Origin of the sequence: Mesorhizobium sp. M0968, from assembly GCF_040319065.1 — a bacterium.
Taxonomy (GTDB): domain Bacteria; phylum Pseudomonadota; class Alphaproteobacteria; order Rhizobiales; family Rhizobiaceae; genus Mesorhizobium.
This window is the reverse complement of sequence record NZ_JAMYNL010000006.1, coordinates 285,985-343,655: the sequence shown is the minus strand read 5'-3', so window position 1 is coordinate 343,655 and position 57,671 is coordinate 285,985. Positions and strand designations below refer to the sequence as shown.

Here is a 57,671-nt window from a genome sequence, read left to right as displayed (position 1 = left end):
CGACGACATCGGCAAAGGCGATCTGGTCCTCGGCCTCGCGGGAATCCTTGAGGCGCAGCGGCAAGTGCTTGGCGTCGACCAGCGCCACCACCGCATCGAGCCTGGTCTTCGAACGCACGTCGTCGTCCATGAAGAAGGTCTGCGCCACCGGCACGGGATCGGCGAGGCCTGTGGTCTCGACGACGATGGCGTCGAAGCGGCCAGGCCTGCGCATCAGGCCTTCGACGACGCGGATCAGGTCGCCGCGCACGGTGCAGCAGACGCAGCCATTGTTCATCTCGTAGATTTCCTCGTCGGATTCCACGATCAGCTCGTTGTCGATGCCGATCTCGCCGAATTCATTGACGATGACGGCGTAGCGCTTGCCATGGTTTTCCGAAAGGATGCGGTTGAGCAGTGTCGTCTTGCCGGCGCCGAGATAGCCGGTGAGGACGGTTACGGGGATCTGCGTCTGTGCGTCGCTCATATTCTGCCTCGAATAGGGATTGTCGGCTCCATATAGGATGTGTGCTCGGCTTTTGCACGAGGCAAACCGGTGGGCCAAAGAGGGCTGGTATTGCCGAACTTTCCTCACATTACCGAACTTTCATTGGCGCCGCCTGACAGCGGGCCCTAGATAGGCGGGGTCATTTACGGAGTTGTTCGCGTTGAAGAGGCGCCAGATGTCCGACAAGTCCTTGCCACTGAGCCGTCGGCAGGCGCTCGGTCTCGTTGCGGTTACCGCTGGCGGCGTATTCCTGCCCGCCGGTGCAAGGGCCGGGCAGGTTTTGCCCTATGCCGGGCTTGCTTTGTTCGAAGCCGGTGCCGGCGTCTGCGCCATCACGCCCGAGGTCACCGAAGGGCCGTTCTATTTCGACCCGAAGCTCGAACGCGCCGATATCACCGAGGGCAAGAAGGGCATCGCCCTCAATGTACGGCTGCAAATCGTCGACGCCGCCTGCCGGCCTCTTTCCGGCGCACGCGTCGATATCTGGCATTGCGATGCCCAGGGCACCTATTCCGGCTATCCCGGACAGGGCGACGGGCAGGATATCGACACGTCCGGCCAGAGCTTTCTCCGCGGCTGGCAGAGAACCGATGAAAGCGGCATCGCTTCTTTCGCCACCATCTATCCCGGCTGGTATCGCGGCCGCACCACCCACATCCATTTCAAGATCTTCCCCGACGACCGCTCGGTGATGACCGGCCAGATGTTCTTCCCCGACAGCCTCAGCGAGCAGATATTCGCCACCGTCGCGCCCTATAAAGATCGCCCCGGCAAACGCGATACATCGAACGCGCGGGACGGCATTGCGCGGCAGGCCGGGCCGCTGTCGCAGGCAGCGCTGCGGGAAATGGCGGACGCCTATCAGGCGTTGATGGTGGTCGCGGTGAAAGCCGGTTGAGAACGCCTCGTCACGTCCCCATCCAGCCATTGCGGAAAGTCGTTTGTCATCTAACTGAAATAAACATCTGGCATTAGCCACGGCGAACACCGCGAAGCTTGCCGGCAAAGCTATTTTCCGAGCCGGAATGTTTTCGATCGTCATTGCCAACCGGCGGCCTGCTTCTATGCTGCCCGCTCCGGTTCGGCCGAGGAGGGATGAGCATGGCCAAGGCGGACAAGACTGCAACAATGAGCCGGCTGCATTCGGCGGCGCGGCTGGCGCGCACGGCGCTCGCCGCCCGGCTTCTGGCGCATGGTTTCTATGCCGGCCAGGACCAGATCATGCTGGCGCTCGACCGCGAGGACGGGCAGACGCCCGGCAACCTTGCCGGCCGCCTCGGCGTGCGTCCGCCGACCATCACCAAGACCATCAACCGGCTGCAGGCGCAGGGCTTTCTGGAGAAGCGGGCCTCGTCCGCCGATGCCCGCCAGGCGCATATTTTCCTCACCGACACCGGTCGCGAAATCATCCACGCCATCGAGAAGTCGGTGAAGAAGACCGAAAAGCAGGCATTGAAGGGTCTCGACAAGAAGGACCAGAAAGCGCTGTTCAAGCTGCTTGCCCGCGTCGAGGCGAACCTGTCGAACGGCGAAATGGTGCTCCCGGATGACGAACTGGATATCGAAGACAAGATGCTTGAATAGCTCACGCGTTCGCCGCTGACGGCCGCCGCGTCAGTGCCGACCAGCGTCCCGGTGTGACGCCGAACGCCTTCTTGAAATGCCGATTGAAATGGCTTTGATCACTGAAGCCGGCTGCGATGGCGATTTGCGCCAGCGGCTCGTCGGCTTCGATCATCCGACGGGCTCGTTGAAGCCGGCGCATCAACAGGAACCGGTGCGGGCTGGTGGAGAAGGTGGCGCGGAAATGCCGCGACAGGGCATAACGGTCCAATCCGGTTATCGCCTCCAATTCATGCGAACGTACAATCCGCGCAACATTTTCCTCCAGATAGTCGCGCGCCAGGCTGGCGGCGCGCCACGCAGTTTTCGCTACCGGTTTCGCCCGCTGACCGGCGTGCCGCGCTAGGCTTTGCATAAGCTGCGTCATGAAATCGACGACAAACAGCTCGTCCAGTTCCTGATCCAGCGGCCCGAGCGCCGAAAGCAGCGTCGCGCGGAGATCGCGGTCTGTCACCACGGCATTCCCGACGAATGGCAGTGATCCGCCGCCGAGACAATCGAGCATCAGGGACGGCTCCAAATAGAGCATTCTGTATCGCAAGCCGTCTTCGGTGCCGGCACCGCCATCGTGCAGTTCGTCGGGATGAAGGACAATAATCTGGCCAGGCAGGCTCTGATGCATTTGGCCGCGATAGCGGAAGCGCTGCACGCCATAAAGCGTCACCCCGATCGCATAGGTGTCGTGGCGATGGAGATCGAAGGCATTGCCGTGGAACCGGGCCTCGATGCGTTCCATCCCGGCAGCACCGGGTGCCGGTACGATGCAGTTCTCGGCTGCATCCACGCACAAACGTCCAAGACCCTGAAAGGCTTCCCGGTCCAGATCGTGCGCCATCGCTTCACTCGCAGCCTCGGATTGGCCCCCTTTTCGGATGGAAACTGTCGCATGTTCGATACGAAATTTGCAATCGTGCTCAAGGATGATCTTCCCGTCTGGCAAAAGCTCAATGTCACCGCCTTTCTGACCAGCGGCATCGTCGCGCAATTTCCCGACATTATCGGCGACCCCTACCGTGATCGCGCCGGCAATATCTACAACCCGCTGTCGATCCAGCCGGTTATCGTGCTTTCGGCGGACGGCCAGACGCTCGGCGCGATCCAGCGGCGGGCGCTGGAGCGTGGTGTGACGGTTTCGCTCTATGTCGAGGAAATGTTTTCGACCGGGTATGATCTGGCCAACCGCGCCGTCTTTGCCGAATTTGCGCCGGAGCATGCCAAGGTGGTCGGCATCGCGCTTCGCGCCGAAAAGAAGCTCGTCGACAAGATCACCAAGGGCGCCCGCATGCACGCCTGAGTCGTCGGCCACTAGGTCGGCCACTGGGAAACAAACTGAGCCTGCCGGCGGCTGTCGTTGTGCCAGCCTGTTTTGGCTTGCCCGCAGGCGACAATTGCCGCATTGGTGAGGGACTGCCTTGCTTCCCGTCCGGCCTGAAATTGAATGCTCCCCCAAGACAAGACGAAAGCGCGACATCGCCGGCGGCGATCGTGTGCATGCTTTCCGTCTATGTGTTTTTCACCTTCCTCGACACCAGCAGCAAGTACCTTGTGCTGGCCGGCGTCTCGGCGCTGATCGTCGCCTGGACCCGCTTCGCGGTCCATGTGCTGATCGTCGGCGTCTTTCTGCGCGGATGGCGCGAGCCGCTGCGCTTTCGTCCCGCCAACCTGCCGGCGCACATCACGCGCGGTCTGCTCCTGTTCGGATCGACGATGTTCAACATTCTGGCGCTGCGGACGCTGCAACTGGCGGAAACCACCTCGATCTACTTCTTCGGCCCGATGGTGATCACCGCGCTTGCCGGTCCGTTGCTCGGCGAATGGGCTGGCTGGCGGCGCTGGCTGGCCATCATGAGCGGCTTTGTCGGCGTCCTCATCATCACCCGGCCGGGCGTCGGCGTTTTTGGCGTCGGCCATCTCTTTGCGCTCGGCTCGATGCTATCGAACAGTTTCTACGTCATCATGACGCGCCGCATGTCGGCTACGGAAACCTCGGAAAGCCTGATCCTGTTTTCGGCGCTGGCGCCGGCCGTGCTGCTGCTGCCGACACTGCCGTTTTCGCCTTCGCTGCCGCAGGATGGCTGGCACTGGTTCATATTGCTGATGCTTGGCGTCTTCGGCGCCATCGGTCATTGGCTTCTTGTGCAGGCCTATCGCCTTGCCACCACCACGGCCCTGGCTCCCTATCCCTATTCGCAGATGATCTGGATGATCATCTGCGGCCTGATCGTCTTCAACCAGTTTCCCGATCGCTGGACGCTGGTCGGTGCCACAGTCATCGTCGCCAGCGGCCTCTACATCGTTCACCGCGAGCACCGGCTCCGCTTGCGCAACCGCGCAACGCTGGGCGCGGAGGCGGAAGCGCTGGCAAAAAAACTTTGATTTGCTCGGAATCGATGGCATAAGAGCCGGCCTTTAAACAGTTTAAATTGCTTCGGGAGCGCAGGGCGCTGGCACAGAAGATCAAGCTTTCGACCATCGCGGATGCGCTCGGCGTGTCCACGGCCACGGTCTCGCTGGCCTTGCGCGACAGCCCGCTGGTCGCCGGCGGCACCCGCGATCGCATCAAGGAACATGCACGCGCCATCGGCTATATCTACAACCGCCGCGCCGCCAGCCTGCGCACCTCGCGCTCGGGCATAGTCGGCGTCGTCGTCCACGACATCATGAACCCGTTCTTTGCCGAGATATTGCGTTCGATAGAGAGCGAGCTCGACCGCAGCCGGCAAACCTTCATCCTGTCGAACCACTACGACCAGCTCGAGAAACAACGCACTTTCATAGACACGCTTCTGCAGCTTGGCGCTGACGGGGTCATCATGTCGCCGGCCATCGGCACGCCGCCCGAAGACATAATCTTGGCCGAGGAGAACGGTCTCCCGGCAGTGCTGATTGCACGCACCGTCGAAGGTGCCGACGTGCCGGTGTTTCGCGGCGACGACGCCTATGGCACCGGGCTTGCCACCAACCATCTGATCTCGCTTGGCCACAAGCGCATCGCCATGATCGGCGGTACCGACCAGACGTCGACCGGCCGCGACCGCTATCAGGGATATGTCAACGCCATGGAGGCGGCAGGGCTTGAGGTCAGGCCGTCCTGGCGCATCCCCGGCCCGCGCACCAAGCAGGCCGGCTTCGAGGCGGCCGGGCAGTTCCTGGCGCTGAAGGACAGGCCGACCGCGGCCTGCTGCTGGAACGACCTCGTCGCCATCGGTCTGATGAATGGCATTGCCCGCGCCGGGCTGGTGCCGGGCATCGACATCTCGGTTACCGGCTATGACGATCTCGAGGAAGCGGCGATCGCCACGCCGGCGCTGACTACCGTGTGGAACGGCCAGCGCGAGGTTGGCCGCCGCGCCGCCAGCGCGCTGCTCGACAAACTCAACGGACAGACGGTGCGGCCGTCGCAGGAACTGATCAAGCCGGAACTGCATGTGCGCCAGTCGACCGGCAAACCGGTGGAACGTGCATGACAAAAACCGAACAGCAAGCTGTTACCATTCTGGTGCCGGGCCAGTTCAACGACCATGCGGTCGGCCGCATCGACGGGGCGTTCAGCCGCGTCCGGATCGAACGCGCCGATCCGTCGCTGGTCACCGACGAGATGCGTCATACGGTGCGCGGCATAGCCGCCTTTGGCGGCATAAGCGCCGCGTTGATGGACGCGCTGCCAAAGCTCGAGATTATCGCCAATTTCGGCGTCGGCTATGATTCGGTCGATATCCGCCACGCCGCACGGCGCGGCATCATGGTCACCAACACACCGGATGTGCTGACCGAAGAGGTCGCCGATACGGCGCTCGGCCTGTTGATCAATGCCGTCCGCGAACTGCCGCGCGCCGAGGCCTGGCTACGCGACGGAAGCTGGCTGCGCAACGGCAACTATCCGCTGAGCCGGCTGACTTTGCGCGGTCGCCATGTCGGCATCTTCGGCATGGGCCGCATCGGCCTCGCCATTGCCCGGCGGCTCGATGCTTTCGGACTGCCCATCGCCTATCACAACCGGCGCCGCGTCGAAGGCCTGTCCTATGACTATCACCCGACGCTGAAAGGTCTCGCCGAGGCGGTCGACACACTGATCTCGGTGGCGCCCGGCGGGGCCTCGACGGAAAAGGCCGTCAATGCCGAAATCCTCTCGGCTCTGGGGCCGAACGGCGTCTTCGTCAATATCGGCCGGGGCAGCACGGTCGACGAACCAGCCCTTGCCGCCGCACTTGCCAGCGGCAGCATCGCCGCTGCCGGGCTAGACGTCTTTGCCGACGAGCCGAATGTGCCAGCGGCGTTGCTTGCCGCGCCCAACACCTCGCTTTTGCCGCATGTCGGCTCGGCGTCCGAGCATACGCGCCGCGCCATGGCCAACCTTTGCGTCGACAATCTGGTCTCGTGGTTTTCGCAGCGCAAGGCGCTGACGCCGGTGCCGGAGACGGCAAATGTCAAGGCAAGGCCGTAAGCGGGCTGCCATATCTATTAACTTCAGCTTAACCCTTCGGAATCATTCTGATCCCTTCGCAGTGTATGTCCGCCTGACAGGACATGACAGCAAGATGAAGCGCGCCTCCCTGATCTCTTCGAACCGGCGCGCTTGAAATGCGCGGAGAACCAGGATGAAGACGCTTCCTGCATTGATGGCAGTCGCTGTGCTGTTCGGCAGCGCCCAGCTGTTTTACGCCGGTAGCGGTGAAAGCCGTGCAGCCAGTGAGTCACCACCTTCATCCGGCAACTACAGGCTGGTAGTCCATGGCGACGAGGGGTCTTGTGCGGTCAGCCGCGGCGCCGAGATTTCGCAAGGCCTGTCGCTGTTGACGGTCGCAGCAAATTGCCGCCGGGTGTTGCCCGGCATCGAGCAGGCGAAGTTCTGGCGAGAGCAGGATGACGGCACGGTCACCTTCAGCGCCAACGGCACCGATCCGATCGTCATGTTCTCAGTCGCCGACGGCGATGGTTACGAATCCTACGCGCCGGCGCTGCCGCTGCTGACGCTGGCGTCGGTCGGGAACTAGCGAGCGCGGCAGGACTATTCCGCGGCTGCGCGCGCACCCGATTTCGCCGCCTGATGCAGGCGCACCGCATCGCCGAATGCGCGAAATATCTTTACCGAGATGCTGTCCGATTTGACCCAGTACTCGGGGTGCCACTGGACGCCGACGGCGAAAGCCCGTGCATCGCGCACCGAAACCGCCTCGACAGTGCCGTCGGCGGCGACCGCTTCGACCTGCAGCTTTGGGCCAAGCCGGTCGATGGCCTGGCGATGCACCGAATTGACCATGATGTCGCCGGCGCCGAAGACACCGGCCAGGCAGCTGCCGGGTTTTATCGCCACGCTCTGGCGGATGGCGAAGCGTTCGTCCTGATTGTCGCTTGCCGGCGCACGATGATCGAGCGAACCGGCGCGTTCCTGGATTTCGGTGGCCAACGTGCCACCCAGCGCCACATTCATCTCCTGGATGCCGCGGCAGATGGCGAGCAATGGCACCCCGCGCTCCACCGCCCGGCGGATCAGCGGCAACGTCGTCGCGTCGCGGGCGGAGTCGTAAGGACCATTGGCTTCGCTGGCGTCACCGCCATAGAGCGAGGGATGAACGTTCGATTTGGAGCCGGTGACCATGACGCCGTCGACGGCGGAAAGCAGTTCGTCGAAGTCGAGCCGGTCGCCGAAGGACGGTACCAGCAGCGGGAACACGCCTGCACCCGAAAGCGCCGCTTCGAGATATTGCTGTGGCGCGGCATGCCAGGTGTAATTGTCGAACTGGCGGACATCGGTCGATACGGCGACGAGCGGCTGGTGCATTTGGTCTGGATCCCATCGGGTGCAACGAATTATCTGCCTGCAAAATAGGCGATCCGAAGGCGCATTTCCATGGCAAGTTTCGGCGTGTCGCGTAGGCCAGTTAATCGACCTTAGACTATAGTTGCAAGATCTGCCCCAACGCCGTGAATTTCCCCGAAATGCGCCACTCAAACCGGGCTGCCGTGCTGGACTCGACTCCTTGCCTGTGTATTGTCGGCTCGAAGCCGATCCGGGCGCCGAAGTGTCCCGAATGTCGGTCAGTGGATCCAAAAGGGAGGAACTTCATGGATCGTCGTTCGTTCATCCGCAAGGCCGGCACCACCGGTTTCGGCGCTGCGGCCGCTGCCGCGACACTTGCTGCGCCGGCCATCGCCCAGTCCAATCCGAAAGTGACCTGGCGACTGGCGTCGTCCTTCCCGAAGTCGCTCGATACGATCTATGGCGGCGCCGAAGTGTTTTCCAAGATGCTGTCGGACGCGACCGACGGCAACTTCCAGGTCCAGGTCTTCGCCTCCGGCGAACTCGTTCCCGGCCTGCAGGCCGCCGATGCCACCACAGCCGGCACGGTCGAGGCCTGCCATACCGTGGCATACTATTACTGGGGCAAGGACCCGACGTGGGCGCTGGGAGCGGCGGTTCCGTTTTCGCTCAACGCGCGCGGCATCAACGCCTGGCACTATCATGGCGGCGGCATCGATCTGTTCAACGAGTTCCTGGCGACGCAAGGTCTGTTCGGGCTGCCGGGCGGCAATACCGGCGTGCAGATGGGTGGCTGGTTCCGCAAGGAGATCAAAACGGTCGCCGACCTTTCCGGCCTCAAGATGCGTATCGGTGGTTTTGCCGGCAAAGTGGTGCAAAGGCTCGGGGTGGTTCCGCAGCAGATCGCCGGTGGCGACATTTATCCGGCGTTGGAAAAAGGCACGATCGACGCCGCCGAATGGGTCGGCCCTTACGACGACGAGAAGCTCGGCTTCTATAAGGTTGCGCCCTATTACTACTATCCCGGCTGGTGGGAAGGTGGACCGACCGTCCATCTGATGTTCAACAAGGCGAAATACGACGAACTTTCGCCGGCTTACAAGTCGCTGGTGCATACTGCCGCTCAAGCGGCCGACGCCAACATGCTGCAGAAATACGACTATCTCAATCCGGCGGCGGTTAAGCGGCTGGTTGCCGGCGGTGCCAAGTTGAGCCCGTTCAGCCAGGAGATCATGGCCGCCTGTTTCGAAAAGGCCAACGAAGTCTATGCCGAGATGGAAGCCTCGAATGCGCCGTTCAAGAAGATCTGGGATTCGATCAAGGCGTTCCGCAAGGAGCATTATCTCTGGGCGCAGGTGGCCGAGTACAACTATGACACCTTCATGATGGTCCAGCAGCGCAATGCCAAGCTCTGATCCTGTTGCTTCGCGGCGCCAGTGTTCCTTTCGGAACACTGGCGCCGTAGCGCATTCATTTGCGATCAGTCGGGCACCACCACGACCTTGACCTCGCCTGGCGCCGGCGGGTTGGCAATGATCGCCACCGCCTCGTCGAGGCTGACCTGTCGTGATATCAGCCGATCTACTTCGATCGTCCCCGAGGCGATAAGATTGGCGGCCCGGCGATGGGTAAAGGGGTTGAGGAAGGAACCCAGGACCTTCAACTCACGGAACAGCAGATCGAACGGTTCGAACGCCACTTTCATGCCTTGCGGCATCACGCCGACGACGACGACGGTGCCGCCCGCTTTGGCCAGCCGCATCGCCTGCTCAACAGTGTCTTTCACGCCGGCGCATTCGAACACCACGTCGACGCCGCCCGGCATCAAACCCGACCGGCCGACGATCGCATCGATGACATCGAAGGCGCTGGGATCGAGCGTCGCCGTTGCGCCAAATTGCTCGGCAAGAGCCCGCCGCGAGGCCTGACGGGTCGACAAGATAATGGTCGTCGCACCGGCGAGCTTTGCCAGTTGAACGGTGAGCAGGCCGATCACGCCGCCGCCGAGCACCGCGACCGACGAGCCTGGTTTGATCGCGGCAAGGTCCACGCCATGCAGGCAGCAGCCGAGCGGCTCGCAGAAAGCACCATGCGTAGGCTTCAGATCGCCTGGCAAGACGAAGGCCTGTTTCTGGGGCAGGACAAGATATTCGGCAAAGCCGCCATCGCGATGGATGCCGATGGCGCGTAGATTGCCGCAGAGATTGACCCGGCCGGCCTGACAATGCTCGCATCGGCCACAGGCAATGTTGGGATCGCCGGTGACGCGGTCGCCGACGGAAAAGCCGGATACGGCAGGTCCGACCGCCTCGACGATGCCGGAGAATTCATGCCCGAGCGTCACCGGCGGCGTGCACGGGAATTCACCATGGAAAAGATGCCTGTCGGTGCCGCAGACGCCGCACGCCTCGATGCGCACCAGCAGATCGTTCGGCCCGGCGGTCGGTTTCTCGACCTCGCACACGGCGAGGCTGCCCACTCGCTCCAACCGAACCGCCTTCATGGCTGCCGGGCCTTCCTCAGTTGAAACTCGGTGGTTGCGACAGATCGATTGCCGGCGCCGCCGGTTTCGCGGGCGGCTTTTCGTCGAAGCTCGGCGGCTGCGACAAATCCGGTGGGGAAGGTGAGGCCGGGGCAGTGCCGCCGTTGGCCGGCGGCGTGCCAAGCGGCGACAAGCCGATGCCAGGCGTTTCCGGCACCTGGTAGTTGATGGTGCCAGGATCGACGACAGTGCCTTTGTAGTGCATCACCATCTGCGGGAAGGCGATGGTCAGGCCGATCATGATCACCTGGATGCAGACGAAGGGCACTGCGCCCCAATAGATCTGCCCTGTGGTGACGGGCGCGATCTGCTTGCCGGTGAGTCGGTCGAGATAGGGCACGCGCGCGGCGACCGAGCGCAGATAAAACAGCGCGAAGCCGAAGGGCGGATGCATGAAGGAGGTCTGCATGTTGACGCCCAAAAGCACGCCAAACCAGATCAGGTCGATGCCGAGTTTGTCAGCCGCTGGCGCCAAAAGCGGCACGATGATGAAGGCAAGCTCGAAAAAGTCGAGGAAGAAGGCGAGCACGAAGACGAGGATGTTGACGCCAATCAGGAAACCGACTTCACCGCCCGGCAGCGATGTCAACAGGTGCTCGACCCAGATGTGGCCATTGACGCCGTAGAAGGTCAGCGAGAACACCCGCGCGCCGATCAGGATAAACAGAACGAAGGACGACAGCCTGGTCGTCGAGGCCAGCGCCTGCTTGACCACGTCGAGCGACAGCCGCCCCTTCATCGCCGCCATTGCCAGCGCGCCGACGGCGCCCATGGCGCCGCCTTCCGTCGGCGTGGCGATGCCAAGGAAGATGGTGCCCAGCACCAGGAAGATCAGCGCCAGCGGCGGGATCAGCACGATGATCACCTGCTGTGCCAGTCTGGACATTAGGTTGATCTTCAGGCGCTGGTCGACGATCGCCACGACATAGATGAAGATGACGCCAGTAGTGGCGCCGAGGATATCGGCGTTGCCGCCATGGTTCGGTGCGAGGTAGCGATACGCCGCATAGGAAACAACCACCGCCGCCAGCAGCGCCGCCAGCAGCGACAGCACACCGTGGCCGAGCGTGCGGGCCTCCAGCGGCAGTGCCGGCATCGACTTCGGCCGAAAGATCGACATGAGCAGGATGTAGAGCATGTAGATGCCGGTCAAAATGAGCCCGGGGATCAGCGCCCCCTTGTACATATCGCCGACCGAGCGGCCGAGCTGGTCGGCCAGGACGATCAGCACCAGTGACGGCGGGATGATCTGGGCGAGCGTCCCGGACGCGGCAATGACGCCGGATGCCAGCCGCCGGTCGTAGCCGTAGCGCAGCATGATCGGCAGCGAAATCAGACCCATGGCAATGACGGAGGCCGCCACCACGCCGGTCGTCGCGGCGAGCAGCGCGCCGACGAAAATCACGGCATAGGCGAGGCCACCACGGACCGGTCCGAACAACTGGCCGATCGTGTCGAGCAGGTCTTCGGCCATGCCGGATCGTTCGAGCACGATGCCCATGAACGTGAAGAACGGGATCGCCAGTAGCGTATCGTTCGACATCACCCGGCTGCCGTAGAAATTATCCGGCAACGCGTGCAGCAACGGCCAGGCGAGATTGATCGAGCCGCCCGAATAGGGCGACAGAAGCACGCCGATGAAGAAGAACATCAGGCCGTTGGCGGCGAGCGAGAAGGCGACGGGATAGCCGATCAGCAGGAAGACGACCAGCGAGGCGAACATGATCGGCGCCATGTTCTGGGCGATGAACTCGATCACGAGCGCACCTCTTCGACGAGCGCCTTGGCTTCGAGCTCGGCCTGCTCATGCACCGATATGAACGGAGTGGGATCGTCCATCTGACCGCGCATGATGGCGATTTTCTTGATGATTTCGGAAATGCCCTGCAGCGCGAGCAGAAAAAAGCCGACCAGCAAAATCGCCTTCGCCGGCCAGATGATCAGCCCGCCGGAATTGTTCGACATCTCCCCGCTGCGATACGACAGCGACACATAGGGAACGAAATAGACCACCATCAACGTCACGAACGGCATCAGGAAGAAGACGTGACCGAAAAGGTCGATCCAGTGCTGCACGCGGCGCGAGAACATGCCGTAGACGATATCGATGCGGATATGGTCGTTCTGCTTCAGCGTGTAGGCGGCGGCCAGCATGAAGGCGGCGCCGAACAGATACCATTGCAATTCCAGCCAGGCGTTCGAGGACATGTCGAACACCTTGCGGATGACGGCGTTGGCGGCGCTTACCAGGATCGCCAGCAGGATCAGCCACGAAACCCATTTGCCGATGAATTCGTTCAAACGGTCAATGGTTCTGGAAAGAGCGAGAAGCCCTGCCATGCATTCCTCCCTTGTGTCAGAGCGCGGCGGTTCCCTGTCCGTCGTGTCGCTGTGGACCAACGGTATGCAGTGCGTGGTCCGGCTGGTCAACACGGGATAGCCCGCATAAACACAGTTGTGAGATGACGGGCGGCAAAATGCTGCCGCGTCCTTTGCATGTCCAAGGACATGCGGCGCTTTCATCCAAGCAAAGTCGGGTGCGGCTCAGGCGATCTTCTGTTGGTCGCGGCCGGCGCCGATCAGCACAAGCATGGCGACGAGGAACAGGTACATCCAGCCGTCCCGCCATTCGAGCGGGAAATAGCCGGCCCATAGCGATTCGGCCATGCCGAAAGCGGCGGCACCCAGTGCCGCCCGCAAAGGCGAGAGATAGCCGCCCACTGCGGTCACGAACAGGATCTTCAACCCGTAGACCAACCCTGTGCCGAAGCTGATGTTACCGTAGTAGAAGGCGGCGAGCACGCCGGCCAGTGCCGCGCAAAGGCCGCCGAAAAGCACCGCGTGCCGAAACACCGCACGAACATCGACGCCGCACATCGCAGCCGCCTTGGGATCGTCGGATACGGCGCGCCAGCTCCGGCCGAAGCTCGAATATGCGAAGCCCCAGGCAGCCAGCGCTATGGCCGCCAGTACGGCGGCGCAATCGAGCAATTGGATCAGCGTCAACGTCGCCTTGAAGCTGGCATTCTGCGCGAAGACGATGGTCTGGGCCAGCATTGGCGGCAACCATAGGTCATGGGTATCGGCGGCGATGCGGCTGGCTTCCGACAAGACCAGCAATATGCCGAGCGTCGTCACCACGATGGCGTTGGGCGAGCGGTCGGCCAGCGGTTCGAAGATACTTCGCGACAGGACATGGCTGAGCAGCGCCGCATAAAGGAATGCCGCAGCTACGCCGAGCGCGACCGATGCAAACAGCGTTAACCACAGGGCCTGATAGCCGAACGCCGCAGTGAGGATCATCGTATGCCCGCAAAAGGCGAACAGCGCGCCATAGGCAAGATTGGTACGGTGCAGGATGCCGTTGGTCAGCACGTAGCCGAATGCAAGCAATGCGTAGAGCGCGCCCGAATGCAGCCCGTTCAGAACCTGCTGGAAGAAATAGAGCATGCAAGACCCTCTATGCATGCCCCGCAATCGGGGCAGAGGTTTGGGACGAACGATATTCTCAGTACGGCGATCGCCTCAGTGACGAGCGTTGCACCCGGAATCTAACTTGTCAAACGCGAGTTATCAGTTAGATTTCGCCATATGACAGTATCCTGGACTCCGCACCGCTTTACCGGTGGCATGCTGGCGCTCGATACGGCGAACACCGTCGTTTTGCGGAACGATCCGGAGAAAACTTTCGACCGTTTCGACGATCCGGCCGAGATCGCCCGCTTTGCCGAAGCCGCGAGTGCCTTTCGCGCCGCCGAGCTCGGTGGCAGGCGGCTCGTAGCGCCGGCGCCTGAAAAGATCGCACCGGTGGTGCTGTCGATCCGGGAGACGACCGATCGGCTGTTTCGCGGCGCGGTATCGAAAGGTGCGATCGCGACCGGCGATATGCCGAAATTCTTGGAAGCCTGCGCCGATGGCCTCGCTCATAGCCGCACCGAAATCGGCACGCCTGGAAAACCGTTCGGTGATCCGGCGACGCCGATTGCCTTCGAGGCCGCGCTTGCGGTCTCGGCGCTGTCGCTGCTGTGTAGCGACACCATCGCCAGGCTGAGGATATGTCCGAACTGCAGCTGGCTGTTTGTCGACAAAAGCCGGAATTCCAGCCGCCTCTGGTGCGACATGGCGGTGTGCGGCAACCGCCAGAAGGCAAACCGACACTATCGCCGCCGGACCGCGGCCAGGGAGGTCACCAATGTCTAGAAGATTCTCACGCGCGATGATTGTCGTCGCGGCGTTGTTCGCGGCGGCCGCGCTCGGCGCCTGCCGTGATTCCGGCAAGGACCAGTTGTTCGCCATTTCCGGGAAGCTGTTCGAGTTCAACTACCGGCTGGGTATCGCCACCTATGTCATCACTCTCAATCCGCTGCGGCCGGTGGGTGAGGGGCAGGTCGCTGTGGTCTCCTTCCAGAACCCGGCCGGCGGTGATCCGATCATCGTCACCCAGAAAATATGGCCGAAGCTGCCGCATGTGACGCTCACCAGCCCGCCGCTTACCTGCGTTGTCAAGGACAAGCCCTATGCGGTGTCGATCCGCATCGAGGATTCCAGCGGCAAGTTGCTGCAGAGTTTCGCGACCACTCTGACGTCCTCACTCGACCAGTCGGTCCTGCCCGACCGGCCTCTGGTGGTCGGGCCAGTCTACGAGCTCAACAAGGACCTGGCCGGCCATGTCGACGGCAAGCTGCCCGGTGAACCGAAGCCCAGTTGCCCAAAGGCTGCATGATGCATCACCAGCGGCACTGACCGCCGCCGGAATTTTTCATGCTCGGCCATCCTCCCCGACAGGCGTTTCGTGGCGCCACACGGCCGCGCACGGATCGTTTGTTGCGGACCGCCTGGCACCTTCGATTTTGTTTGACCTCCCCGGCAAGGGAAGAAAGACTGTGGGCACTCGACTCCGACGTTGGCCGCGCACCTCCAGGCGCGGCCTCCGCACAGGAAATGCCTGATGACGCTGCACAATGTCGCGCTCGACGACAAGTTCGACCTGGCAAAGGAGCGCATCTTCCTGTCGGGTGCCCAGGCAGTCATCCGCATGCTTCTGATGCAGCGCGAGCGCGACCGCCGGGCTGGCCTGAACACCGCCGGTTTCGTCTCCGGCTATCGCGGCTCGCCGCTCGGCGGCCTCGACATGCAGCTGTGGAAGGCCAGGAACCAGCTCGCGCAGTCGGACATCGTCTTCCAGCCCGGTCTCAACGAGGAGCTCGCCGCCACCGCCTGCTGGGGCTCGCAGCAGGCCGAATTGCTGGGCGAGGGTACCCATGACGGCGTTTTTTCGGTCTGGTACGGCAAGGGTCCGGGCGTCGACCGCTCCGGCGACGTGTTCCGCCACGCCAATCTCGCCGGGTCGTCGAAACATGGCGGCGTGCTGGCTCTGATGGGCGACGACCACATGGCCGAATCCTCGACCAACGCGCATGCCACCGAGTTCCTGTTCGTCGACAACATGGTGCCGATCCTTAATCCGGCCGGCGTCCAGGAGATCATCGACTACGGCCTTTACGGCTTTGCCATGTCGCGTTTTGCCGGCACCTGGGCGGCGATCAAATGCGTCAAGGACAACATCGAATCGACAGCCTCGGTCGATGCCGCGCTTGACCGGCTAGATATCGTCATTCCGGACTTCGACATGCCGCCCGGCGGCCTCAACATCCGTAACGAGATCGACATGCTCGGCCAGGAGGAGCGGTTGCATGAATACAAGCGCGCCGCCGCTTCTGCGTTCATCCACGCCAATGGGCTGAATCGGATCGTCTATTCGGGCGGCACCAGCGCCAAGCTTGGCATCGTCACCATCGGCAAGAGTTATCTCGATGTTCGCCAGGCGCTGGAGGATATCGGCGTCGACGAAGCGGCCGCCAGTCGTATCGGTATCAGGCTGTTCAAGGTCGGCTGCCCGTGGCCGCTCGACCTGCAACACATCGCCGACTTTGCTCGCGGCCTCGATACCATCGTCGTCGTCGAGGAGAAACGCTCGCTGATCGAGGTGCAACTGCGCGAGAACCTTTACGGCACCGCGACGCAGCCGGTCATCGTCGGCAAGAAGGACGAGACCGGCGACTGGCTGTTCCCGGCCAAGGGCGCGCTCGACCCCAACGATATTGCCATCGCGCTCGGCGAGAGGATTTTGCGAACGATCGGCCCGTCGGAAGAAATCGCCGCGCGGGTTGCGAAATTGCGCCAGTTCCAGGCGATGCTGGCCGACACGTCAGACATCGCCTCGCGCACGCCCTTCTTCTGCTCCGGCTGCCCACACAATTCCTCGACCAAGGTGCCGGACGGCTCGCTCGCCGCCGCCGGAATCGGCTGTCATTTCATGGCGCTGTGGATGGACCGCAACACCGTCGGCTTCACCGCCATGGGCGGCGAGGGCGCGCAGTGGGTCGGCCAGGCGCCGTTCTCGAAGCGCGAGCACATCTTCCAGAATCTGGGCGATGGCACTTACAACCACTCGGGTGTGCTGGCGATACGCTTCGCGCTGTCGACCGACGCCAACATCACCTACAAGATCCTCTACAATGACGCCGTCGCGATGACCGGTGGGCAGCCGCACGAGGGCGGCCTGACGGTAGACATGATCGCAAGGCAGGTGCGCGCCGAGGGCGTGGAGCGCATCGCCATCGTCACCGACGAGCCGGACAAGTATACCGGCAAGGTGGAATTTCCCGCCGGCGCCACCATCCATCACCGCGACGACCTCGATCTCGTCCAGCGCGAGTTGCGTTCGGTCAAAGGCGTCTCGGTGCTGCTCTACGACCAGACCTGCGCCGCCGAGAAGCGTCGCCGCCGCAAGCGCGGCACCTTCCCCGATCCGGACAAGCGTATCTTCATCAACGAGCTGGTCTGCGAAGGCTGCGGCGATTGCGGCGTGCAGTCGAATTGCGTCTCGATCCAGCCGGTCGAGACCGAATTCGGCCGCAAGCGCAAGATCGACCAGTCGAGCTGCAACAAGGACTTCTCTTGCGTCAACGGTTTCTGCCCCTCCTTCGTCACCGTTCACGGCGCCAAAATCAGGAAAGCCGAAGGCATAGCCGGCGCGGCCGACCCGCTCGCGGGGGTGCCGGCGCCGGCGCAATTTGCGCTCGGTGAACAAGGCTGGGCGGCGATCATCGACGGTGTCGGCGGCACCGGCGTCGTCACCATAGGCGCGGTGCTGGGCATGGCCGCGCACCTGGAAGGCAAGGGCTGCGGCATGATCGACATGGCCGGCCTCGCCCAGAAGGGCGGCTCGGTGTTCACCCATGTCCGCATCGCCCGCACGCCGGACGACATCCACGCCATTCGGGTATCGGCCGGCAAGGCCGATCTCGTGCTCGGCTGCGATCTCGTCGTTTCAGGTGCCAAGAAGGTGTTGGCCGCGGTGCGCGAAGGCCATACCATCTTCCTCGCCAACACTGCCGAGATCATGCCGGGCGAGTTCGCCCGTTCGGCCGATTTCTCGCTGCCCGTCGAGCGGCTGAAGAAGGCGATAAGAACGGCCGCGGGCGACGACAGGACGCATTTCTTCGACGCTACCCGCACCGCCACTGCCCTGTTCGGCAGCTCGCTTGGTGCCAACATGTTCATGCTCGGATTCGCCTTCCAGCATGGCGGCTTGCCGCTGTCGACGGAGGCGGTCGAGAAGGCGATCGAGCTCAACGGCGAGGCGGTAGCGATGAATGTCGCGGCATTTCGCTGGGGCCGCCGCGCCGCCCACCAGCCGGATTTCGTCCGCAGCCTTCTCGCCCAGCCGGGCAAGGCCACGCAGCATGCCGCCATTGCCGAGACGCTGGACGATATCATTGCTCGCCGCGTCGGCTTCCTGACCGCCTACCAGAACGCCGCCTATGGCAAGCGCTATGCCGACAGACTGGCGGCGCTGCGCAAGGCCGAAACCAATGCTGTGCCCGGGTCGACCGTGGTGACCGAGGCTGCCGCAAAGAACCTGTTCAAGCTGATGGCGATCAAGGACGAATACGAGGTGGCGCGGCTTTATACGGACGGCTCCTTTGCCGCAGAGCTCGCAAAGCAGTTCCAGAGCTACGGCAAGCTTGAATTCCATCTCGCACCGCCGATCATGGGCAGGCGCGGCAGTGACGGGAAGCCGAAGAAATCGAGCTTTGGCCCGTGGATGATGAACGCGTTCCGCCTGCTGGCGGCAATGAAGGGCCTGCGCGGCACCGTTTTCGACCTGTTCGGCTACAGCGCCGAGAGGCGTATGGAGCGGCAGCTTCTCGCCCTCTATGAAGCCGACCTGGAACTTGTCGCCGGCGCGCTGGCGCCGGGCAAGATCGAGGTTGCTGCCGCGCTTGTTTCGGTACCGGCGCTCATCCGCGGCTTTGGCCACGTCAAGCAGGCCAGTGCCGAAAAAGCCGCCGGCGAACGCCAGCGTCTGCTCGACCGCCTCTCGACGGCGCCGCTGCGGCCGCAACTTCAAGCCGCCGAATAATTCAGCGCTGTGATACGCCTTGTTTACCTGAACGGTAGTTTCCCTGCTTCCGCCGCGTCACCAATGGATGTTGGCAGGGTTCGAAACGCCGCTCTAAACCTTTCTTAAGGCCAATGTGACACTGCTGGGTTCCCCAGGGTTGGGATCCAGGCGTGAATCTGAGACGAAAAAACGAGATTCCGGTCGACGTTTACATTCCGTTCGTGGAAACGCTGTTTCGCGACGGGTTCACGCTGTCGATCGGCCTTGTTGCGCAGACACTCCTCGTCATTCTGGTCTATTGGAAGACCATGGACTTGGCGTATCTTCTAGTTGCCGCTGGGCTCATCATTGTCGGTACTCTGCGCCTTCGCAACATCCGAAAATACGGGCGACTTCCTTCCCCGACGACGTGGGAAGAAGCCCATGATCGCGAAAACGATTACATAATTTTCGGTTCGATGCATGGTTTCATGCTTGGCGCGTTCTGTTTCGTCAGTATCTATCTGGCAAATGACAGCCACGACAACTATGCCGAAATAGCCTCTGTCTGCGTCACTCTGGCATCGGTCACGTCGATTGCCGGCCGCAATTATGGGTCGCCGCGGATGGTCATGATTTTTATCATAACCACCACATGGCCCATATCGCTTGGCTTTATCCTGCGCGGCGATATCTACCACATCATCCTCGGTCTGATGTCGGCCCCTTTTCTGTTTGCGATCAAACGGTTCGCCGACATCGTCCGCGAAGTCCTGTTTACCGCCCTGTCGGAGGAAAAGAAGGCGAACCGCATCGCGCAGCGTTTCAACCGCGCGCTCAACACCATGTCGCATGGCCTTGTCATGCTTGGTCCCGACGGCCGGGTGGCGGTGGCCAATGCCGAAGCCGCGCACCTGATGTCGCTCAAATCGGCCGATGCGCTGCTAGGCCGCTCGATCCACGGTCTGCTGATGCGCGGCGCTGCAGGCGGCATGCTGGCGCCGAAAGATTGCCGTTACATCGAAGCCCAGCTGACGCGTGCGTTGCGCGAGGGCCGCGACCGCAAGGTCCTGGTCTCGCTCACCAACGGCCAGCACTATGAATTTTCGGCGCGCGAAGGCAGCCAGGAACTGGGCGTCGTCACTTTCGAGGATGTGACCGCCCGGGTCGAGGCGGAAGACAAGATCCGCTTCATGGCGCGCTACGACAGTCTCACCGGCCTGCCCAACCGCGCCTACTTCCACGAGTTGGTGGTGGAAGCCATGGCCTCAGGGGATCCCGAGCGTCTCTGCGGGCTGGTGGTGCTCGATCTCGATGATTTCAAGAGTGTCAACGACACGCTCGGCCATCCGGTCGGCGACGGATTGATCTACGCCGTTGCCGAGCGGCTGGCGGCAGTCGCTGGGCCAGGCATCACCGTCAGCCGCTTCGGCGGCGACGAGTTCATGATCTTCTTCGAGCGCATCGAGGATGAAAGCCACCTGACCGGCCAGGTTGACGAGATCTTTGTCAATCTACAGGGCGAGGTCGATGTCGCCGGCCACGGATTACGCATCCAGGCCTCCGGCGGCGCGGTGCTGTCGCGGGTCAAGGATACCGACGTTGACGCCATGATCGTCAAAGCCGACCTTGCACTCTACAAGGCCAAGGAGCTTGGCAAGAACGGTTGGCGGCTGTTCGAGGCCTCCATGGATGCTGCCTTCCGCAGCCGTCAGCTGATGAAGGCGGACCTGCGCAGCGCCGTGGAAAACAACGAATTGCGGGTGGTCTATCAGCCGATCGTCGCGATGAGCACGATGCGTATCGCCAGTTGCGAAGCGCTGTGCCGCTGGGATCATCCCGATCTCGGGCCGATTTCCCCCGGTATCTTTATTCCGCTGGCGGAGGAAATGGGGATTATTTCCGACATCAGCACCTTCGTCCTGCATGCGGCCTGCACGGAATGCGCCAAATGGCCGGCCCAGACCAGCGTGTCGGTCAATCTCTCGGCCAAGGATTTCCGCAACCGTGATGTCATCCAGAAGGTTCGCGACGCGCTGGCTGAATCCGGTCTCTCCGCCGGACGTCTGGAGATTGAGGTCACCGAGACGGCGCTGCTCGACGACAAGTCGCTGACACGCCAATATATCGAGGAGTTGAAGCGGCTCGGCGTGCGCATTGCGCTCGACGATTTCGGTACCGGGTATTCGAGCCTCAGCTATCTCCACAAACTGCCGCTCGACAAAATCAAGATCGACCGCTCGTTCCTGATGGATGTCACTCAGAACAGCCGGTCGCTCGAATTGCTCAAGGGCATCGTCAACCTGTCACGGCCGCTGGGACTTTCGGTTACCGTCGAAGGTGTCGAGACCTTCGAACAGCTCAAGATCCTGGCATTGCAGGTCAAGCCGGACCTGGTCCAGGGCTTTCTGTTCGGGTCGGCACTCAGCGCGTCCGGCATCGAGACGATGTCGAGCACCGTCTGGCCCTTTGCCAAGGACATCCAGACGGCAAGGAAGGCGCCGCGGCGCTGACTTCGCGCTGAAAACCTGCGTATTTTAGTATAATTTTATTAATTGTTAACCTTAACGGGCGGTAAACGAGCTCCTACTTATTTTCATCTTTACATCTCATGACCCGTCCGTAGTGTCGGCTGGTGGCGGTAATCGCGGGGAATAGAGTTCATGTGTGCCCAGTTGAGTTCGCTCGGCCATGCGGCGGGCGCTGGTGGGAAAGATGCGTCCGAGACCATGTCCAGCTTCGCGCAACATGTTTATGCGCTGCTTGACCGGACGGAGTACCGACGCTGTGAAAGCGGCGAGGACTTCGAAAACATTTACAGGCTGCGCTACAATTCCTATCGGATGAACGATCTGGTGCCCGAGAATGCGTCCCGTCAGGTCCATGACGAGTTTGACGAACTGCCCAATTGCCATACGTTCGGAATCTATATCGAGGGGCGGCTGGTCAGCACAATGCGCCTGCATAACGTGTCTGCTGATAACGCCACATCACCAGCACTCAGCGTCTACAAGGACTTGTTGATGCCGCGTCTGGCGGCCGGCGAAGTCTTTATCGATCCGAGCCGTTTTGCCGTGGACGCCGAATGGTCACGGCTTTACCCGCAGATCCCGTATGTGACGCTGCGCCTTGCGGGCATGGCTTGCTTCCATTTCGGCGCGCCTTATTGCATATCCATGATCCGCGAGGACCATGCGGCTTTCTACAAGCGCATCTATCGGGCGCGACCGATTGGCGATGCGCGGCCCTATGCCGGCGTGATCAACTGTTTCGCGCTGCTTTATCAAGCCGATGTCCTGGCGATCAAGAATGAAACCTACGCTCGCTTTCCGTTCTTCCGTTCGACGCCAATGGAGCAGCGCATGTTGTTCGATACGCCCGGTGCCGGCGAACTCGCCCCGCTGACCATCCTGCCCACCGCCAAGTATTTTCGCGAAGCCGCCTGAACGAGCCCATGGAGCCTTCCGGTCGCTTCGGCGTTCTGGGCAAGGGTGCTGGTGGTAGGTCGGCATGGCCGGCATCCACCAAGCATCGCTTCGATAGCCATCCGATCAAAGGAACCGACATGACCATTTCCACGCTCGCCCTCACCCCGCTCATCGCCCTGATCGCAGGCGTGCTGATCCTGGTGATGCCGCGGCTGCTCAATTATATCGTCGCCCTTTATCTGATCGTTGTCGGCCTGCTCGGGCTGTTCCCGCATCTCGCCGGCTAACGGCATCGGCAATAGCGGACCTGCCATCCATTGTGATTGGTATCGCCGCGCTCCGCGCAGCGATTTCAAGTTTTACTTGAGATTGTTGGCTGCGGCGATGCGGCAATAGCGCCATTGCCCTTAACGCGGCTTTTCGCTATGTGCCTGAAAGATGTCTTCGAAGGGGTATTCCAATGGCTGAACACACGCCGACCGGTCCTGTCGAACTGGGCGCGAAGATGGACTATGCCGAGCACGACCGCACCTATGCCGGCTTTGTGATGCTGGCCAAATATGGGTCGCTATTTTGCGCCGCCGTGCTTCTTGCCATGGCGTTCGGCTTCTTTGTGGGCGGCTTCTTCTCGGCGACTATCCTCTTCGTGCTGATCCTGGCCATCGGCGCCTTTATCCTCCGATAACTCCTCCAACCTTTGTCGAAGGCGCCGCCGGGGTCGGTCGGTGTCTTGCGGTAACAGGGTTCCGGCCGAAAGGATCGTGCGGTGGGACAGACGGTTTTCATCCCTCGTGAGCTCGACGCAAACGAGCCTCGCGTCGCGGCCTCGCCCGATACGGTGAAGCGGCTGGCAGCACTGGGTTTCGACGTAATCGTGGAAACCGGCGCCGGCACGGCGTCGCGCGTTCCCGACGAGGAGTTTGCCAAGGCGGGCGCCGCGATCGGCAAGGCCGGCGATGCAGCCAGGGCCGATGTGGTGCTGAAGGTGCGCCGCCCCACGGACGCCGAGCTGAAGGGCTACAAGTCCGGCGCCGCTGTCATCGCGATCATGGATCCCTACGGCAACGACGCTGCCGTCGCTGCCCTTGCCAAGGCCGGTGTTACTGCCTTCTCCATGGAGTTCATGCCGCGCATCACCCGCGCCCAGTCGATGGACGTTCTATCCAGCCAGGCCAACCTCGCCGGCTATCAGGCGGTGATCGACGCGGCTGCCGAATATGACCGGGCGTTACCGATGATGATGACGGCGGCCGGCACCGTACCGGCAGCGAAGGCGTTCGTCATGGGCGTCGGCGTCGCCGGTCTGCAGGCCATCGCCACCGCGCGCCGCCTCGGCGCCGTGGTCACCGCCACCGACGTGCGCCCGGCCGCCAAGGAGCAGGTCGCCTCGCTCGGCGCAAAATTCCTGGCCGTCGAGGACGAGGAGTTCAAGGCGGCCGAGACGGCCGGCGGCTACGCCAAGGAAATGTCGAAGGAATACCAGGCCAAGCAGGCGGCGCTGACTGCCGAGCACATCGCCAAGCAGGACATCGTCATCACCACCGCGCTGATCCCCGGCCGTCCGGCGCCGAAGCTGGTCTCGGCGGCAATGGTCGCCTCGATGAAACCCGGCTCTGTGATCGTCGACCTCGCGGTCGAGCGCGGCGGCAATGTCGAGGGCGCCGAAGCCGGCAAGGTGGTGACCACGGCCAACGGGGTAAAGATCGTCGGCCATCTCAACGTTCCCGGTCGCGTCGCCGCCTCGGCCTCGCTTCTCTATGCCAGGAACCTCTATGCCTTCCTTGAGACGCTGGTCGACAAAGCGACGAAGACGCTTGCCATCAACCGCGACGACGAGCTGGTCAAGGCAACCATGCTGACCGATGCTGGCAAGATCGTGCATCCGGCTTTCGCAAAGGCTGAGCAGGAGCCGCCAAAGGGCCAATATGTCGAACCACCGGCCATTCCGGCCAGGACGATGGTTGCCGAGGCTTCGGCGAAGCCGGCTGCGAAGAAAACGGCCGCTTCGAGGAAGCCCAAGACCACCGGAGGGATCGCGTGATGGATCAGACGCTGCAGAAAGCCCTCGACCAGCTCGACCAGGCGACAGCTGCCGTGCGGCTCGCCGTGCAGAACCTGGCGGCCGCGCCCGGCACCGAGGCGGTGGGTGACGCCGCTCACGCGCTGTCCGGCGGTGCCATCGATCCTTTCGTCTTTCGCTTCGCCATCTTTGTCCTGGCGATCTTCGTCGGCTACTACGTCGTGTGGTCCGTCACGCCGGCACTGCACACGCCGCTGATGGCGGTCACCAACGCCATTTCCTCCGTCATCGTCGTCGGCGCGCTGCTGGCCGTCGGCATCTCGGCCTCAGGGCTTGCCACCGGCTTCGGCTTCGTTGCGCTGATGCTGGTATCGGTCAACATCTTCGGCGGCTTCCTCGTCACCCAGCGCATGCTGGCCATGTACAAGAAGAAGGAAAAGTAGGCCGCCATGAACGCCAACTTCGCCTCCTTTCTCTATCTGGTCTCCGGCATCCTGTTCATCCTCGCATTGCGCGGCCTGTCGCATCCGACCACCAGCCGCCAGGGCAATATGTACGGCATGATCGGCATGGGCATCGCCATCGCCACGACGCTGGCGCTGGCGACCCCTTCGGCCGGGCGCTTCGGCCTCATAGTGCTCGGGCTGCTGATAGGCGGCTCGGCCGGTGCGGTCACGGCACGGCGCATTGCCATGACCTCGATGCCGCAGCTGGTCGCCGCCTTCCACTCGCTGGTCGGTCTTGCCGCGGTCATGGTGGCGGCCGCCGCCATCTATGCACCGGAAAGCTTCGGCATCGGCACCGTCGCCGATATTCATGCCCAGGCACTGATCGAGATGAGCCTCGGCGTTGCCATAGGTGCCATCACCTTCACCGGCTCGGTCATCGCCTTCTTGAAGCTTGACGGCCGCATGTCGGGCAAGCCGATCATGATCGGTGGCCGCCACTTCATCAACGCGGCCCTGGGCATTGCGCTGATCGTGCTGATCGTGCTGCTCGTCACCACCGAGTCCAAGGTGGTGTTCTGGCTGATCGTTGCCGCCTCGCTGGTGCTGGGTGTGCTTCTCATCATCCCGATCGGTGGCGCCGATATGCCGGTGGTCGTGTCGATGCTGAATTCCTATTCGGGCTGGGCCGCGGCCGCCCTGGGCTTCACGCTCGGCAATCTGGCGCTGATCATCACCGGCGCGCTGGTCGGCTCGTCGGGCGCCATCCTGTCTTACATCATGTGCAAAGGCATGAACCGGAGCTTCATCTCGGTCATCCTCGGCGGCTTCGGCGGCGAGACATCAGCCATTGCCAACGACGGCATCGAGCGCACGGTCAAGCAGGGCTCGGCCGAGGATGCCGCCTATCTGATGATGAATGCGCAAAAGGTCATCATCGTGCCGGGCTACGGCATGGCCGTCGCCCAGGCGCAGCACGCGCTGCGCGAGATGGCCGACAAGCTCAAGGCCAACGGCGTCGACGTCAAATACGCCATCCACCCGGTTGCCGGCCGCATGCCCGGCCACATGAACGTGCTCTTGGCCGAAGCCAACGTGCCTTATGACGAAGTGTTCGAGCTGGAGGACGTCAACTCTGAGTTCGCGCAGGCCGACGTCGCCTATGTCATCGGCGCCAACGACGTCACCAATCCCTCGGCCCGTGACGACAAGTCGTCACCGATCTACGGCATGCCGATCCTCGATGTCGACAAGGCCCGCACCTGCCTGTTCGTCAAGCGCTCGCTCGGCTCCGGCTATGCCGGCATCGACAACACGCTGTTCTACAAGGACGGCACCATGATGCTGCTCGGCGACGCCAAGAAGATGACCGAGGAGATCGTCAAAGCGATGGATCACTGAAACGGCGTCGCTGCCAACTCACTGCCGATCGTCGAATAGCCCGGCTCCGCGCCGGGCTTTTTCTTGGCTGTTACCGGTTCTGAAGCTACGATGCCGACCCGTCGTCTTGCTAACGGCGTCATCGTGGAGGTGCTGGTGCCCGACCCTGGTTCTGCTGCATCGCCGGCCGCCGATCTGACCGCAGCAGAGAAGGCGCCACGCAAGCGCAGCCAGGCGGTAGTGGTCGTGCACGGCATGGGCGAGCAGCGGCCCATGGACACGTTGAGGGAGTTTGTCCAGGCCGTATGGAGCCACGATCCGGCCCGTGCACCGTTCTATGCCCATGTCCCCGATCCGGCCGACCCGATGGGTGCGAAGATCAACCAGAGCTGGATCACGCCCGACAGCCGGACCAATTCGCACGAACTCCGCCGGATCACCACGCCCTATGATGTCGATGGCCGCCGCACCGATTTCTACGAGCTTTACTGGGCCGACATCACCCAGGGCACGACCCGAAGCCGCCTTGCTGCCTGGGTGACGACCCTGCTCTGGCGCAAGCCGGCCGATATTCCGCGCGATGTGCTCAAACTCTATGTCGTCACGCTTTTGGCCACCCTCGTGGTCCTGGGCGCGGCGCTGGCGCTCGCAACGTCGACCTGGCAAGGCTACATCTCCTGGACGACGGGTGTGCTTGTCACGGTTCTGGCGTCGTTCGTCATCTGGTCGGTGGACCAGTTTGGCTTGCCCTATTTCGGCGACGTCGCCGCCTATGTGCGGGCCGAAGCGGCAACGGTCGAGAAGCGGGCGCTGGTCCGCGAGCGTGGCCTCAAGCTGCTGAAGCGTCTCATGATGGACGATGCCTATGACCGCATCGTGCTGGTCTCGCACAGCCTCGGGTCGATCATCGCCTATGATCTGTTGCAGATATTGTGGGCCGATTTCAGGCCTAGAAAGTTGGAAGCCATTCGCGACAAAGCGAGGCTGAAGGCGATCCACGCCGTCGACAAGGCGACGCTGGTCGCCGATGCCTCCGCTTGGCCCGACAGCCTCGATGACCTCCCCGCATTCCGGCGCAGCCAATGGGAGCTCTACCGGCAGCTTCGCGTCGGCGACGCCGATCATCCGCTGCCGTGGAAGATCAGCGATTTCGTCACGCTCGGCAGTCCGCTGACCCACAGCGAGTTTCTGGTGACCTACAACCTCGCCGAATTCAGGCGCGGCATCGCCGAGCGCCTGTTTTCAGCATGCCCGCCGATCGCCGACAGAGCGGCGGGCGGGACCATGCTCTACCAGGAAGGGCGCAGCCATTCCGGCAAGCCGCAGCGGGCAGTGCATCATGGCGCGGTGTTTGCCGCGACACGCTGGACCAATATTTTCGACAGGGGCAATGGCTGGCTGACCGGCGACCCGATTTCAGGGCGGATGACGGAAAATTTTGGTCCCGGCGTGGAAAACATCCAGGTCGAGCTGCGCGGCTCGGGCGGCCGCGTCTTCACGCACAGGCTCTACTGGTCGCTGACGGCGAGCGGCGTCGAGGTCGACGCGCTGGCCGGCGTACAGCCGCGCTCGCACCTTGCCGTGCTGCGCGATGCGGTCGATCTCGGCCGCAAACTGGAAGCTGAGCTGTAGGCGGCAAGCAATGCGCGGCGGCAGTTCAAAGCAAGGTCCCCTTCGGGCGTAATCTTCCCGAAGCGGACCGAGTTCGCTTAGTCACCGATCAACGATTGGTCAGGAAAATCGCTTCCTCGTCGTCGCGCTGCCTGCCGCCAAGTGCTGCAGCCGCGCTGGCAATGAAGGCCCCGACGACCAGCGACAGCGCGCCAATCAACGAGAAGGTCGCGCCTGCCCTTCTGGCGGTGTCGGCCGCCTGCTGGGCCTTGACCTTGGCGTCCTGCGCTCTGGCGATTACCGTATCGACGCGAGCGGTGGCATCCGCTTCGGACAGGCCTGTGCGGGCGGCCACCAGCCGCGATAGATAGGTCTTGTCGTCGGCCGATATTTCGCCTGCTGCGGCACTCGCGATTAGAATGCGCGATGCCTGCGCCGTTGCCGCAGCGTCGCTCTCCGGATTGGCGGCAGCGAGCCTTGCCGGATCGGCCGGGCGGAACAGCGTATCGACGAAATACGATGTGGCGTTGTCAGTCGAGGCGCTACCCGCGTTTGCAGCAGCACCTGCCGAAGCGCCCATTGCCGCGCCCGATGCCACAGTCGAAGCAGCCTGGACACCGGTACCTATCGCGGCCGAAAGCGCCGTGCCGAGCACGCCGGCGACGAGCAGCGTCGCCAGCGCCCAGGCCAGGAAGCCGTGAGCGGTATCGCGGAAGAAGACTTCATCGGTGTGGATGCCGACCCATTTGGTGCGCAGGCGTCCGGCGAGGTAGCCACCCAGGGCCGAGGACAGCCACTGCACGACGATCAGCCAGACGGCGGTGGAAACGGCGAAAGTGGTGACTGACGCACCCGAGCCGGACCATGGCGACACCATGCTCAGCCCAAGCCCGGAGCCGAGCAGCATCAAGATGAAGGTAAGCGTTGACGCAGCAAAGGCGCCGGCGACGATTGGCCCCCAGCTGACAGCAGTGGAAGCGGATTCCGTCGGGGCGGAAACGTCGACAGCTGTTACGGTGGACGGCATCGAAGCCTCCCTACCGTGCGAACAGCATGATCAGAATAATGATCGGTATTGGGACTCCGAGAAGCCAGAGCAAAATGCCACGTCCCATGGATGCCTCCTGCGGCGATTGTGATCAACTACAATGCCTTGAAAGCCTTTCCGTTCCGGCGGTCCTGGTGATCTTTGTTGCGTTGCAGCAGTCGTATTGGTGCGCCAAGGCGCACCAATACACTTCATGCCTGCTGGCTGGGTATCTGGATGGCGACTCAAATGTCCAGATTGGCAACCGACAGCGCGTTTTCCTGGATGAATTCGCGCCTTGGCTCGACCTCGTCGCCCATCAGCCGTGAAAACAAGCTGTCCGCATCAGTCGCGTCATTGACCTTGACCTGTAACAGCGAGCGCACATTCGGGTCGAGCGTCGTTTCCCAGAGCTGCTCGGCGTTCATTTCGCCAAGGCCCTTGTAGCGCTGCATGGTCAGGCCCTTGCGGCCGGTGGCAAACACGGCATTGAGCAGTGCCAGCGGCCCCGAAATGGTTTCCGAGACATCCTTGCGGCGCAGCACCGGCGGCTCGCCGTAGATTTCCGCCAGGCGCGGCGCATAGCGGTCGAGCTGGCGTGCGTCGGCGGAATTGATCAATGCCAGGTCGAGATGCGCGAACTCCTTGACGCTGCGCACCGTTCGCTCGAAGACATAGCCGCCAATGCCCTCGTTCGAGGTCGACATGCGGCCGATCCAGCCGCGCTCGGTGTCCTCGGCGATAATGTCGAGACGACGGGCAACACGCTCGGCCGTTTCGTTGGCGCGGCGGAGGTCGGTGAAGATCTCCGGGTTGAGCGCGCCGGCAATCGCTGCCTGCTCGACCACGCCTCTGTTATAGCGCGTGTGCAATCCGTTGATGAGCTGGCGGACAGCCAAGGCGTCGTCGATGGCGCTGCGCAGGTCCTGTCCAGCCCGCACCTCGCCTGTGCTGAGCGCCAGCGACGCTTCTTCCAGCCCGGAGCCGATCAGGAATTCCTCGAAGGCGGCTTCGTCCTTGATGTATTGCGAGCTCTTCCCGCGCGTCACCTTGTAGAGCGGCGGCTGCGCGATGTAGAGATGCCCGCGTTCGATCAGTTCCGGCATCTGCCGGAAGAAGAAGGTCAGCAGCAAGGTGCGGATGTGGGCGCCGTCGACATCGGCGTCGGTCATCAGGATGATCTTGTGGTAGCGCAGCTTGTCGGCGTTGAACTCGTCCTTGCCGATCGAGGTGCCGAGCGCGGTGATCAGCGTGCCGATCATGTCGGAGCCGAGCATGCGGTCGAAGCGGGCGCGCTCGACATTGAGGATCTTGCCGCGCAGCGGAAGAATGGCCTGGTTCTGGCGCGAACGGCCGCCCTTGGCCGAGCCGCCGGCGCTGTCGCCCTCGACGATAAAGATCTCGGATTTCGCCGGATCGCGCTCCTGGCAATCAGCCAGCTTGCCGGGCAGCGAGGTGACGCCGAGCGAACTCTTGCGGGTGATGTCGCGTGCCTTGCGCGCGGCTTCGCGCGCGGCAGCGGCCTGGATGACCTTCTCGATGACCGCCTTGCCCTCGGTCGGGTGCTCCTCGAGCCAGGTGCCGAGCGCTTCGTTGACAAGCCCTTCGACCACCGGGCGGACCTCGGACGACACCAGCTTGTCCTTGGTCTGCGAGGAGAATTTCGGGTCGGGAACCTTGACCGACAGCACCGCGGTCAGCCCTTCGCGGCAATCATCGCCGATCAGCGCCACTTTTTCCTTCTTGGTCAGGCCCGAGGAGTCGCCATAACCGGTTATCTGGCGCGTCAGCGCACCGCGGAAGCCTGCCAGATGCGTGCCGCCGTCGCGTTGCGGGATGTTGTTGGTGAAGGCCAGCACGTTCTCGTGGTAGCTGTCGTTCCACCACATGGCGACTTCGACCGTGATGCCGTCGCGCTCGGCGCGGATCGAGATCGGCTTGTCGAGCAACGGCTTCTTCGTCCGGTCGAGATATCGGACGAACTCTTCCAGCCCGCCATCGTAGTGCAGTTCATGGCGCACGATGTCGGCATGGCGGGCATCGGTCAAAACGATGCGCACGCCGGAGTTCAGGAAGGCGAGCTCGCGCAGCCGATGCTCCAGCGTACCGTAGTCGAATTCGACCATGGTGAAAGTCTCGGACGACGGCAAAAACGTGATTTCGCTGCCGCTGCGCCCTTCATAGGTGCCGGGGACCTTGTCTTGTTCATAACTGCCGGTGATCCGCAGCGGCGCGTCGGCATTGCCATGCGTGAAACTCATCTCGTAGATCTGGCCGTTGCGGCGGATCTTCAGTTTCAGCCAGGCCGACAGGGCGTTGACGACCGACACGCCGACGCCGTGCAGGCCGCCTGAGACCTTGTAGGAGTTCTGGTCGAACTTGCCGCCGGCATGCAGCTGCGTCATGATCACTTCGGCCGCTGAAATGCCTTCGCCGGTGTGGATATCGGTCGGAATGCCGCGGCCATTGTCGATGACCGTCACCGATCCGTCCGGATTGAGCGTCACCGTCACCAGGTCGGCATGGCCGGCCAGTGCTTCGTCGATGGCGTTGTCGACCACCTCATAGACCATGTGGTGCAGGCCCGAGCCGTCGTCGGTATCGCCGATATACATGCCCGGCCGCTTGCGAACGGCATCCAAGCCCTTCAAAACCTTGATGGAATCGGCGCCGTATTCGGCTTCAACGCCGTTGGCGATGTCGGTCTGGTCGCTCATGAAAACCTGTCTGATTGATGCCGTGTGCAGAGCGCGAAAAATCGGCTTCGAATCGCGCATTTCTAATGTCGTAGATATAGGCGCAAAAGGCGGTTTTTCCAAGGTTTGCAGGCATTTCGGAACGGAATGACCATCGCGTGAGCAGGCTATCGGCGCCTGGCTTCGATCCTGGCCAGCCGCTCACGTAAAAACTTGATCATGAACTTGTGGCGCGGTGCCAACCGCCCGCTCCGGTCGAGCTCGAGCGTCATGTCGAGCGCCTTGGAAAGCACAGCCTTCGGGTCCTTTGCGACTTGGGCGTAGTCGATATAGGCGACCACCAGGTCGCGCTGCCAGGTGGCGTTGTCCGGATCGGACCGGGCAAGTTTCTCGCGAATGGCCAGACTGTCCTGAAGGGCTTGCCGGGCGCCCCTGACGTCGCGCTGCCTGAGGCGCAGCGTGGCGACTTCGGACAGCGTTATCGACAAGTCCCGCTGCCAGTCGGAATTGGCGGGATCGAGCTTGGCCAGCCTCTGCGCAATCGCGTAGCTGTCCAGATAGGCTTTCAGCGCGCCTTTGTGGTCGCCCTGTATCGCCAGGACGCCGGCGACTTTCTCGATGCACACGGACAGGTCGCGCTGCCATTCGGTGTTGTTCGGGTCGCCGGCGGCGAGCGCGCTGGCCTGCGAAAGTGCCTCACGATAAGCCGAAAGTGCCGCCGGCCAATTCTGCTGGTCGCTCAGCGCATTGCCGATCTTGGCGTTGCCGACCGACAGGTCGCGCTTCAACTCGGTGTCGTCCGGATCGCGTTTCGCCAGTTGCTTGACGATCGCCAGACCTTCCTTGTAGGCCGCCAGCGCCCCGGCGGCGTCGCCGCGTTCGCGCAGCAGGTCGCCTATCGTATCGTGGCTGACCGAGACGTCACGCTGCCGGTCGGCGTCTCCCGGTTTGTCCGCCGCCAGCGCCAGCCGCACCTTCAGGCTCTCTTCATAGGCCGCCTGTGCGTTGTCCAGTTGGCCTGCGATATGGGCAAGGTGACCGATCTCATCGTAGGTGATGGTCAGGTCGCGCTGCAGTTCGGCACGGTCCGGCTCTCCGGCGGCGAGCTGCTTCTTGATCGACAGGCTTTCCTGGTAGACCTCTGCGGCGCCGGCCAGATCGCCTTGCGTCGCCAATACGTTGCCGATCTTGTCGTCGGCCATGGCGAGGTCGCCGAACCACTCCAGATTAGCCGGTTCTGCCTCGGTCAGGCCCTGCAGAATGGTCTTGGCCGTCTCATAATTCTGCAGCGCTGTCGGCAGATTGCCTTGCGCCATTCGCACGTTGCCGAGCTTGACGTGGCTGACGGCGAAGTCGCGCTTCACGTTGGGATCGGTTTCATGATGCGACCGCCGCTCAAGATCGGCTTGCAGCGCCTCGAACGCGCGGCCGGCCGCATCGATATTGCCGATCGTGGTATAGAGCTTGCCGAGCTCGTCCAGCGTGCGGATCAAGCGGTCGGCATCGTCGAGCGACAGCACCACCTGTCCGGCTTCGCCATAAAGCGCGAGCACGGACTCATAGTCCTTGATGGCTGTGGCGTAGTCGAGGTCGGCGCGCGCCGCCCCGCCGGACAAATAGCGCGTTGCGGCCTCGGAGAGCGTGCGGCTGACGAAATTGGCCTTCAAAGCGTTGCGAGAGACACTGTCGATCTCGGCTGCCTCGGCGAGCTTTTTCCGCGCCGCATCGAACGCTCCCAGCGAAAGCTGCTCTTCGGCCTGCCGGCGCAACGCCGACACTCTGAGATCGTCGGATCCAAGCGTCTGCATTTCGCTCCGCACCTTGACGAAGGCGTCGGCTGCCTCACGCAGCCTGGCGTTCAGACTGTCCGCGGAGAGGTGGCCGGCATCGGAACTGATCAACGCGCCATAGAGCGGTGCCAGCGGCATGTCGGCGTCGCTGGCGATCTTCTCCACTTCGCCGCGCATCTGAGGCGTCACCTCGGCCATGGCCAGCAACAGGCGTTCGCGTTCCGGCAATTTCTCCTTGGCCGAGGCGGCAAAGAACAGCTGCGGCAGGCCGCTCTCGACATAGGGCAATTGCTTACCGCGCGAGAGGTCGTAGACCTCCTGCTGCACGAGCGTCAGCACGGAGCGGATCTCGAGACCTTCGGTGCCGAGATATTTCGTCAACGCCGCGGTGAACGGCGAATTCTGGCCCGTCCCATCCACGGCGGTCTCGCCGGGCGCCGCCGAGAAAGCAAACAGAATGTTTTCTGCCCGCCCGATGCGGCCAAGACCCGGCCGGACCTTGTCGCTGACCTCTTTTACCAGCGCCGTTGCGCCGCGGCCTTCGCCGCCCGTAGCCGCAAACGGATCGCTGCGGCAGGCATCGAGCACGATCAGTCCGACCTTGCTGGTGGCGGCGACGGTCGCGCGGATCTCCTCCAGCGGCAGGCTGGTCCTTTCCAGCGTAGCGAGCGACGACGCGTCTGCATCGACCGGCAGGAGCCGATTCTCGCCGGCTATCTCGACGCCGTGGCCGGAGAAGAACACCAGTGCCACGTCGGCGCCTTTGGCATCCTCGCGGAAATCGTCAAGCGCCCGGCGCATGCGCCGCAGGTCGCGGTTGGTTTCGAGGAAGACCTCGAAACCGAGCTTCCTCAGCACCGTTTCCATGATCTCGCCGTCATTGACGGGATTGGCGAGCGGCCGGATCAGCCGGTAGTCGTTCTCGGCGATGACCAGCGCAGCGCGCCGCTCCGCCATTGCAGCGGAGGCCGTCGAGAGGATCAGCAGCAAGGCAAACAGAAAACGCAAATCGAACCGCCCCGGCCCGGTCATTTGCCGGAGCATTCCATCTCTTTATGGCATGAGCAAGTTATGGCATCGGCCAGTTCGGCCGTTCGCGTTGTTAGCTGGCGCGCATCGGCCTCAGCGCTTCGCTCCAGCGGAACAGCTCGTCCAGCATGGTCCTGGCCCCGCCGAGCACCTGCTCGCTGGGCAGGAAGGCGCCGGTCTCGTCGAGCAGCTTCTGGTACATCGGCAGCGCCACGCCTTCCGGAATCGGCATGACACCGACGGCGGTCAGCAACGGTTTGACCGCCTGCGCCGCTCGCAAACCGCCGGAGACACCGCCGTAGCTGAGGATGGCGGCCGGCTTGTATCGCCATTCCCTGAGCAGGTAGTCGACCGCGTTGACGATCGCGGGAGCGGTGAAATAATTGTACTCCGGCGCCACGAAGACGAATGCGTCGGCGGCGTCGATTGCCTTCGACCACGCTTTCGTGTGGCTGTTTTCGTATTTGCCGAGTCTCGGATGATGCGGCACGTCCAGCACCGGCAGGTTGAAGGCGGCGATGTCAGTGAGCACCGGCTCGAATTTGCCATGCTCGCGCGCAAAGCTCTCCAGCCACTTTGCGAAAGCGGGTCCGGCGCGGCCCGGCCGCGTGCTGCCGATGATGACGTTCAACTGGTGCTTCAAGGCAGGCTCCCGCCGGTTCTGACATCTGTGGTGCTGCCACCTAAGACACGCAGCCGGACACAGCAAGCAGGCACTTTCCGGTGCCCCGGTCACATTCCAGAGAGCGGATGCATCACCTTGTCGTCCGCTCACATGGACGCCTGCCTTGCCCGCCACTACATTGAGGTGTCAGCGGAGCAAGTCATGGACAGTCAGCCCGTCCCCTTCGTCCCGCCGGCGCCGAAGCCGCGCACCGCGCCGCCCTCGACGCTGGAGATGATCCGCATCGTCTACCGCAATCCGCTCGAACTGTGGGGCGAGCCGACCTACAACGAGCCCTGGATTTCGGTGACCGGCATCGGCGGGCCGCTGGTCATCGCCAACGACCCCGGTCTCATTCGCCACGTGCTGGTCGATAACGCCAAGAACTACAAGATGGCGACCGTTCGCCAGCTGATCCTGCGGCCGATCCTGCGCGACGGCTTGCTGACCGCCGAGGGCGAGGTGTGGCGGCGTTCACGCAAGGCCATGGCGCCGGTGTTCACGCCGCGCCACATCTTCGGCTTCGCCGAGCCGATGCTGAAACGCACGCTCGAATTCGTCACCCGTTACGAGCAAGGTGGCACGTTCGACATCGCTCACGACATGACGCTGCTTACCTTTGACATCCTGGCCGAGACGCTGTTTTCCGGTGAGATTTCAGGCGAGCCGGGCAGCTTTGCCAAGGAGATCGACCGCCTGTTCGAGACCATGGGTCGGGTCGATCCGCTCGACCTGTTGCGGGCACCCGATTGGCTGCCGCGTCTGACCCGCATCCGCGGCCGCAAGACAATGGCCTACTTCCGCAAGATCGTCACCGACACGGTGCAGATGCGCGAGGCGCGGTTGAAGCGTGATCCGGACACGGTGCCGCAGGATTTTCTCACGCTGCTGTTGAAAGCGGAGGGACCGGGCGGGCTGACCCGGGCCGAGGTCGAGGACAACATCATCACCTTTATCGGCGCCGGCCACGAGACTACGGCCAGGGCGCTCGGCTGGACGCTCTACTGCCTTGCCGAAGCGCCGTGGGAGCGCGAAAAGATCGAGCACGAGATCGATGCCGTGCTGGCGCGTGAGCCCGACCCGACGAAATGGCTCGACGCCATGCCGCTCACCTGTGCCGCCTTCGAAGAGGCGCTCAGGCTCTATCCGCCGGCGCCATCGATCAACCGCGAACCGATCGAGCCCGAAACCTGGAACGGCCTCTACATACCGCGACGTGCCGCGGTGCTGGTGATGCCGTGGGTCGTCCACCGCCATCGCAAGCTGTGGGACCGGCCCGACGCCTTCATGCCGGAACGCTTCCATCCGGGAAACCGCGAGAAGATCGACCGTTTCCAGTATTTGCCGTTCGGCGCCGGGCCTCGCGTCTGCATCGGCGCCAGCTTTGCCATGCAGGAGGCAATCATCGCGTTGGCGATCATGCTGTCGCGCTACCGTTTCGACGCGACCGCGGAAACCCGCCCCTGGCCGGTGCAGAAGCTGACGACGCAGCCGCAAGGCGGCCTGCCGATGCAGGTCACCCGGCGCGCCTCGTAGGCAACCGACGTCCGTTTGTATTATGCGGCGGACTTGCGTTGGAACTGGCCGGCGGCGCGGTAGCGCCAGAGATAGCTGGGCAGGATGGTTCCGATCGACCGTGGCTGGATCCCGAGGCCGGCGAGCGTCCGGTTGTCCTTGACGGCGGCTTCCGACACGACATTGTGCTGGCGCAACAGCAGGACCTGGTCCTTGGTCAACAACGGATTGGGCAACAGCCCGAGAATTGATGCCTGGAGGTTCGCCAGCCACCATGGCACGGGCAGCAAAAACCGCTTGCGTTCGATGATGATAAGCAGCTGTTGCATGCATTCCTTGAAGGTAAGCACTTGCGGCCCGCCGAGTTCATATATCCGGCCGCCCTGGACCTTGCCGTCGACCGAATGCGCCACCGCTTCGGCGACGTCGCCGACATAGACCGGCTGGAATCTCGTCTGCCCGCCGCCGATCAGCGGCAGCACCGGGGAAAAGCGGGCCATGTTGGCAAAGCGGTTGAAGAAACCGTCCTCTGGCCCGAAATTGATCGATGGCCGCAAGATCACGGCGTCTTGGACCGTCTCCAGAACGGCCTTTTCGCCGAGCGCCTTGGTACGCGCGTAGTCCGATTGCGCGTGGAGATCCGCTCCCAGAGCCGAGATGTGGGTGAGGCCGGCGCCGACGGCGCGCGCCGCTTCAGCGACAGCGCGCGCGCCGAATTCGTGGACGGCAGTGAATTTCTGCCGGCCGGCCTCATGCGCGATCGCCACCAGATTGACGACATGGTCCGCGCCTTGCACGGCGCGGTCGACCGACCAGCGCACCCGGACATTGGCCTGCACCGGCTGGATCTGCCCGACATTGCCGAGCGGCTGCAGGTGGCCGGCGAGATCGGGCCGACGGCAGGCAACCCGGATGCGGTAGCCGCGCTTGGCCAGCGCCCGCACGACATGACGACCGACAAAGCCGGAGCCGCCGAACACGACGACGAGCTTTGGGGTCTGCAGGATTTCGGTCATGGCTGGCTCCGGCGGGCTATCCAGATGGTTTGGTTTGAAGCCGTTTCATAGTCGGTTTCGCGCCAAAGGCAAAGGGTGACCATCGGTCGCCCGGCATTGTTGAAGCATGATTTCCAGTATCCGTTGGAAACGGCAGAAAACCCGCCGACGCCGGGCTTTAGGGTAACTCCATTCGGGACAGGAACCTTTGTTCCGGCCGGCGATTTTAGGATGTATGGTTTGATTCCGAATGGAGGATATTGCCGATGACGACAAAACGCGTTGCGATCTTCGCTCTGGCTTTCGCAACAGGCTGCAGCATTGGTGCCTCGGCATTCGCGGCAAACCGGCATCACCACCAAGCTCAACCCGAACGCTACGTTCCGGCCAACGGCAACATCATCGACATTCTGTTCGGTGGCCCGCGCTACTATGACAACCACCTGTTCACGACGGCCGCCGAACCCTGCTCCTACAACAGGGTAGGGCCGGACGCGAATGCGGCGAACGTCATCAACGATCATTATTGCGGGAAGTAGGCTCGCGCTGCCGGATCGGCAGGCGTTCTCAGCCGCTCATCGGACAAACGAATTTCTTCAGGACGAATAGCGGGCGGCGAATTCGGAAATGCGCTGCACCACGGCTTTCGGCGCGCTTATGCCGCGCGCCGCCGCCTTCTCCGCGGCCTCGGCCCGGGCACGCCCCGGCACATGCACGCCATAGCGCCGCCGCAGCCGGTCGAGTTGATCCTTCATCCGCTTTTCGAAGTCCGGATCGAGCAGCTTGGGCTCGACGGCAAGCACGAACAGGCCGGTCCCCGGACTGTCCGGCCCGCCTCTGAACCATGGCGCATCGAGCGACCAGTTGGCGCCCGACAGGCCCGCAGCCAGCACCTCGACCATCAGCGCGATGTTGGCGCCGCGCTGGCCGCCGAAGGCAAGCATGGCGCCCTTCATTGCAGCTGCCGGGTCCGTGGTCGGATTGCCGCTCGCATCCAGTGCCCAGCCTTCGGGTATCTTCTTGCCGTCCTCGGCCGCCTTGCGGATGTTGACGAAGGCGGTGGCGCTCGACGATTGGTCGATGACCAGCGCCGCCCCGTCCGCGGCGGGTGCCGCAAAGGACATCGGGTTGGTGCAGTAGACCGGCTTGACCGAGCCCGAGCCGGCAAGCATGGCCGGGCCGTTGGTGGCGGCGAACGACACCAATCCCTGCGCGGCCAGCCTTCCGGTGAAATAGCCGAGCGCGCCGCACGTATAGGCATTCTTCTGCGAAAAAATCGCGACGCCGAACAGCCGCGCCGCCTTGGCGAGTTCATCGATCGTGCGGTCGAAACCGGTATGCGCCAGTCCGCCGCGCGCATCGGAGAGATAGACCGCGAGCGCCGGCCTGGTGATCACCGGATCGGCGTTGCCGTCGATGCGGCCGGCTTCCAGCGCTTCGAGATAATCGATGAAGTGCGACAGCCCAACGGTCGACAGTCCTTCCGCCTCGGCCGCGACGATCGAGGCAGCCAGCGACTGCGCCGCCTCTTCGTTGGCGCCAGCGCCAAGTGCGGCCATCCGGCACAGCCCTGTCGCCTGGTCGAGACTGAGTTGCATCGTAGCTGCCCTGAAATTTCAGCGAGTAGCGAATAGGGAGTAGCGAGTAGGGAAATCAGCAAAACTATTCGCTATTCACTACTCCCTATTCGCTAACCGATCTTGTTCGGAATCCGCGCCTCGATCTTGCCCAGGGTGAAGACGAGAATGCCGGTGATCGCCATATAGATCAACGCCAGGAGCAGCAAGGGTTCATAGGTGAGGTAGGTATCCTGACGCACCTTTGAAGAGACGGCGAATATGTCGATCACGCTGATGGTCGCCACCAGCGGCGTCGATTTCAGCTGCAGCACGATTTCGCCCGTCAGTGTCGGCAGCGCGCGGTAGAAGGCCTGCGGCAGCCAGATTCGCCGGAAAATCCTCCAGCGGCTCATGCCGAAGGCGCGGGCGGCTTCCAATTGGCCTTTCGGTACGCCGGCAAAAGCGCCTCGCATCACCTCGCCCTCATAGCCGGCGAAGGACAGCGTCAGCCCGAGCACGCCATAGGGCCATGCCTGCCTCAGATAGGGCCACATCCAGGACTCGCGAATCCATGGATATTGTGGAAACAGCGAGCCCAGCCCGTAATAGAGCAACCAGAGCTGCAGCAGCAGCGGCGTTCCCCTGATGACCGTGCAGAAGGCCTTGGCGGGCGCCGCGAACCAGAAAGAGCCTGCGGCTTGTGCCAGTCCGAGCGGCATGGCGAGCAGGAAGCCCAGCGTGCAGGTGACGGCAAGAATCCACAGCGCGCGCCAGATGCCGAGCAATCCCATCCCGTAATATTTCGGCAGCCAGTCCCAGCGCATGAAGACGGCCGCCGCCAAAACCAGCCCCAGCGCGATCAGGATCAGCGCGATACGATGCGGCTTCAGCCACAGCGAAGCGCGTGCGGCTATCTCGACGGCCGCTTCGCCAGTCATCGCCGGGCCAGCCATCACCGGGCCTCCTTGAGCGACGGCATGCCGCGGCGGGCCCATGTCTCGATGCGGCCGATGATCAGGTTCGAAACCAGCGTCAACAGAAGGTAGATCGCGCCGGCGGCGATAAAGAATGTCAGATAGGCTTTGGTCACGCCGGCCGCCTGCCGTGTCGCCAATGTCAGCTCGAAAAAGCCGACGACCGCCAGCAGCGCTGTGTCCTTGGTGGCGATCAGCCAGAGATTGGCAAGGCCGGGTATGGCGAACGGCAGCATCGCCGGCAGCGTGATGCGCCGCAGCAGCAGGCCGGGAGACATGCCATAGGCGCGCGCGGCTTCGATCTGGCCCTGCGGAATGGCGAGGATCGCGCCGCGGATCACCTCGGTCGAATAGGCGCCCTGGACGAAGCCGAGCACGGCAATGCCGGCCGCCAGCCCGCTAATGTCCATACGCTGATAGCCCGTTGCCGTCAGCATCTGATTGATCAGGTCGGTGCCGGCGTAATAGAGCAGAAGGATCAGCACCAGCTCCGGCACGGCGCGCACGACGGTCGTATAGACTGCCAGGAGATCGCGCACCACCGGACCACCATACAGCTTGCCGGAGGCGCCGCCGATGCCGATCAAAAGGCCGAGACAGGTGGCGCCGACCGCAATCTCGATCGTATGGAGCAGCCCGACGATGAGCGTTCCACCCCAGCCCGGCGGCACGGGCGAGAGAAGCGCGATGGCAGAGGCGGCCCAAGCCGGAACAAATGCGTCGATCAGCGTCGCCCTCGAATTGCTGGCGCTAAAACCGCCGGCGATTTCCGCCCGCGGAAGCTCGCGTCGATGGATTTCGACCAACCACGCGGCTCTATCGGGGCCGCGTGGTTAATCGCTCATGGATGAGGCCGTCAGTTCGACTGCGTGTCGGAGCCGTAAATATCAAAGTCGAAGTACTTCTTCGAAATCTCGTCATATTTGCCGTTGGCGCGGATGGCCTTGATACCGGCGTTGATCTTTTCCTTCAACTCGGTGTCTTCCTTGCGGACGCCGGCGCCGACGCCGGGCCCGAGAATGGCCAGATCCGGCGCGACCATGCCTTTCAGATCGCAGCATTGCTTGCCCTGGTCCGATTTCAGGAAGGCGTCGAGGGCGATGGAATCGGCCTGCACCGCGTCGACCCGGCCGGCGGCAAGATCCTGGTTGGCCTCGTCCTGGGTCTGGTATTCCTTGATTTCCGCCGCGTCGGCGAAGTGCTTCTTGGCGTAGTCGGCGTGTACGGTCGAGACCTGGACGCCGATGATCTTGCCCTTGAGGTCCTCCGGTGTCGAGCCGAACTTCTGGTCCTTCGGCCCGATGATCGCAGTCGGGGTGTTGTAATATTTGTCGGAGAAGTCGATCGTCTTCTTGCGTTCGTCGGTGATCGACATCGAGCTGGCGATGACGTCGATCTTCTTGGTCGTCAACGCCGGGATGATGCCGTCCCAGGCGACCGGCGTGATGACGCAGTCGAGCTTCTCTTCGGCGCAGACAGCGTCAATGAATTCGATTTCCCAACCGACCCATTTGCCGGAAGCATCCGGCGAGGTGAACGGCGGATAGGGCTCGGCAGCGACACCGATCTTGACCGGATCGGCCTTGGCCACGCCCATGGCGGCAACGCCAACCAGCAGCGCTGCGGCAAAGGTCTTGAGAATAATCTTCATCGTCATGACTCCCAGTTTTGTTGTTGTTCCCGGTTTTCGTCCGCCCACAGTTTAACTGATGTTGCGGATGAACTGCTTCAGCCTTTCGGATTTTGGTGCGCCGAAGATCTGTTCCGGCGGCCCTTCTTCCTCGACCAGCCCGTTATGGAGGTAAACGACGTGCGTCGCGACCTCGCGGGCAAACTTCATCTCATGGGTGACCAGCACCATGGTGCGGCCTTCGCGCGCCAGGTCGCCGATCACCTTCAGCACCTCGCCGACGAGTTCCGGGTCGAGCGCCGAAGTCGGCTCATCGAACAGCATGACGCGCGGATTGATGGCCAGCGCCCTGGCGATCGCGGCGCGCTGCTGTTGGCCGCCCGACAGATAGGCAGGATAGACGTCGCGTTTTTCGGCCAAGCCAACGCGGGCGAGCAATTTTTCCGCCTCGCCGATCGCCACATCGCGCTTGACGCCGAGCACATGCACGGGAACCTCGATGACGTTCTCGATCAACGTCATGTGGCTCCACAGATTGAAGTTCTGGAAGACCATGCCAAGCTTGGAGCGGATGCGTTCGATCTGCTTGCGGTCTGCGGGCACGGTGTGGCCGTAGCTGTCGGCCTTCAGCTTTATCTCTTCGCCATTGACCCGGATAATGCCGCTGGTCGGGTTCTCCAGGCAGTTGATGCAGCGCAGCAGCGTCGATTTGCCCGAGCCGCTGCCGCCAATGATGGCGATCACCTCGCCATCGCGCGCCGACAGCGAAACGCCCTTCAATACATGCAGCTTGCCGAAATTCTTGTGCAGGTTCTCGACGTGGATGGCTTCGGCGGCGCCGTTCTGCGCCGTATGCTTCAGGGCGGTGGCCGGCGCTGTCATCGTCGCGGTGCCCCGCGGAGCAGCCGAGGCAGTCCTTGCTGGAATTTTTTACCCATTACCCGTCACTGGACAGCGTTCCGATTCTCAAGATGGACCGTTCCGCTTGTCTCCGTCAACCGCAGTTTTTTGGACCATTGATCACCGCCTGCCGAGTGGCTATTGGCAGGAGGGGCGCGTTTCAGGAGAATTTAGTGGGCAAAGCATACGGGTCGCAGTCGATGGCCGGGACGCTGCAGCGCGTGCTGATGCGCTCCGCTGCCGGCGCCATGCGTCGGGCCGAAGCGCTGGAGTGGCACTATGGCCCCGGCTTCAATCCGCAAAAAGCGGCGGTCCAGCATGATGCGCTGGCCAGGCTGATTTCGGCCTCAGGCGCCGAAATCGAATGGCTGAGTGACGCCGACGACGGGCTTGCCGATTCGGTTTTTACCCACGATCCCTCGCTGATGACCGATCATGGCGCGGTCATCCTTGCCATGGGCAAGGCGCTGCGCCGGCCCGAGCCCAGCCTCCACGAGGCAGCCTATGGGCGCATGGGCATCCCCGTCCTCGGCCGAATCGAGGCTCCCGGCCAGGTCGAGGGCGGCGACTGTGTGTGGGTGGATGCAAACACGCTGGCCATCGGCCGCGGCGTGCGCACCAATCAGCACGGCATCCAGCAGCTCTCCAACCTGCTTTCACCCAAGGGCATCCAGGTCTATGGCTTCGACCTGCCGCTCTGGCAGGGCGAGGAGGCCTGCCTGCACCTGATGTCGGTGATCAGCCCGCTCGCAGACGATCTGGCGCTGGTCTATGCGCCCCTCCTGCCGGTCGCCTTCCACCAGATGCTGCGCGAACGCGCCATTCGGCTGGTCGAGGGCGACGCCGACGAATTCTTCGCCTCGAATGGGCTCAGCCTCAACGTGCTGCCGACCGCGCCGCGCCAGGTTATCGCCGTTGCCGGTTTTCCGAAGACGGCGGCTGCCATGCAAGCCGCCGGCTGTACGGTCTCGACATTCGAGGCCGATGCGCTGTGCATTGCCTGCGAGGGCGGCCCTACCTGCCTCACGCGCCCGGTGTTAAGACAATGACGACCATCGGCGAAGCGCTCATCACCTTGCTCGAAGCGCACGGCGTCGACACCGTCTTCGGCATTCCCGGCGTACACACGGTCGAGCTCTATCGCGGGCTTGCGCGATCGAAGATCCGTCACGTCACGCCGCGCCACGAGCAGGGCGCCGGCTTCATGGCTGACGGCTATGCGCGCGCCAGCGGCAGGCCGGGTATCGCCTTCGTCATCACCGGGCCGGGGCTGACCAACACCATCACCGCCATGGGTCAGGCGCGCGCCGATTCGGTGCCGATGCTGGTGATCTCGGGCGTCAACGCCACGCCGACGCTGGGCAAAGGCCTTGGCCATCTGCATGAACTGCCGGACCAGCGCGGCATGATGGAGAAGGTGGCGCTGTTTTCGCACCGTGTCACCGAGGCCGGCGAACTGCCCGGCGTGCTCGCCCGCGCCTTTGCGCTGTTCTCATCCTCGCGTCCGGGTCCCGCGCATATTGAGATCCCGACCGATGTCATGACCATGCCGGCCAACGGCATCGTGCCGCTGCTGCGGAATTCAGCGCCGCCCGAGCCGGATGTAGCGGCGATTGCCGAGGCGGCAAGGCTATGCGCGTCTGCCCGCCGGCCGCTTATCCTTGCCGGCGGCGGCGCCAAAGCTGCCGAAGCGCCGTTGCAGCGCCTGGCCGAGAGGTTGGGAGCGCCGGTCGTCCAGACTGCCAATGCGCGCGGCCTGCTCTATCGCCATCCGCTTGGCGTGCCGGCCAGCCCCAGCCTGAAGGCGGTGCGTGCGCTGATGGCCGGCGCCGACCTGGTCATTGCCGCTGGCACCGAATTCGGTCCGACCGACTATGATGGCTATGGCAACGGCGGTTTTGTCCTGCCTGCCAATCTGATCCGCATCGACATCGGCGCCGACCAGCTTGCCCGCCGGCCGGCTCGGATTTCGATCCAGGCCGATTGCGGTGCAGCGCTCGAGGCGCTGCGTGCCGAACTCGGCACGGGCCAGGCGCAATCGGTCGACGGCGCCGCTCGCGCCGCCGCGACGCGGCAAGCGGCCTTTGCCGAGATCGGCCCGGCTATGCAGGCGCAATTGCGCGCCGTCGAGACGATCCGCGATGCGCTGCCTGGCGCGATCATCGTCGGCGATTCGACCCAGCCGGTCTACGCCGCTAACCTCTATTACGATCACGACCGGCCGGGCGGCTGGTTCAACGCCGCCACCGGCTTCGGCGCGCTTGGCTATGGCCCGCCGGCGGCGATCGGTGCCGTCCTTGCCAGGCCTGAGGCGCCGGTCGTTTGCCTCACCGGCGACGGCGGCTTCCAGTTCACCCTGCCGGAACTGGGCGCCGCGCTCGACGCGGCGGCGCCGGTGATCTTCACAGTCTGGAACAATCGTGGCTACCGCGAGATCGAAACCTCGATGCTCGACGTCGGCGTCGAGCCGGTCGGCGTCTCCCCGGCACCGCCGGATTTCTGCAAATTGGCCGAAGCCTACGGCATTGCCGCCGAGCGGATTTCCGGCACCGGCGGCTTGGCGGACGCGCTTGGGCGCGCGCGGGCGACTGCACGACCTTACGTCATCGAGATTTCGGTTGAGTGATCGCGCGAAAGGCGCGACCTTCCGCATCGGCGGCGCGCAATGACGGAGCGGTCGAATATGACGGAAACACTGGACGGCAGACATATCGTGGTGACCGGCGGCACCGGTGCTCTTGGCGGTGCGGTCGTAGGGAAACTGCTGGAGCAGGGCGCGATCTGCCATGTGCCCAATGCCCACGCTGCCGCGCCTGCGCATTTTCCCTTTCCGGCGCATGACCGCGTCAGGCTGGCGCACAATGTCGACCTTGCCGACCCTGCCAAGGTCGACGCCTTCTATGCCAGCGTTCCAGATTTATGGGCATCGGTGCATCTTGCCGGCGGCTTCACCGCGGCGCCGGTCGAGAAGATCGAACCCGCCTCCTTCGCCGAGATGATGGACACCAATGCCCGCACCACCTTTCTGTGCTGCCGCGCCGCGATACGCTCGATGCTGGGATCTTCCGTGCCGGGCCGCATCGTCAATGTCACCGCGCGAGCCGGGCTCGATCCGCGGCGCGGCTCCGGCAAGGTGGCCTACGCCGCCGCCAAGGCGGCAGTCGCCGCGATGACCGTGGCGATGGCCGAAGAGCTGAAGGGCAACGGCATTCTGGTCAATGCCGTGGCGCCCTCGACGCTCGACACGCCGGCCAACCGGGCTGACATGCCGAACGCAGATTTCAGCAGATGGGTCAGCCTTGAAGCGGCCGCCGAGGCCATTGCCTACCTTGCCTCGCCGGCCAACATGGCGATCAGCGGCACGCTGGTGCCACTCTACGGCCGGGCCTGAGCCTGCGGTCCGTCGCAAGCAAAGGTCACAAGCAAAAGCCCCGCCGGATCGTTCCGGCGGGGCTATTTGTTTCGTTTATAACCCGCGCGAGGCGCGGTATTGGCTTAGCTGCCCTGCTTCTTCAGCGCGGCACCCAAAATATCGCCCAGCGAAGCGCCGGAATCGGTTGAGCCGTACTGAGCGACCGCTTCCTTCTCTTCGGCGATTTCCAGCGCCTTGATCGAAACCTGCAGCTTGCGGGTCTTCTTGTCGAAGGCGATGACGCGGGCGTCGACTTTCTGGCCGACGGTGAAGCGCTCGGGGCGCTGCTCGTCGCGGTCACGGCTGAGGTCGGAGCGCTTGATGAAGGTCTCGATGCCGCTGTCGACCAGCCGCACTTCCAGACCGCCATCCTTCACGCCGATAACCTCGCAGGTGACGACTGCGTTCTTGCGCAGTTCGCCTGACGTCGCTGCTTCGCCGACCGTGTCCTTGGCCAGCTGCTTGATGCCGAGCGAGATGCGCTCCTTGTCGATGTCGACGTCGAGCACCTGCGCCTTGACCATGTCACCGCGATTGTACTCTTCGATCACCTGCTCGCCCGGACGGGTCCAGTCGAGGTCGGAAAGGTGGACCATGCCGTCGACGTCGCCTTCGAGGCCGATGAACAGGCCGAACTCGGTCTTGTTCTTGACCTCGCCCTCCACCTGGCTGCCGACCGGATGGCTGCGCGCGAAGGCCTCCCACGGGTTCTCCAGCGTCTGCTTGAGGCCGAGCGAGATGCGGCGCTTGGCCGGATCGACTTCGAGCACCACCACGTCGACTTCCTGCGTCGTCGACAGGATCTTGCCGGGATGCACGTTCTTCTTGGTCCACGACATTTCCGAAACGTGGATGAGGCCTTCGATGCCCGGCTCCAGCTCGACGAATGCGCCGTAGTCGGTGATGTTGGTGACGGTACCCTTGATCTTCTTGCCGATCGGGAACTTGGTGCCGATCTCGGACCACGGATCGCTCTCGAGCTGCTTCATGCCGAGCGAGATGCGGTGGGTTTCCTGGTTAATGCGGATGATCTGCACCTTGACCGTCTGGCCGATATTGAGGATTTCGGTCGGATGGTTGACGCGGCGCCATGCCATGTCGGTGACGTGCAGCAGGCCGTCGATGCCGCCGAGGTCGACGAACGCACCATAGTCGGTGATGTTCTTGACGACGCCTTCGACCACCTGGCCTTCTTCGAGATTCTGCACGATTTCCGAACGCTGTTCGGCGCGGCTTTCCTCAAGCACGGTGCGGCGCGACACCACGATGTTGCCGCGGCGGCGATCCATCTTGAGGATCTCGAAGGGCTGCGGGTTGTGCATCAGCGGCGAGACGTCGCGGATCGGGCGGATATCGACCTGGCTGCGCGGCAGGAAGGCCACGGCACCGTCGAGGTCGACGGTGAAGCCGCCCTTGACCTGGTTGAAGATGACGCCTTCGACGCGTTCGCCCTTGGTGAACTTCTCTTCGAGACGGACCCAGCTCTCTTCGCGGCGGGCCTTTTCGCGCGACAGCATGGCTTCGCCAAGCGCGTTCTCGATACGCTCGACATAGACCTCGACCGTGTCGCCGACCTTGAGCGTCGTGTCCTTGCCCTTGACGCCGAATTCCTTCAGCGGCACGCGGCCTTCGACCTTGAGGCCGACGTCGATGATGGCCATGTCCTTCTCAATGGCGGTGATGATGCCCTTGACGACCTGGCCTTCGCCGGAATGGCCGGCGGAAAATGATTCTTCGAGCAGGCTCGCGAAATCATCGCGAGTGGGATTTGCAACTGACATAGTTTCTCCTGGAATGCCCCGCAATCTGTCGCGGGGCGGGCGCCGTGGGTTAGCGTTGCGTTGGCCTGCCGGCGTTCCGGGCAAAAGCCCTTGGCCGCCCTTGAGCGGCAATTCCGGCGCATGAAGAATGCTGACAGGCTGGTTCATGCCCGATATGGGAATTCTTTTTGTCGCCGGCAATCGGCGGCGGCAGGAAAACCCGGCTCAGGCTTCGTTTCTCTTGGCCAGGACATCGTCGATGATCGCCCGAGCTGCCAGAAACGCGGCTTCTATAGCCATTTCCGACGTGTCGAGCAAGTGCGCATCGGCGGCCGGCTTCAAGGGTGAGTCCATGCGGCCCATATCGCGCTCGTCGCGGCGCACGATATCGGCAAGGATTTCGTCGAAATTGGCAGTGCCGCCGATGCTCTCGATTTCATCCAGCCGCCGCTTTGCCCGCACCTCGGCACTTGCCGTGACATAGAGTTTTACGTCGGCATCGGGACAGACGACGGTGCCGATGTCGCGGCCGTCGAGCACCGCGCCAGGCGGTGTTCTTGCGAAGTCGCGCTGTTTCTCGACCAGGATGCGCCGCACCGACGGGATCACTGCCACTTTCGAAGCCGCCTCGCCAACGGCGTGTGCCGAAAGCACTGCGCGGTCGAGCTTTGCCAGATCGACCTGCCGGGCCGCGGTTTCAGCGGCCGAAACATTGTCGAGCGGCAGGCCGAGCCGGAGCAGCGCATGCGCCACCGCGCGATAGGTAAGGCCGGTATCGAGCAGGTTCAGCCGGTAATGGTCGGCGAGCCGTCGGGCGAGGGTGCCTTTGCCGGCGCCGGCAGGGCCGTCGATGGCGATGGTGAAGGTTGGGGTCATTGGCCGCCCACCGGAATCGAAAAGCGCAATGATCCAGATAGGCGTGGCGATCCTTCGCGCCCCCCTCTGTCCTGCCGGACATCTCCCCCACTCGGGGGGAGATCGGCGGCCATCGCGGCTTTCGCCAATTGTCTACGTCGCAGGATTGAGCGGAGCGCCGAAGCTGCCAATCTCCCTCCTTGTGGGGGAGATGTCCGGCAGGACAGAGGGGGGCGCTGTCCCGCCGACGTTCCAGTTTGGCCCCAACCCCCAAGGCTATTGATTGCCATCAAGCTACTCGATCTCCGCCCCAAGCCCCTTCATCAGCCCCATAAACTCCGGAAAACTCGTTGCGATCATCGCCTGATCGTCGATGGTCACCGGTTTTTCCGTCGCCAGCCCCATCACCAGAAAGCTCATGGCGATGCGGTGGTCGAGATGGGTCTGGACGATGGTGCCCTGTCCGTTGGGATGCTGGCCGAGGCCCTTGCCGCCGGGTTTTCCGCGCACGACAAGCGAGGCCTCGCCCTCGGTGCAGTCGACGCCGTTGAGCTTCAGCCCGTTGGCGACCGCCGACAGCCGGTCGGATTCCTTCACGCGCAGCTCTTCCAGCCCGAGCATCAGCGTTTCGCCCTCGGCGAAGCTCGCCGCCACGGCAAGCACCGGATACTCGTCGATCATGGTCGGCGCCCGTTCGGGCGGCACGGTGACGCCCTTCAGCTCGGAATAGCGCACGCGCAGATCGGCGACATCCTCGCCGCCTTCGTTGCGCGGATCGATTATGTCGATGCGCGCGCCCATTTCCTGCAGCGTCAACAGAAGTCCGGTGCGGGTCGGGTTCATCAGCACGTTTTCGATTGTAATGTCCGAGCCGGGCACGATCAGCGCCGCCACCAGCGGGAAGCCGGCCGAGGAGGGGTCGCCAGGCACTGCGATCGTCTGCCCCGTGAGCTTGGCCTGGCCTTCGATGAAAATGTGGCGCACGCCGCGCTCGTCGGTCTCGACCGACAGATTGGCGCCGAACCCCTTGAGCATCTTTTCGGTGTGGTCGCGCGTCATAACCGGCTCGATGACGGTGGTGATGCCCGGCGTGTTCAGCCCAGCCAGCAGCACCGCCGACTTGACCTGTGCCGATGCCATCGGCACGCGGTAGGTGATCGGAGCGGCGTGCTTGGGCCCGTGCAGCGTGATCGGCATGCGGTCGCCGGGCGTCGCCTTCAGCACCTGCACGCCCATCTGGCGGAGCGGCTCGAGCACCCGGCCCATCGGCCGGCCGGACAGCGAGGCGTCGCCGATGAAGGTGGTTTCCATGTCATAGGTGCCGACCAGGCCCATGGTGAGGCGTGAGCCGGTGCCGGCATTGCCGAAATCGAGCGGGCCTTCCGGCTGCAGCAGCGCGCCGTTGCCGGTACCGCGGATCACCCACTCAGCGCCATGCTTCTCGATATGGGCGCCCATGGCCTTCATGGCAACGCCCGTACGCATCACATCCTCGCCTTCCAGCAGCCCGGTGATGCGGGTTTCGCCGGAGGCCAGGCCACCGAACATGAACGAGCGGTGCGAGATCGACTTGTCGCCCGGCACCCGTGCCGCGCCTGAAAGGCCAGATGATTTGCGGGCGGTGGCCTGCTTCGGGGCGGCAGTGTGCGACATGGTTCTTTCCTGGAAACGCCGGCGGTCGGCCATTTTCTGCTGGTTTGCGGGGTCTCCTATCATGGCGTGCCGAAATGGTCATCCCCTTGGTATGAAGGCCTTCGAATTCAAGCTTTTTGGGACGCCGGCTTTTCGCTTTGACAGCGCCGTAAACTCTGGTTAAGGGGACCAAACTTTCATCGACGAGGCTTGCTGTGGCAAAACCCGAACTTGGCACCAAACGCATCGACCCGGAGACAGGTCGAAAATTCTATGACTTGAACAAGGACCCGATCGTCTCGCCTTACACGGGCAAGAGCTATCCGCGCTCCTATTTCGAAGAAGGCAAGATCGCCGCCCTCGAGGAGGAAGAGGAAGTTGCCGAGAAGGAAGTGGACGCCGAGGAGGAAGAGGGCGTCGAGGTCGTCTCGCTCGAAGAGGCGGACGAGGACGCGAAGGCCGACGAGCTTCCCGATCTCGGCGATGACGAAGACGACGTTGACCTTGGCGATGACGAGGATGACACGTTCCTCGCCGACGAGGAGGAAGAAGACGACGACGTTGCCGACATGATCGGCGTCGGCGAAGACGACGACGAAGTCTGAGCGAACCGCATTCGCCGGCTTTCGCGGCGCTGCTTAGAAAAAGCGGTTCTTGAAGGCTTGATATTGACTGAAGGCGGGGTTAGAAGCCGCCTTCACTAACGGCGCGGTCTAGAACCCGCGCCGGATCTCTTCGCCGGAAACGGCGCCGGTGAACTGCCGGAGTGGGGCCATAGCTCAGTTGGGAGAGCGCTTGAATGGCATTCAAGAGGTCGTCGGTTCGATTCCGATTGGCTCCACCAGTTCTCTCCGCGAAAATCAGCAGAACGGCCGCCCCGCCCGCCGGGCTGGCCGCCGCCTATCGCAGAACCTAGCTGAGACTAGTTAATCGGCCGCCCGGCTTGGGCTCGCCGATCCATTCAGAAGTAATGAGCCCGTGCCCGGTCTGTGCATATTTCTGGCTGTGGTTTGAACCGCGAGCACCGGTCTGGACCAGGCCGCGGGCTGAAATGACCGCTGCGCAAAACTCCGTTACTTGTTGCAGTTCTGCATATCCGACGTCATAGCGCCGCTGGGTGTGTTGTTGTCGGTATCGCTGCCCGCCGTATCCTTGCAGCGATCCTCCATACCGTTTGTCTGCGGCGTGGTAGCGTTCGTTGCGTTCGGATCGATTGTGTTCGGGGTAGTTGCGCTGCCGGTCCCGGTGTTGCCGCCGGAAGTGCCTGTGTTGACGCCGGTATTGCCATCGGCGCTACCGGTCCCGGAGCCCATGGATTGTGCCATGGCAGATGTGGCCAGGCCGATAGCAAGTAGGGATGCAGAGAGAATTTTCATCATCTTAGTGTCTCCATCGAGTTGCATCGCTGGATCGCGATCTATACCAACGAGAGTTTTTTCGAGATGTTCCGTTGGGCAGAAATATTGATCGATACAATCATTATGGATCTTTGTTGCTCGTCGTTTCGTGAATGCGGCTGCGAAATTCCTGCCGCATAGCGGCAATTTCGTCTGGAACCAAATCGAGCATGCCGCGTTCTTGCGCTTGCGGGGAGTTGTGTCGGCCGCAGGGGACAGTTTCACCGGGACATTCAAGAAATCCGTGAGCTGGGAGGGGCGCTGTGAGCGTGCTTGCATCCACAAGGCAATTGGACCGTCGTCAAATACTGAACGCGCTGAAGGCTTTTCGGAGCGGTGATTTCTCCGTTCGTATCGACAATGTCTACGCCGGCCTTGATTCCGAGATCGCCGACACCTTCAACGAAATCGTAGAACTCAACGATCAGGTCACGCGCGAGTTCGAACGCCTCAGCAAGGTCGTCGGCAAGGATGGCCGGATCGGCGAACGCGGCCGTGTCCGCAACGCCACCGGCAGTTGGGAATCGAGCGTCCGTTCCGTCAACGATCTGATCGAGGACATGGTTCAGCCGACGGCCGAAGTGGCGCGCGTCATCGGCGCGGTGGCCAAGGGTGACCTGTCGCAGACGATGATGGTCGAAATCGACGGCCGGCAGCTGCGCGGCGAGTTTCTGCGCATCGGCAAGATCGTCAACACCATGGTCGGGCAACTGGCCTCCTTCGCCTCGGAAGTGACGCGCGTGGCGCGCGAGGTCGGCACCGAAGGCAAGCTGGGCGGCCAGGCTCGCGTGAAAGGTGTGGCCGGAACCTGGAAGGACCTGACCGACAACGTCAACGCCATGGCGACGAACCTGACCGGGCAGGTGCGCAACATCGCCGAGGTGACGACCGCCGTCGCTTCCGGCGACCTGTCGAAGAAGATTACCGTCGACGTGAAAGGCGAAATCCTCGAACTCAAGAACACCATCAACACGATGGTCGACCAGCTCAATTCCTTCGCCTCGGAAGTGACGCGCGTCGCGCGCGAAGTCGGTACAGAAGGCAAGCTCGGCGGTCAGGCGCGCGTCGAAGGTGTCGGCGGCACCTGGAAGGACCTGACCGACAACGTGAACCTGATGGCCGAAAATCTGACAGGCCAGGTGCGCAATATCGCCGAGGTGACCACGGCCGTGGCGCTTGGCGACCTGTCGAAGAAAATCACGGTCGACGTCAAGGGCGAGATCCTCGAACTGAAATCGACCATCAACACCATGGTCGACCAGCTGAACTCATTTGCCGGCGAAGTGACGCGTGTCGCCCGCGAGGTCGGCACCGAGGGCAAGCTCGGCGGCCAGGCTCAGGTGCGCGGCGTCGCCGGCACCTGGAAGGACTTGACCGACAACGTCAATTCGATGGCCGAGAACCTGACCGGCCAGGTCCGCAACATCGCCGAGGTGACGACTGCGGTCGCTTCGGGCGACTTGTCGAAGAAGATCACCGTCGCCGTGCAGGGCGAAATCCTCGAGCTCAAGGACACCATCAACACGATGGTCGACCAGCTCAATTCCTTCGCCTCGGAAGTGACGCGTGTGGCGCGCGAGGTCGGAACCGAAGGCAAGCTCGGCGGCCAGGCCGAGGTGAAGGGCGTCGGCGGCACCTGGAAGGACCTGACCGATAACGTCAACCTGATGGCCGCCAACCTGACCGGCCAGGTCCGCAACATCGCCGAGGTGACGACCGCCGTTGCCCGCGGCGACCTGTCGAAGAAGATCACCGTCGACGTCAAGGGCGAAATCCTCGAGCTCAAGGACACCGTCAACACGATGGTCGATCAGCTCAATTCCTTCGCCTCGGAAGTGACGCGTGTGGCGCGCGAAGTGGGGTCGGAGGGCAAGCTCGGCGGTCAGGCGCATGTCGAGGGCGTCGGCGGCACCTGGAAAGATTTGACCGACAACGTCAATGCCATGGCCGGCAATCTGACCGTGCAATTACGCGACGTCTCCAAGGTAGCAACCGCGATTGCGACCGGCGACCTGACCCAGAAGATCACCGTCGATGCATTGGGCGAGATCCTGCAGATCAAGGACGTCATCAATACGATGGTCGACCAGCTGAATTCCTTCGCCTCCGAGGTGACGCGCGTGGCGCGCGAAGTCGGTTCGGACGGCAAGCTCGGCGGCCAGGCGCAGGTGCGCGGCGTCGCCGGCACCTGGAAAGACCTGACCGACAACGTCAATGCGATGGCCGCCAATCTGACCGGCCAGGTGCGCAACATCGCCGAGGTGACGACGGCAGTGGCGCTGGGCGACCTGTCGAAGAAGATCACCGTCGATGTGCGCGGCGAGATCCTCGAGCTGAAGGACACCATCAATACGATGGTCGACCAGCTGAATTCCTTTGCCTCGGAGGTGACGCGCGTGGCGCGCGAGGTCGGCACCGAAGGCAAGCTCGGCGGCCAGGCGCAGGTGCGCGGCGTTGCCGGCACCTGGAAGGATCTGACCGACAATGTGAATTCGATGGCCGAGAACCTGACCGGCCAGGTCCGCAACATCGCCGAGGTGACCACCGCTGTGGCGCGCGGCGACCTGTCGAAGAAGATCACCGTCGACGTCAAGGGCGAGATCCTGGAGCTGAAATCGACGATCAACACCATGGTCGACCAGCTGAACTCCTTTGCCGGCGAAGTGACGCGTGTCGCCCGCGAGGTCGGCACCGAGGGCAAGCTCGGCGGCCAGGCGCGGGTCGAGGGCGTCGCCGGCACCTGGAAGGACCTGACCGACAACGTCAATCTGATGGCGACGAACCTGACCAACCAGGTGCGCGGCATCGCCGATGTCGTGACCGCGGTCGCGCAAGGCAATCTCAAGCGCAAGCTGACGGTCGATGCCAAGGGCGAGATCGCCTCGCTCGCCGACACCATCAACGGCATGATCGAGACGCTGGCGACCTTCGCCGACCAGGTGACCAACGTCGCCCGCGAAGTGGGCATCGAAGGCAAGCTCGGCGGCCAGGCCCGGGTGCCCGGCGCTGCCGGCCTTTGGCGCGACCTGACCGACAACGTCAATCAGCTCGCGGCCAACCTGACCACCCAGGTGCGCGCCATCGCCGAGGTGTCGACGGCGGTGACCAAGGGCGATCTGACCCGCTCGATCAGCGTCCAGGCCTCCGGCGAGGTGGCGGCGCTGAAAGACAACATCAACGAGATGATCCGCAATCTGAAGGACCAGACGCTGAAGAATGCCGAGCAGGACTGGCTGAAGACCAATCTCGCCCGCTTCTCGCGCATGCTGCAGGGCGAGCGTGACCTGGCCACGGTCTCGCGCCTCATCATGTCCGAACTCGCCCCGCTGGTGAATGCGCAATATGGCGTGTTCTATGTGACCAACCGCGACGAGGATGAATTCTATCTGGAGCTCGCCGCCTCCTATGGCGCCGAAAGCAAGGCGGAAATCAAGCAACGCCTCGATCTGCGTGAAGGGCTTGTCGGGCAGAGTGCCGCCGACAAGCGCGCCATCATGCTGGACAATGTGCCGCCGAATTTCCTGCGCGTTACCTCCGGCCTTGGCAATGCCGCGCCGGCGAACGTGATCATTCTTCCGGCTCTGTTCGAGGACGAGGTGAAGGCCGTCATCGAACTCGCCTCGTTCAGCGAATTCCGCGACACGCACCAGTCCTTCCTCAACCAGCTGATGGAATCCGTCGGCATCGTTCTCAACACCATCGCCGCCACCATGCGTACCGAAGGCCTGCTCAAGCAGTCGCAGCTGCTGACCTCGGAATTGCAGGCGCGTCAGACCGAACTGACCAAGAAGCAGGAGGAGCTGCACGCCACCAACGAGGAGCTGCAGGAAAAGGCGCAGCTGCTCGAGAACGAAAAGAAGCAGGTGGAGAACAAGAACCTGGAAATCGAGATGGCGCGGCGGGCGCTGGAGGAGAAGGCCGAGCAGCTGGCGCTTACCTCGAAATACAAGTCGGAATTCCTCGCCAATATGAGCCACGAACTGCGCACGCCGCTGAACTCGCTGCTCATCCTTTCAAACCTGCTCGCAACCAACCAGCAGGGCAATCTCAACGACAAGCAGGTCGAGTTCGCGCGCACCATCAATTCGGCCGGCACCGACCTTTTGAGCCTGATCAACGACATCCTCGACCTGTCGAAGATCGAATCGGGCACCGTCTCGATCGACATCAACGACATGCCGGTGGTGCATCTTCGCCAGCACATGGAGCGAACCTTCCGGCAACTGGCGACCGACAAGGGACTTGGCTTCACCATCAACGTCGATCCCGAGCTTCCGGAGACCGTCCGCACCGACGAGAAGCGATTGCAGCAAATCGTGCTCAACCTTTTGTCGAACGCGTTCAAGTTCACCTCGCAAGGCGAGGTCCGCTTGAATTTCCGGGCCGAAAAGGCGGGCCGTCACAACGGTTCGGCGCAACCCATGGAGGCGCTCGCGATCGTCGTCAGCGATACCGGCATCGGTATTCCGCAGGACAAGCAGAAGCTGATCTTCGAAGCCTTCCAGCAGGCCGACGGCACCACAAGCCGCAAATATGGCGGCACTGGGCTTGGGCTTTCGATCAGCCGGGAGATTGCCCGGCTGCTTGGCGGCGAATTGAGGGTCGAGAGCACGCCGGGCAAGGGTTCGACGTTCACTCTGGTCATTCCATTCGACGGACCCCGGATGGCCTTGGCCCCGCAAGCGGCGTTGCTGCCGGCGATGGAGGTGGCCGCGACGACGGCGCAGCCGAGCCCGCCGTCCTCCGAATTGCTCGATGACCGCGACACGATCTCGTCGGAAGATCGGGTCGTGCTGATCGTGGAGGACGACCCGACCTTCGGCGGTTTGCTGCTCGGCCTTGCACGTTCGGCCGGGCTGAAAGGCGTCCTGTCGACCGCGGGCTCCGGCACGCTGGCTTTGGCACGCAAGCTGGTTCCCGACGCGATTACGCTCGATCTCGGACTGTCGGATATCGACGGCTGGGTGCTGTTCGATCTGCTTCGCCATGACCCGAAAACCAAGGACATTCCCGTTCATGTCATCTCGGGCGCCGAAGACATCGAGGTGCTTGCCCGCAAGGGTGCATCCAGCATTTCAACCAAGCCCGTATCGTCGGACGAACTGATGAAGGTCTTCCAGGATATTCATTCCAGAAAGCTCCGCGTCCAGAGCCGCGTCCTGATTGCCGATCCCGATCCCGAGCGCCGCCTTTCGCTGATCGAGGCGATCCGCGACGGCGTCACCTCGGTCACCGCGATCGGCCGCGTCGCCGCGAATGCGGACGATATCGGCATCGCCAACTATGATGCCGTTGTGCTCGGCTTTGGCCGCTCGGCCAAGGACAACGCCCAGATGCTGGATGAGATTGCCGTCCTGTTCGGACAGTCGGTGTCGCGGCTGCTGTTCTTTGCGCCTCATCCGGAAGCGCTGCAACAGTCGCTCGCCTTGCATCCGGCATTGGCGGACGTTCCGCGGGCGGAGAATTTCGCGCAGCTGGCTCTCCTGATATCCGCGACGCTCCCGGGGCGAGGCCACGACAACAATAGTGCGGCAGCCGAACAGCCGGACAAGTTCGACCTCGCCGGCGCAAAGGTCCTCATCGTCGACGACGACATCCGCAACATCTATTCACTCACCAGCGTTCTCGAGACCTATGACATCCAGGTGCTGCATGCGGAGCGTGGCCGGGAAGGTATCGCGCTTCTGGAGCAGAGCCCGGACATCGATGCGGCACTGATCGATATCATGATGCCGGAAATGGATGGCTACGAGACGATGCGGCAGATCCGCAGCATGCCGGCGATCGCCCATATCCCGTTGATCTCGGTCACAGCCAAGGCAATGAAGGGCGACCGGCAGAAGTGCCTCGACGCCGGCGCCTCCGACTACATCGCCAAGCCTGTCGACCTTGATCTGCTGCTGGCATTGCTGCGTGTCTGGATCGGCCGTTCGCGATCCCGTGTTCATGGTCCGGAAAAGACGCTCATGGCAGTGAACTGACGGCCGCTCGATGCAGAAACTGTCGAGAAACGGAGCAAGGAAGCTGGAGGTTATGGCGCCGGCAGCAGGGCCGGCAAAGGCGCGCATCCTGGCCGTGGATGACGACGAGCGCAATCTGCTGGCGATCGGCGAGGTTCTGGCCCCTATCGGTGAAGTCGTCTGCGTGCA

48 protein-coding genes and 1 tRNA gene (2 of these 49 only partly in view) are annotated in these 57,671 nt (G+C 63.0%); 28 read left to right on the top strand and 21 right to left on the bottom strand.

Annotated features, from left to right (window positions below; all coding sequences use genetic code 11):
* On the bottom strand, positions 1-466 hold the beginning of the coding sequence (locus tag NKH67_RS14135) for a CobW family GTP-binding protein (RefSeq protein WP_353031175.1). 608 nt of this gene lie to the left of the window's left edge; only the first 466 of its 1,074 coding nucleotides appear in the window; its start codon is at positions 464-466; its stop codon lies off the left edge, out of view.
* 196 nt (positions 467-662) lie between these two features.
* Between NKH67_RS14135 and NKH67_RS14130 the strand changes: the two genes are divergently transcribed.
* The gene (locus NKH67_RS14130) at positions 663-1,385 is read left to right on the top strand and encodes an intradiol ring-cleavage dioxygenase (protein ID WP_353031173.1); all 723 of its coding nucleotides are present in this window, start codon (positions 663-665) and stop codon (positions 1,383-1,385) included.
* Between the two features lie 203 nt (positions 1,386-1,588).
* Positions 1,589-2,071: a MarR family winged helix-turn-helix transcriptional regulator gene (locus tag NKH67_RS14125; RefSeq protein WP_254816029.1), complete on the top strand. Its 483-nt coding sequence runs from the start codon at positions 1,589-1,591 to the stop codon at positions 2,069-2,071.
* A 1-nt stretch (position 2,072) separates the two neighbouring features.
* Here the strand turns inward: NKH67_RS14125 and NKH67_RS14120 are convergent, their stop codons facing one another.
* The gene (locus NKH67_RS14120; RefSeq protein ID WP_353031171.1) at positions 2,073-2,945 is read right to left on the bottom strand and encodes an AraC family transcriptional regulator; all 873 of its coding nucleotides are present in this window, start codon (positions 2,943-2,945) and stop codon (positions 2,073-2,075) included.
* Positions 2,946-2,996: 51 nt separating this feature from the next.
* Between NKH67_RS14120 and NKH67_RS14115 the strand changes: the two genes are divergently transcribed.
* The 5 genes from NKH67_RS14115 to NKH67_RS14095 all read left to right on the top strand — a co-directional run bounded on the left by NKH67_RS14115 (position 2,997) and on the right by NKH67_RS14095 (position 7,104).
* Positions 2,997-3,404, top strand: coding sequence for a DUF2000 family protein (locus NKH67_RS14115; protein ID WP_352818660.1), 408 nt, complete (start codon positions 2,997-2,999; stop codon positions 3,402-3,404).
* Positions 3,405-3,601: 197 nt separating this feature from the next.
* Entirely contained in the window at positions 3,602-4,486 is an 885-nt protein-coding gene (locus tag NKH67_RS14110) for a DMT family transporter (protein WP_353031169.1), read from the top strand.
* A gap of 68 nt (positions 4,487-4,554) precedes the next feature.
* Positions 4,555-5,577 (top strand): LacI family DNA-binding transcriptional regulator, encoded by a 1,023-nt coding sequence (locus NKH67_RS14105; protein WP_352540495.1) that lies wholly within the window; start codon positions 4,555-4,557, stop codon positions 5,575-5,577.
* Positions 5,574-6,554: a 2-hydroxyacid dehydrogenase gene (locus NKH67_RS14100; RefSeq protein ID WP_352818653.1), complete on the top strand. Its 981-nt coding sequence runs from the start codon at positions 5,574-5,576 to the stop codon at positions 6,552-6,554. Before NKH67_RS14105 ends, NKH67_RS14100 begins: the two co-directional genes overlap by 4 nt.
* Before the next feature lie 154 nt (positions 6,555-6,708).
* Positions 6,709-7,104: a hypothetical protein gene (locus NKH67_RS14095; RefSeq protein WP_352681502.1), complete on the top strand. Its 396-nt coding sequence runs from the start codon at positions 6,709-6,711 to the stop codon at positions 7,102-7,104.
* Positions 7,105-7,118: 14 nt separating this feature from the next.
* Here NKH67_RS14095 and NKH67_RS14090 read toward each other — a convergent pair whose 3' ends face one another.
* Positions 7,119-7,892, bottom strand: coding sequence for a gamma-glutamyl-gamma-aminobutyrate hydrolase family protein (locus NKH67_RS14090; protein WP_352469877.1), 774 nt, complete (start codon positions 7,890-7,892; stop codon positions 7,119-7,121).
* A gap of 284 nt (positions 7,893-8,176) precedes the next feature.
* On the opposite strand from NKH67_RS14090, the gene NKH67_RS14085 reads away from it, so the two are divergent.
* The gene (locus NKH67_RS14085) at positions 8,177-9,286 is read left to right on the top strand and encodes a TRAP transporter substrate-binding protein (protein ID WP_353031166.1); all 1,110 of its coding nucleotides are present in this window, start codon (positions 8,177-8,179) and stop codon (positions 9,284-9,286) included.
* Positions 9,287-9,351: 65 nt separating this feature from the next.
* Here NKH67_RS14085 and NKH67_RS14080 read toward each other — a convergent pair whose 3' ends face one another.
* From NKH67_RS14080 to NKH67_RS14065, 4 genes are all read right to left on the bottom strand, one after another.
* Complete coding sequence (locus tag NKH67_RS14080) at positions 9,352-10,374, bottom strand: zinc-dependent alcohol dehydrogenase family protein (protein ID WP_352540377.1); 1,023 nt, start codon at positions 10,372-10,374, stop codon at positions 9,352-9,354.
* A 16-nt stretch (positions 10,375-10,390) separates the two neighbouring features.
* Positions 10,391-12,169: a TRAP transporter large permease gene (locus NKH67_RS14075; protein ID WP_352540496.1), complete on the bottom strand. Its 1,779-nt coding sequence runs from the start codon at positions 12,167-12,169 to the stop codon at positions 10,391-10,393.
* On the bottom strand, positions 12,169-12,753 hold the full coding sequence (locus NKH67_RS14070; protein WP_023676252.1) for a TRAP transporter small permease subunit: 585 nt from the start codon (positions 12,751-12,753) through the stop codon (positions 12,169-12,171). Before NKH67_RS14070 ends, NKH67_RS14075 begins: the two co-directional genes overlap by 1 nt.
* A 204-nt stretch (positions 12,754-12,957) precedes the next feature.
* Entirely contained in the window at positions 12,958-13,863 is a 906-nt protein-coding gene (locus NKH67_RS14065) for a branched-chain amino acid ABC transporter permease (RefSeq protein ID WP_352469880.1), read from the bottom strand.
* Positions 13,864-14,004: 141 nt separating this feature from the next.
* Here NKH67_RS14065 and NKH67_RS14060 point away from each other — a divergent pair, with 141 nt between their 5' ends.
* From NKH67_RS14060 to NKH67_RS14010, 11 genes are all read left to right on the top strand, one after another.
* Positions 14,005-14,613: a CGNR zinc finger domain-containing protein gene (locus NKH67_RS14060; RefSeq protein WP_352681496.1), complete on the top strand. Its 609-nt coding sequence runs from the start codon at positions 14,005-14,007 to the stop codon at positions 14,611-14,613.
* Positions 14,606-15,136 (top strand): hypothetical protein, encoded by a 531-nt coding sequence (locus NKH67_RS14055; protein ID WP_352452209.1) that lies wholly within the window; start codon positions 14,606-14,608, stop codon positions 15,134-15,136. Before NKH67_RS14060 ends, NKH67_RS14055 begins: the two co-directional genes overlap by 8 nt.
* Before the next feature lie 225 nt (positions 15,137-15,361).
* The gene (locus NKH67_RS14050; protein WP_352681494.1) at positions 15,362-18,841 is read left to right on the top strand and encodes an indolepyruvate ferredoxin oxidoreductase family protein; all 3,480 of its coding nucleotides are present in this window, start codon (positions 15,362-15,364) and stop codon (positions 18,839-18,841) included.
* Between the two features lie 152 nt (positions 18,842-18,993).
* Positions 18,994-21,315: a putative bifunctional diguanylate cyclase/phosphodiesterase gene (locus tag NKH67_RS14045; RefSeq protein WP_352452207.1), complete on the top strand. Its 2,322-nt coding sequence runs from the start codon at positions 18,994-18,996 to the stop codon at positions 21,313-21,315.
* 150 nt (positions 21,316-21,465) lie between these two features.
* A complete protein-coding gene (locus tag NKH67_RS14040) occupies positions 21,466-22,248 on the top strand; it encodes an N-acyl amino acid synthase FeeM domain-containing protein (RefSeq protein WP_352469883.1) in 783 nt (260 codons plus the stop codon).
* 119 nt (positions 22,249-22,367) lie between these two features.
* Positions 22,368-22,517, top strand: coding sequence for a DUF3096 domain-containing protein (locus NKH67_RS14035; protein WP_352469885.1), 150 nt, complete (start codon positions 22,368-22,370; stop codon positions 22,515-22,517).
* Between the two features lie 173 nt (positions 22,518-22,690).
* Positions 22,691-22,915, top strand: a complete 225-nt coding sequence (locus NKH67_RS14030) for an aa3-type cytochrome c oxidase subunit IV (RefSeq protein ID WP_254816044.1) — start codon at positions 22,691-22,693, stop codon at positions 22,913-22,915.
* Between the two features lie 81 nt (positions 22,916-22,996).
* On the top strand, positions 22,997-24,271 hold the full coding sequence (locus NKH67_RS14025) for a Re/Si-specific NAD(P)(+) transhydrogenase subunit alpha (RefSeq protein ID WP_352681490.1): 1,275 nt from the start codon (positions 22,997-22,999) through the stop codon (positions 24,269-24,271).
* On the top strand, positions 24,271-24,693 hold the full coding sequence (locus tag NKH67_RS14020) for an NAD(P) transhydrogenase subunit alpha part 2 (protein ID WP_502893749.1): 423 nt from the start codon (positions 24,271-24,273) through the stop codon (positions 24,691-24,693). Before NKH67_RS14025 ends, NKH67_RS14020 begins: the two co-directional genes overlap by 1 nt.
* A gap of 6 nt (positions 24,694-24,699) precedes the next feature.
* The gene (locus tag NKH67_RS14015) at positions 24,700-26,097 is read left to right on the top strand and encodes an NAD(P)(+) transhydrogenase (Re/Si-specific) subunit beta (RefSeq protein WP_352681486.1); all 1,398 of its coding nucleotides are present in this window, start codon (positions 24,700-24,702) and stop codon (positions 26,095-26,097) included.
* Positions 26,098-26,187: 90 nt separating this feature from the next.
* Positions 26,188-27,708, top strand: coding sequence for a hypothetical protein (locus NKH67_RS14010; protein WP_352681484.1), 1,521 nt, complete (start codon positions 26,188-26,190; stop codon positions 27,706-27,708).
* 88 nt (positions 27,709-27,796) lie between these two features.
* Here the strand turns inward: NKH67_RS14010 and NKH67_RS14005 are convergent, their stop codons facing one another.
* The 4 genes from NKH67_RS14005 to NKH67_RS13990 all read right to left on the bottom strand — a co-directional run bounded on the left by NKH67_RS14005 (position 27,797) and on the right by NKH67_RS13990 (position 34,872).
* A complete protein-coding gene (locus tag NKH67_RS14005) occupies positions 27,797-28,714 on the bottom strand; it encodes a hypothetical protein (RefSeq protein WP_353031163.1) in 918 nt (305 codons plus the stop codon).
* A 245-nt stretch (positions 28,715-28,959) separates the two neighbouring features.
* Complete coding sequence (gene gyrB / locus NKH67_RS14000) at positions 28,960-31,431, bottom strand: DNA topoisomerase (ATP-hydrolyzing) subunit B (RefSeq protein ID WP_352453677.1); 2,472 nt, start codon at positions 31,429-31,431, stop codon at positions 28,960-28,962.
* Positions 31,432-31,577: 146 nt separating this feature from the next.
* Positions 31,578-34,244, bottom strand: coding sequence for a caspase family protein (locus tag NKH67_RS13995; protein WP_352681481.1), 2,667 nt, complete (start codon positions 34,242-34,244; stop codon positions 31,578-31,580).
* A 58-nt stretch (positions 34,245-34,302) separates the two neighbouring features.
* Complete coding sequence (locus NKH67_RS13990) at positions 34,303-34,872, bottom strand: NADPH-dependent FMN reductase (protein ID WP_353031161.1); 570 nt, start codon at positions 34,870-34,872, stop codon at positions 34,303-34,305.
* Positions 34,873-35,055: 183 nt separating this feature from the next.
* On the opposite strand from NKH67_RS13990, the gene NKH67_RS13985 reads away from it, so the two are divergent.
* Positions 35,056-36,429, top strand: coding sequence for a cytochrome P450 (locus NKH67_RS13985; RefSeq protein WP_353031159.1), 1,374 nt, complete (start codon positions 35,056-35,058; stop codon positions 36,427-36,429).
* Between the two features lie 20 nt (positions 36,430-36,449).
* Here NKH67_RS13985 and NKH67_RS13980 read toward each other — a convergent pair whose 3' ends face one another.
* Complete coding sequence (locus tag NKH67_RS13980; RefSeq protein ID WP_352681475.1) at positions 36,450-37,424, bottom strand: complex I NDUFA9 subunit family protein; 975 nt, start codon at positions 37,422-37,424, stop codon at positions 36,450-36,452.
* Positions 37,425-37,669: 245 nt separating this feature from the next.
* Between NKH67_RS13980 and NKH67_RS13975 the strand changes: the two genes are divergently transcribed.
* Complete coding sequence (locus tag NKH67_RS13975; protein WP_352454720.1) at positions 37,670-37,942, top strand: hypothetical protein; 273 nt, start codon at positions 37,670-37,672, stop codon at positions 37,940-37,942.
* Between the two features lie 57 nt (positions 37,943-37,999).
* On the opposite strand, the gene NKH67_RS13970 is transcribed toward NKH67_RS13975, so the two are convergent.
* The 5 genes from NKH67_RS13970 to NKH67_RS13950 form a co-directional block, all read right to left on the bottom strand.
* Positions 38,000-39,001: an Ldh family oxidoreductase gene (locus NKH67_RS13970; protein WP_352681473.1), complete on the bottom strand. Its 1,002-nt coding sequence runs from the start codon at positions 38,999-39,001 to the stop codon at positions 38,000-38,002.
* 92 nt (positions 39,002-39,093) lie between these two features.
* Positions 39,094-39,900: an ABC transporter permease gene (locus NKH67_RS13965; RefSeq protein ID WP_352470176.1), complete on the bottom strand. Its 807-nt coding sequence runs from the start codon at positions 39,898-39,900 to the stop codon at positions 39,094-39,096.
* A 14-nt stretch (positions 39,901-39,914) separates the two neighbouring features.
* Complete coding sequence (locus NKH67_RS13960) at positions 39,915-40,580, bottom strand: ABC transporter permease (RefSeq protein WP_352470177.1); 666 nt, start codon at positions 40,578-40,580, stop codon at positions 39,915-39,917.
* Positions 40,581-40,792: 212 nt separating this feature from the next.
* Complete coding sequence (locus NKH67_RS13955; protein ID WP_352469896.1) at positions 40,793-41,587, bottom strand: transporter substrate-binding domain-containing protein; 795 nt, start codon at positions 41,585-41,587, stop codon at positions 40,793-40,795.
* A 51-nt stretch (positions 41,588-41,638) separates the two neighbouring features.
* A complete protein-coding gene (locus NKH67_RS13950) occupies positions 41,639-42,448 on the bottom strand; it encodes an ABC transporter ATP-binding protein (protein ID WP_023676274.1) in 810 nt (269 codons plus the stop codon).
* Between the two features lie 218 nt (positions 42,449-42,666).
* Between NKH67_RS13950 and NKH67_RS13945 the strand changes: the two genes are divergently transcribed.
* From NKH67_RS13945 to NKH67_RS13935, 3 genes are read left to right on the top strand one after another with little or no spacing between them, the layout of a single operon-like run.
* Positions 42,667-43,515, top strand: coding sequence for a dimethylarginine dimethylaminohydrolase family protein (locus NKH67_RS13945; RefSeq protein ID WP_352681569.1), 849 nt, complete (start codon positions 42,667-42,669; stop codon positions 43,513-43,515).
* Entirely contained in the window at positions 43,512-45,092 is a 1,581-nt protein-coding gene (locus tag NKH67_RS13940) for a 5-guanidino-2-oxopentanoate decarboxylase (RefSeq protein WP_353031157.1), read from the top strand. The genes NKH67_RS13945 and NKH67_RS13940 overlap by 4 nt, the downstream gene beginning before the upstream one ends.
* Before the next feature lie 57 nt (positions 45,093-45,149).
* Positions 45,150-45,857: an SDR family NAD(P)-dependent oxidoreductase gene (locus NKH67_RS13935; RefSeq protein WP_352625129.1), complete on the top strand. Its 708-nt coding sequence runs from the start codon at positions 45,150-45,152 to the stop codon at positions 45,855-45,857.
* A gap of 104 nt (positions 45,858-45,961) precedes the next feature.
* Here NKH67_RS13935 and rpsA read toward each other — a convergent pair whose 3' ends face one another.
* From rpsA to aroA, 3 genes are all read right to left on the bottom strand, one after another.
* Positions 45,962-47,659 carry a 30S ribosomal protein S1 gene (gene rpsA, locus NKH67_RS13930; RefSeq protein WP_023676278.1) on the bottom strand — a complete coding sequence of 566 codons (1,698 nt, stop codon included), beginning with the start codon at positions 47,657-47,659 and terminating at the stop codon, positions 45,962-45,964.
* A gap of 204 nt (positions 47,660-47,863) precedes the next feature.
* Complete coding sequence (gene cmk, locus NKH67_RS13925) at positions 47,864-48,514, bottom strand: (d)CMP kinase (protein WP_352681469.1); 651 nt, start codon at positions 48,512-48,514, stop codon at positions 47,864-47,866.
* A gap of 273 nt (positions 48,515-48,787) precedes the next feature.
* Positions 48,788-50,146, bottom strand: a complete 1,359-nt coding sequence (aroA, locus tag NKH67_RS13920) for a 3-phosphoshikimate 1-carboxyvinyltransferase (RefSeq protein ID WP_352681467.1) — start codon at positions 50,144-50,146, stop codon at positions 48,788-48,790.
* 194 nt (positions 50,147-50,340) lie between these two features.
* Here aroA and NKH67_RS13915 point away from each other — a divergent pair, with 194 nt between their 5' ends.
* Both NKH67_RS13915 and NKH67_RS13910 read left to right on the top strand, forming a co-directional pair.
* A complete protein-coding gene (locus NKH67_RS13915) occupies positions 50,341-50,730 on the top strand; it encodes a TIGR02300 family protein (RefSeq protein ID WP_023676282.1) in 390 nt (129 codons plus the stop codon).
* Positions 50,731-50,893: 163 nt separating this feature from the next.
* Positions 50,894-50,969 (top strand) — tRNA-Ala (locus tag NKH67_RS13910).
* A 229-nt stretch (positions 50,970-51,198) separates the two neighbouring features.
* Here the strand turns inward: NKH67_RS13910 and NKH67_RS13905 are convergent.
* A complete protein-coding gene (locus NKH67_RS13905) occupies positions 51,199-51,747 on the bottom strand; it encodes a hypothetical protein (protein ID WP_352469899.1) in 549 nt (182 codons plus the stop codon).
* A gap of 44 nt (positions 51,748-51,791) precedes the next feature.
* Here NKH67_RS13905 and NKH67_RS13900 point away from each other — a divergent pair, with 44 nt between their 5' ends.
* Both NKH67_RS13900 and NKH67_RS13895 read left to right on the top strand, forming a co-directional pair.
* Positions 51,792-57,503, top strand: a complete 5,712-nt coding sequence (locus NKH67_RS13900) for a HAMP domain-containing protein (RefSeq protein WP_352501159.1) — start codon at positions 51,792-51,794, stop codon at positions 57,501-57,503.
* Between the two features lie 52 nt (positions 57,504-57,555).
* A protein-coding gene (locus NKH67_RS13895; protein ID WP_353031155.1) for a PAS domain-containing hybrid sensor histidine kinase/response regulator crosses the window boundary here: on the top strand, positions 57,556-57,671 show its 5' portion. Its footprint extends 1,951 nt past the window's final position; only the first 116 of its 2,067 coding nucleotides appear in the window; the start codon lies at positions 57,556-57,558; its stop codon lies beyond the right edge, outside the window.

Coding starts and splice junctions, on each gene's coding strand:
- NKH67_RS13975 (WP_352454720.1), top strand. CDS start 37,670: ATGACGACAAAACGCGTTGCGATCTTCGCTCTGGCTTTCGCAACAGGC.
- NKH67_RS14030 (WP_254816044.1), top strand. CDS start 22,691: ATGGCTGAACACACGCCGACCGGTCCTGTCGAACTGGGCGCGAAGATG.
- NKH67_RS14115 (WP_352818660.1), top strand. CDS start 2,997: ATGTTCGATACGAAATTTGCAATCGTGCTCAAGGATGATCTTCCCGTC.
- NKH67_RS14055 (WP_352452209.1), top strand. CDS start 14,606: ATGTCTAGAAGATTCTCACGCGCGATGATTGTCGTCGCGGCGTTGTTC.
- NKH67_RS13970 (WP_352681473.1), bottom strand. CDS start 39,001: ATGCAACTCAGTCTCGACCAGGCGACAGGGCTGTGCCGGATGGCCGCA.
- NKH67_RS14090 (WP_352469877.1), bottom strand. CDS start 7,892: ATGCACCAGCCGCTCGTCGCCGTATCGACCGATGTCCGCCAGTTCGAC.
- NKH67_RS14060 (WP_352681496.1), top strand. CDS start 14,005: ATGACAGTATCCTGGACTCCGCACCGCTTTACCGGTGGCATGCTGGCG.
- rpsA (WP_023676278.1), bottom strand. CDS start 47,659: ATGTCAGTTGCAAATCCCACTCGCGATGATTTCGCGAGCCTGCTCGAA.
- cmk (WP_352681469.1), bottom strand. CDS start 48,514: ATGACCCCAACCTTCACCATCGCCATCGACGGCCCTGCCGGCGCCGGC.
- NKH67_RS13935 (WP_352625129.1), top strand. CDS start 45,150: ATGACGGAAACACTGGACGGCAGACATATCGTGGTGACCGGCGGCACC.
- NKH67_RS14085 (WP_353031166.1), top strand. CDS start 8,177: ATGGATCGTCGTTCGTTCATCCGCAAGGCCGGCACCACCGGTTTCGGC.
- NKH67_RS14120 (WP_353031171.1), bottom strand. CDS start 2,945: ATGGCGCACGATCTGGACCGGGAAGCCTTTCAGGGTCTTGGACGTTTG.
- NKH67_RS14020 (WP_502893749.1), top strand. CDS start 24,271: ATGGATCAGACGCTGCAGAAAGCCCTCGACCAGCTCGACCAGGCGACA.
- NKH67_RS14070 (WP_023676252.1), bottom strand. CDS start 12,753: ATGGCAGGGCTTCTCGCTCTTTCCAGAACCATTGACCGTTTGAACGAA.
- NKH67_RS13940 (WP_353031157.1), top strand. CDS start 43,512: ATGACGACCATCGGCGAAGCGCTCATCACCTTGCTCGAAGCGCACGGC.
- NKH67_RS13955 (WP_352469896.1), bottom strand. CDS start 41,587: ATGAAGATTATTCTCAAGACCTTTGCCGCAGCGCTGCTGGTTGGCGTT.
- NKH67_RS14130 (WP_353031173.1), top strand. CDS start 663: ATGTCCGACAAGTCCTTGCCACTGAGCCGTCGGCAGGCGCTCGGTCTC.
- NKH67_RS14015 (WP_352681486.1), top strand. CDS start 24,700: ATGAACGCCAACTTCGCCTCCTTTCTCTATCTGGTCTCCGGCATCCTG.
- NKH67_RS13965 (WP_352470176.1), bottom strand. CDS start 39,900: ATGACTGGCGAAGCGGCCGTCGAGATAGCCGCACGCGCTTCGCTGTGG.
- NKH67_RS14005 (WP_353031163.1), bottom strand. CDS start 28,714: ATGCCGTCCACCGTAACAGCTGTCGACGTTTCCGCCCCGACGGAATCC.
- NKH67_RS14040 (WP_352469883.1), top strand. CDS start 21,466: ATGTGTGCCCAGTTGAGTTCGCTCGGCCATGCGGCGGGCGCTGGTGGG.
- NKH67_RS14110 (WP_353031169.1), top strand. CDS start 3,602: ATGCTTTCCGTCTATGTGTTTTTCACCTTCCTCGACACCAGCAGCAAG.
- NKH67_RS14095 (WP_352681502.1), top strand. CDS start 6,709: ATGAAGACGCTTCCTGCATTGATGGCAGTCGCTGTGCTGTTCGGCAGC.
- NKH67_RS14065 (WP_352469880.1), bottom strand. CDS start 13,863: ATGCTCTATTTCTTCCAGCAGGTTCTGAACGGGCTGCATTCGGGCGCG.
- NKH67_RS13945 (WP_352681569.1), top strand. CDS start 42,667: ATGGCCGGGACGCTGCAGCGCGTGCTGATGCGCTCCGCTGCCGGCGCC.
- aroA (WP_352681467.1), bottom strand. CDS start 50,146: ATGTCGCACACTGCCGCCCCGAAGCAGGCCACCGCCCGCAAATCATCT.
- gyrB (WP_352453677.1), bottom strand. CDS start 31,431: ATGAGCGACCAGACCGACATCGCCAACGGCGTTGAAGCCGAATACGGC.
- NKH67_RS14035 (WP_352469885.1), top strand. CDS start 22,368: ATGACCATTTCCACGCTCGCCCTCACCCCGCTCATCGCCCTGATCGCA.
- NKH67_RS14100 (WP_352818653.1), top strand. CDS start 5,574: ATGACAAAAACCGAACAGCAAGCTGTTACCATTCTGGTGCCGGGCCAG.
- NKH67_RS14010 (WP_352681484.1), top strand. CDS start 26,188: ATGCCGACCCGTCGTCTTGCTAACGGCGTCATCGTGGAGGTGCTGGTG.
- NKH67_RS13985 (WP_353031159.1), top strand. CDS start 35,056: ATGGACAGTCAGCCCGTCCCCTTCGTCCCGCCGGCGCCGAAGCCGCGC.
- NKH67_RS13995 (WP_352681481.1), bottom strand. CDS start 34,244: ATGCTCCGGCAAATGACCGGGCCGGGGCGGTTCGATTTGCGTTTTCTG.
- NKH67_RS13980 (WP_352681475.1), bottom strand. CDS start 37,424: ATGACCGAAATCCTGCAGACCCCAAAGCTCGTCGTCGTGTTCGGCGGC.
- NKH67_RS13950 (WP_023676274.1), bottom strand. CDS start 42,448: ATGACAGCGCCGGCCACCGCCCTGAAGCATACGGCGCAGAACGGCGCC.
- NKH67_RS14080 (WP_352540377.1), bottom strand. CDS start 10,374: ATGAAGGCGGTTCGGTTGGAGCGAGTGGGCAGCCTCGCCGTGTGCGAG.
- NKH67_RS14050 (WP_352681494.1), top strand. CDS start 15,362: ATGACGCTGCACAATGTCGCGCTCGACGACAAGTTCGACCTGGCAAAG.
- NKH67_RS14125 (WP_254816029.1), top strand. CDS start 1,589: ATGGCCAAGGCGGACAAGACTGCAACAATGAGCCGGCTGCATTCGGCG.